Source organism: Burkholderia sp. BCC1998, assembly GCF_905339875.1.
Taxonomy (GTDB): Bacteria; Pseudomonadota; Gammaproteobacteria; order Burkholderiales; family Burkholderiaceae; genus Burkholderia.
The window spans coordinates 1-55,966 of the sequence record NZ_CAJPHE010000021.1 but is presented as its reverse complement, the minus strand read 5'-3'; the positions used below and the strand labels follow the sequence as shown (position 1 = coordinate 55,966).

The window sequence follows — 55,966 nt, the reverse complement described above, 5'->3', positions numbered from 1 at the left end:
GGACTCGCGTCAGAACAGCGATTCGTCGACTTCCATCAGCGTCTTCGAACCGGCGCGCGCGGCGCGGATCGTCGCGGCCGTTTCGGGCAGCAGACGCGCGAAATAGAAGCGGGCCGTCGCGAGCTTCGACTTGTAGAACGGGTCGCCCGACGCTTCGTTGTCGAGCGCGAGACGCGCCATGCGCGCCCAGAAGTACGAGAACACCAGGTGGCCGACGGTGCGCAGGTACGGCACGGCGGCGGCGCCGACTTCGTCCGGGTTCTGCATCGCCTTCATGCCGATTTCCATCGTCAGCTTCTGCACCTTGTCGCCGATGTCGGCGAGCGGGTTGATGAACTCGGCCATCTCCGGCTTCACGCCTTCGGCTTCCGCGAATTCGGTGACGAGCTTGCCGAACTTCTTCAGCTTCGCGCCCATGTCGCCGAGCACCTTGCGGCCCAGCAGGTCGAGCGACTGGATCGAGTTCGTGCCTTCGTAGATCATGTTGATCCGCGCGTCGCGCACGTACTGCTCCATGCCCCACTCGGAGATGAAGCCGTGGCCGCCGTAGATCTGCATCGCGTGGTTGGTCGACTCGAACGCGTTGTCGGTCAGGAACGCCTTGATGATCGGCGTGAGCAGCGCGACGAGGTCGGCCGCTTCCTTGCGCACCGCTTCGTCACCGTGCGACAGCTCCTTGTCGATCTGCAGCGCGGACCAGTACGTGAACGCGCGCGCGCCTTCCGCGTAGGCCTTCTGCGTGAGCAGCATGCGGCGCACGTCCGGGTGCACGATGATCGGATCGGCCGGCTTGTCCGGTGCCTTCGGGCCCGTCAGCGAGCGCATCTGCAGGCGTTCCTTCGCGTACGTCAGCGAGTTCTGGTACGCGACTTCCGTGAGGCCCAGGCCCTGCATGCCGACGCCCAGACGCGCGGCGTTCATCATCACGAACATCGCGTTCAAGCCCTTGTTCGGCTCGCCGACCATCCAGCCCTTCGCGTTGTCGAGGTTCATCACGCACGTCGAGTTGCCGTGGATGCCCATCTTGTGTTCGATCGAGCCGCACTTGATGCCGTTGCGCTCGCCCGGCTCGCCCGCGGCGTCCGGAATGAACTTCGGCACGATGAACAGCGAGATCCCCTTCGTGCCTTGCGGCGCGTCCGGCAGGCGCGCGAGCACGAGATGGACGATGTTCTTCGACATGTCGTGCTCGCCGCTCGAGATGAAGATCTTCGTGCCGCTGATCGAGTACGAGCCGTCGCCGTTCGGTTCGGCCTTGGTGCGCAGGATGCCGAGGTCGGTGCCGCAGTGCGGCTCGGTCAGGCACATCGTGCCCGTCCATTCGCCCGACACGAGCTTCGGCAGATACTGTTTCTGGAGCTCCGGCGCGCCGTGCGCGTGCAGGCATTCGTACGCGCCGTGCGACAGGCCCGGATACATCGTCCATGCCTGGTTCGCCGAGTTCAGCATTTCGTAGAGCGCGTTGTTCACGAACGCGGGCAGGCCCTGGCCGCCGTAGTCCGGATCGCAGCCGAGCGCCGGCCAGCCGGCCTCGACGTACTGCCGATACGCTTCCTTGAAGCCGGTCGGGGTCTTCACGACGCCGTCGCCTTCATACGTGCAGCCTTCGCGGTCGCCGACCTGGTTCAGCGGGAACAGTACCTCGGAGCAGAACTTGCCCGCCTCCTCGAGGACCTGGTTGATCGTGTCGGCGTCGAGGTCCGCATGCCGCGGCATTTGCTTGACCTCGGCCTCGACATTCAGAAGCTCGTGCAACACGAATTGCATGTCGCGCAGCGGCGCGGCGTACTGTCCCATGACTCTCTCCAAAGGTGGGCAAACGGCTCGAGCTCCTGGCGGGCGGATCACGCGCCGCTAACGGCTCTCGCTCTGATACGAAACGATCGTCTTTTCCAGCGCGGCCCACGTGAGGCGCACGGCATCCGGCGAATGCAGGAATCGTGCGTCGTGATGCAGGCCGAGCGTGAAGCTGTACAGCTCGAAGAGCATCAGGTCCGGATCGGTATCCGCACGCAGATGGCCTTCTTCCTTCGCCTGCGAAATGGCACGCAGCATCGCGGCACGCCAGGCCGTCACGCTCGCGATCAACTGCTCGCGTACCGGGCTGTCAGGCCGGTCGTCGTACTCGACCGCACCGCTGATGTAGATGCATCCGGTCGTCACCTCCTGGATGCGCTTCTCCGTCCAGCGGGCCAGCATCGCCCGAAGGCGCGGCAAGCCTCGCGGCTCGCGCAGGCTCGGAAAGAACACCTCGTTCTCGAAACGATGGTGATACTCGCGGACGACCTCGACCTGCAGGTCCTCGCGCGATCCGAAGTGCGCGAACACACCGCTCTTGCTCATCTGCATGCGCTCGGCCAGCAGGCCGATCGTCAGCCCCTCCAGCCCGTCACGGCTGGCGAGGTCCAAAGCAGCTTCGAGTATCGCGGCACGCGTCTGTTCGCCTTTTCGCATAGCTATTTCTGTAACCGTTCGGGGGTTCGAATAAAATCGAACGGCCGTACTATTATTGAGTGCGGCCGCTCGCGAAAACAAGGAAATTATTAGAAACCGGTGTCTAACCGAGCCGCTATTTTGCGCGATTCCGGCGGGGCCGGAGCGGCTTTTCCGCACGAACGTGCGGACAGATTGATGAAGCGAATGCTGAATCCGTGTCAGTCGTAACCGCCGACCGTCAGCGCCTTCATCACGAGGCGGTACGTGTTGTATGCGAGCCAGCTCAGCATACGCTCGATGCGCGGCCGTGCGGCGTACCGGGCGGCGTCGATTTCGCGGCCTTCGGAGAAGGCGGCCGCGATCGCGTCGCGCAGCTGGTTCGTGACCGCATCGTAGCGCACCAGCACGACGTTCGCCTCATTGTTCAGCATCAGGCTCAGCGCGTCCAGGTTCGACGAGCCGACGGTCGCCCAGTTGTCGTCGATCACGGCCACCTTGCCGTGCAGCATCGTCTTGTCGTATTCCGCCACGCGCACGCCCGCGCGCAGCAGCGCGTGATACAGGAACGGCACGGCCGTATCGAGCGCCGCGAATTCCTTGCGGCCGATCAGGATCCGCACGTCGACGCCGCGGCGTGCTGCGCCCGTCAGCGCGCGGCGTAGCTTGCGGCCCGGCATGAAGTACGGATTCGCGAGCAGGATCCGCTGGCGCGCCTGGCCGATCGCGGCGAGATACGCCTTCTCGATCGCGCGGCGGTTCACGACGTTGTCGCGCGCGACGAACGCGACGCTCGGCTCGGTCACGACCCGCAGCGCACCGGCCTTGATCCAGCGGTGGCTGCGCATCCAGCGCCGGAACATGTCCGGAAACGCCTCGCCGCCGTGCAGCCCCGCCGCGTACTGCGCGTACGGCTTGTGGCCGAACTGGATCCGGTGCCACTGCAGCTCGAACGCGGCGCGCACGTCCGACACCGCCGGCCCCGCCATCTCGACCGCGAAATCCCAGCGCGGAAACGGCAGCGTCGCGCTGCCCTGCGTGTAGTCGTCGACGATGTTGATGCCGCCGCAGAACGCGACCGCATGATCGATCACCGCGAGCTTGCGGTGCGTGCGCGAGAAGCCGAAGCGGCCGAACAGGTAGCGGTTGTAGATGCAGTGCTCGACGCCGGCCTCGGCCCACGTGTCGAACAGCGGCAGGCGCGCGGTGCCGATGCCGTCGGTGATCACGCGCACGCGCACGCCGCGCTGCGCGGCGCGGATCAGCGCATCCGACACCGGGCGGCCGGCCGCATCGTCGCAGAAGATGTAGGTTTCGAGCATCACCTGCTCGCGCGCCGCATCGATCCGTTCGATCAGCGCGAGGAAGAATTCGTTGCCGGTTTCGCAGAGCCGTACCGTGTTGCCGGCCGTGAACGCGAGCCGCGACGCGGAGCCGCGCTCCTGCAGGAACATCTGCCGCAATTGCGCGAAGCGCTTGCGGGTTTCCGCATTCATGCGGACGAGCCGTGCGGTGCCCGCGCGAGCGACACACGCACGGGCAATTGCAGGATCGCCTCGGCATTCGACGGCGAGAAGCAGCGCGCGGCCGCTTCGCGGAACGGCAGCCACGCGTAGTCGACGTGCTCGCGCGGCGACAGCGTCACGTCGACGCGATGCGGCACGCACAGGCCGAACCAGTGCTCGACGTTGCGCGTGACGCCCGGCGCATAGCGATGCAGGTATTGCGGATAGATCGCGTATTCGATCCGGTGGTGCCAGTCGACCAGCGCGGTGGCCGGCACGTCGTGCGACCCGACCGCGATGCCGGTTTCCTCGGCGACTTCGCGTGCGGCCGTGAGCGCGAGCGGCTCGTCGGGCGCGTCCTTCGACCCGGTCACCGATTGCCAGAAATCGGGCTGGTCGGCACGCTTGATCACCAGCACGTCGAGTTCGGGCGTGTAGATCACGACGAGAACGGATTCGGGGATTTTCGGCGGCTTCGTCATCTTGGTTTCATGCGGCACAGGGCCGTGCGTCGGGCCTGTGCCCGAACGTGCGGCAAGTGCTGCGACTGTACCGCAAAAAACGAAAAAGGCGCACCAGGCGCCTTCTTCGTTGGGCGTCGTGCGCGCGTCGCCGCGCACACGATCGTTGACAAGCGTTACGCCTTCGGCTGTTCCGGCTGACGCAGACGGATGTGCAGTTCGCGCAGCTGACGCTCGTCGACCGGGCTCGGCGCCTGCGTGAGCAGATCCTGCGCACGCTGCGTCTTCGGGAACGCGATCACGTCGCGGATCGAGTCGGCACCGGCCATCATCGTGACGATGCGGTCGAGACCGAACGCGATACCGCCGTGCGGCGGCGCGCCGTACTGCAGCGCGTCGAGCAGGAAGCCGAACTTCAGTTGCGCTTCTTCCGCGCCGATCTTCAGCGCGCGGAACACCTTGCTCTGCACTTCCTCGCGGTGGATACGCACCGAGCCGCCGCCGATTTCCCAGCCGTTCAGCACCATGTCGTAGGCCTTCGCGAGGCAACGGCCCGGATCGGTCTCGAGGTACTCGAGGTGTTCGTCCTTCGGGCTGGTGAACGGGTGGTGTGCCGCGACGTAGCGCGCGTCTTCGTCGTCGTATTCGAACATCGGGAAGTCGACGACCCACAGCGGCTTCCAGCCGGCCTGGACGAGACCGTTCGCCTTGCCGAATTCCGAATGGCCGATCTTCAGGCGCAGCGCACCGAGGCTGTCGTTGACGACCTTCGCGCGGTCGGCCGCGAAGAAGATGATGTCGCCGTCTTCAGCGCCGGTGCGCTCGAGGATCGCCGCGATCGAGGCGTCGTGCAGGTTCTTGACGATCGGGCTTTGCAGGCCGTCGCGGCCCTTCGCCTTTTCGTTGACCTTGATCCACGCGAGGCCCTTCGCGCCGTAGATGCGCACGAATTCCGTGTAGCCGTCGATGTCGCCGCGCGACAGCTCGCCGCCCTTCGGCACGCGCAGCGCCGCGACACGGCCGTCCTTCGCGTTGGCCGGCGTGCTGAACACCTTGAAGTCGACGTCCTTCATCGCGTCGGTCAGCTCGGTGAATTCGAGCTGCACGCGCAGGTCCGGCTTGTCCGAGCCGAAACGCGCCATCGCTTCCGAGTACGGCATCACCGGGAATTTCGCGTCGAGTTCGACGTCGATCGTCGTCTTGAAGATGTGACGGATCATGTCTTCGAACAGGTCGCGGATTTCCTGCTCGCCGAGGAACGACGTCTCGCAGTCGATCTGCGTGAATTCCGGCTGACGATCGGCGCGGAGGTCTTCGTCGCGGAAGCACTTGGTGATCTGGTAGTAACGGTCGAAGTTCGCGACCATCAGCAGCTGCTTGAACAGCTGCGGCGACTGCGGCAGCGCGAAGAACTGGCCCGCGTTCACGCGCGACGGCACGAGGTAGTCGCGCGCGCCTTCCGGCGTGCTCTTCGTCAGCATCGGCGTTTCGATGTCGATGAAGCCCTGCTCGTCGAGGTACTTGCGCGCTTCGATCGCGACACGGTAGCGCAGGCGCAGGTTGTGCTGCATCTGCGGACGGCGCAGGTCGAGCACGCGGTGCGTGAGGCGCGTCGTTTCCGACAGGTTGTCGTCGTCGAGCTGGAACGGCGGCGTGACCGACGCGTTCAGCACGATCAGCTCATGACACAGCACTTCGATCTTGCCGCTCTTCAGGCCGGCGTTGACCGTGCCTTCCGGACGGTTGCGCACGAGACCCTTGATCTGCACGCAGAACTCGTTGCGCACGCCTTCGGCGGTTGCGAACATTTCCGCGCGATCGGGGTCGCACACCACCTGCACGAGGCCTTCACGATCGCGCAGGTCGATGAAGATCACACCGCCGTGATCGCGGCGGCGCTGCACCCAGCCGCACAGCGACACGGTTTGGCCCAGCAGGTGTTCGGTCACGAGACCGCAGTATTCAGTACGCATCGACATGATGTTTGCTTTCGTTCGGTTTGATCAACGGGCGCCGCAACGCGCGGCCCGGGCGATGATTCTTTACTTACAGCGGCGGCTCGACGGGACGGCGGGCGGGCGCCGGAGCCGGCGCCGAAGGCGCCACGACGCCCATCGAGACGATGTACTTGAGCGCGGCATCGACCGACATGTCGAGTTCGATGACTTCGCTCTTCGGCAGCATCAGGAAGAAGCCCGACGTCGGGTTCGGCGTCGTGGGCACGTACACGCTCACGTACTCTTCCGTCAGATGGTTGACCACGTCGCCGCCGGGCGCGCCGGTCAGAAACGCGATCGTATACGAGCCGCGGCGCGGGTATTCGATCAGGAGCGCCTTGCGGAACGCATTGCCGCTGCTCGACAGCAGCGTGTCCGACACCTGCTTGACGCTCGTGTAGATCGGCCCGACGACCGGGATGTGACGCACGACCGCGTTCCACCACGTGACGAGCTTCTGGCCGATGAAGTTCTGCGTCGCCAGCCCGACGACGAAGATGAACGCGAGCGTCAGCACCGCGCCGATCCCCGGCAGATGGAAGCCGAGCATCCGCTCCGGCTGCCACGATTCGGGCAGGAGCAGCAGCGTCTGATCCATCGTACCGATGATGAGGCCGAGCACCCACAGCGTGATCGCGAGCGGGACGAGAACCAGCAGGCCGGTCAGAAACACCGTTTTCAGGGTCGTCTTTTTCATCATCTGCCGTCAATGAACCGCGCCGGAAGCGCGGATTAGTCGCGACCCGGCCGGGCCGCGACGGTCAACTGCCGGCGGCGGGCGCTGCGGCCGGGGCCGGCGCGGCGCTCGTCGTCGTACTTTCGGAACCCGACGCAGCGGGCGCGGCTGCCGCCGGCGCCGCGGCGGCCGGTGCTGCCGTGCCCGTGTCGCCGGACGCCGTCGCCGGCGCGCTGGTGCCGCCCGAGCCACCGCGGAAATCGGTGACATACCAGCCGGAGCCCTTCAGCTGGAAGCCGGCGGCGGTAACCTGCTTGCGAAAAGCATCCTTCCCGCATTCGGGGCACTGCGACAGCGGCGCGTCGCTCATCTTCTGGAGCACGTCCTTCGCGAAACCGCACGCTTCGCATCGATAGGCGTAGATCGGCATGATATTTTTCCCGCAGAAACTGGAAACGGCTTGCAAAACCTTGAATTATATCCGAAACCCCGGCGCACTCCGGCAACGGCCGCGACGCGCGGGCTTCAGCGACGGCGCCATGTGAGCCAGCGCTCGTTTCCGTCGAACACGGCCAGCGAATCGGTCACCGGCAGATCATCGATCAGCTCGAAGTGCGGCGCGAGCAGCGCATCCAGTTCGGCCCGCTCGATGCCGAACGGCGGCCCCTTCGGTTTCTTCGTCACGAAGAAATACCCGGCCAGCAGCGCACCGGCGGGCAGCAGTTCGGCCATCCGCGTCGCGTAACGGGCGCGCAGGCTCGGCGGCAGCGCGCACAGGAACGCGCGCTCGTACACCCACTGCACGTCGAACGGCGGCCGGTACGTGAAAAAATCGGCCTGCTCGACGACGTCCGCGTGCGCGCCGAGCTGCGCCTTCGCAGCTGCTACCGCCTGCGCGGCGAAATCGATCGCGCGCACGGGCCAGCCGGCCTGCGCGAGCCAGCCGGCTTCCTGCGCACTGCCGCAGCCGGGGATCAGCACCGCGCACGGCTCGTGCCGCTGCGCAAACGCGCGAAACCCGTCCGGCACGCCGCCGAATTCCCACGGCGTCACGCCGCGTGCGAAACGCTCGTCCCAGAACGCGGCACTGCCGGGGTCGCGCGTCGCGAAATCGGCGGCGCTCGGCGCGGACGGTTGTTTCGGTTCGGACATCGCTCCGGCCCCTTCGGTCACGCGCCGTACGCGAGCGCGAGCAGCACGCGCGCGACGAGCGCCCCGACGCCGACGGCAAGACCGAAGATCAGCAATGCCTGCATCAGCCGGTTGGTCCGTTTCTGCTCGATGAGGATCTGGCGCATCAGGTCCTCGCTCGCCGCGCGCGGCGCATCGTGGCGCGCCGCCATCGCGTGGTGGATCAGCCGCGGCAGTTGCGGCAGCGTCTTGCTCCACTGCGGCGCCTCGACCTTGAAGCGCTCGTACCAGCCGCGCAGGCCGATCTGCTCGGTCATCCAGCGCTCGAGATACGGCTTCGCGGTCTTCCACAGGTCGAGTTCGGGATCGAGCGAACGACCGAGCCCCTCGACGTTCAGCATCGTCTTCTGCAGCAGCACGAGCTGCGGCTGGATCTCGACGTTGAAGCGGCGCGACGTCGAGAACAGGCGCATCAGCACCTGGCCGAGCGAGATGTCCTTCAGCGCGCGGTCGAAATACGGCTCGCACACCGCGCGGATCGCGCTCTCGAGCTCCTCGACGCGCGTCTCGGGCGGCACCCAGCCCGATTCGAGGTGCAGCGTCGCGACGCGGTGGTAATCGCGCTTGAAGAACGCGAGGAAGTTCTGCGCGAGGTAGTTCTTGTCGAAATCGGACAACGCGCCGACGATCCCGAAATCGAGCGCGATATAGCGGCCGAACGTGTTCGGATCGAGGCTCACCTGGATGTTGCCCGGGTGCATGTCCGCGTGAAAGAAACCGTCGCGAAACACCTGCGTGAAGAAGATCTCGACGCCTTCGCGCGCGAGCTTCTTGATGTCGACGCCGGCCGCGCGCAGCGTCTCGACCTGGCTGATCGGCACGCCGGTCATGCGCTCCATCACGAGCACCTGCGACGTCGAGAAATCCCAGAACATCTCGGGCACGAGCAGCAGGTCGAGGCCCGCGAAGTTGCGGCGCAGCTGGCTGCCGTTCGCGGCCTCGCGCATCAGGTCGAGCTCGTCGTGCAGGTACTTGTCGAATTCGGCGACGACTTCGCGCGGCTTCAGGCGCCGGCCGTCGGCCCACATGCGTTCCGTCCACGTCGCGATGTCGCGCATCAGCGCGAGGTCGGAATCGATCACCGGCAGCATGTTCGGGCGCAGCACCTTGACCGCGACGGCCTTGCCCGCGTGCACGCCCTGCTTCAGCTTAGCGAAATGCACCTGCGCGATCGACGCGCTCGCGACCGGCTCGCGCTCGAATTCGTCGAACAGCTCGTCGACCGGCGCGCCGAGCGACTTCTCGATGATCGCGATCGCCACCGCGGAATCGAACGGCGGCACCTGGTCCTGCAGCTTCGCGAGTTCGTTCGCGAAATCGACCGACAGCAGGTCACGGCGCGTCGACAGCACTTGGCCGAACTTCACGAAGATCGGACCGAGGCTTTCGAGCGCGTGACGCAGCCGTACGGCGGGCGGATCGGAAAAGCGGCGGCCGATCGTCGTGATCCGCAGCAGCAGCTTCACGCGCCGGTCGTCGATCCGGGACAGCATCACTTCGTCGAGGCCAAAGCGGATGACGGTGTAGACAATCTTGATGAAACGGAAAATGCGCATGCCCTGCGGCCCTCAGTGCGCGCCGCGCGGGCCGGAGCCCGTGCGCGCGCCGATTTTTTGTTCGAGTCGCTCGACCCGCTTTTCGACCCGCGCGAGCGCATCGCGCGCCCGCGCCAGTTCGGCGTCGAAGCCGCCGAGCACCGTGCGCCGGACGACTTGCGGATTCTCGTCGAGCAAGTACTCGGCGACGGAATCGAGCACGTTGCGGCCGGTGCGGCGCGCGCGCGCGCCGGCGTCGCGCACGACCGTCGCGATCCGGTACGCCGCCGCGTCGCCGACCAGCTTCGCGAGATCTTCCTCAGGTTCCCAGCGCAGGTGCTCGGCCAGCTTCGCGATCTGGGTCGCGAACTCGGCGTCGCCCTCGATCTTCACGTGCTTCATCACGGCCGCCTGGCCGCCCTGCAGGAATGCGGCGACCGTGTCGCCCGCGAGCGCGATCGACACGTCGACGTGTTGCGCATCGTGCGCTTCCACCGCGGACAGGTAGCCGTCGGGCTGCACGAGCAGCGTGAGCGTGACGGGCGGCACGTCGAGCCGGGCGGTCTTGCCCGCGTAGGGGATCAGGCGATCGCGCGCCCACGATTCGCGCGCGAGCAGGTGATTGACAGCAGCAGCAAAAGGCTTGGCGGCAAAGGTCATCGGGCTGGGAAAGAAAAAACCCGCGCAGGCCGGGCGCCCACGCGGGTTTCTATTGTAACGTCGGATCGTCGGCAGCCCGCGGCCAACCGCACACCCGGGCGGCAAGCGGTCGCAGTGCGGCGGCCGTCGCCCGGGCAGCCGGCAAGCCGGCCGCCGGTCACGCTCAGTGCGTGTTGATCTGCTGGATACCCGCGAGCAGCCAGCCCTGGCCGCCCGACTTCGACAGGTTCCACACCTCGTCGAACGGCGCCGCCGACGCATTCGCCGATTCGCGGATCAGCCCGTGGAAGCGCACGCTCGCCGACTGCTCGATGCCGCGATCCTCGATCGCGACCAGTTCCGCGTCGAGCTGCACGACATCGGTCTGGTTCGCCTCGTTGCCGCGCGAATCGAGGTCGATCTTGATCTCGGCGAACATTTCCGGCGTCGTGAACTCGCGGATGTCGGCCAGGTTGCCCTGGTCCCACGCCGCCTGCAGGCGCACGAAGTAGACCTTCGCGCTTCGCAGGAACGCTTCGGTGTCGAAGCCGGCCGGCACCTGCAGCGGTGCGGCCGCCATCGCGCCCGCCGCGCCCGCGGCCGCTGCGCCGCCGCCGAACACGCCCTGCGCTTCGTTCGCGTAGCTGCTGCCGCTGCCGGCATAGTTGCTGCCGGTGCCGCCCTGCGGGAACGACGGGCTCTGCGAGTAGCCGCCCGACGACGAGGCCGAGCCGCCCACCGAGTACGCCGGTTCCTGCGGACGGCGACGGTTCATGAACTTGCGGATCAGCCAGATGCCGACCATCGCCAGCAGCGCGATCACGATGACGTTCGCCATCATGCTCGCGAACGCGCCGCCGAGGCCGAAGTGCGACAGCAGCGCCGCGATGCCGAGGCCGGCCGCGAGGCCGGCGATCGGCCCGAGCCAGCGCGAGCGGTTCGGCTGCGCGGCCGGTGCCGGTGCGGCCGGGTTCGCGCGCTGCGCCTGCGCCGGCGCGGCCTGCTGCATCGGCTGCTGCGCGGGCGGCGTGGCCTGGCGCTGCGTGACGGTGGAGCTCTGGCGGCCGATGCTGCGCCCGCCGCCCATACGCCTGGCTTCGGCGTCGAGCGATGCGAACGTGCCGGCCGTGAGCAGGCCGACCATCAGCAGCGTGCCGACCCGTCGAGCCCACGGCTTCGACGGCTTGCTACGGTTGAACAACGAACGCGATTCGGACATCAGCTTCTCCAGATGTAAGGCGAATGTATGGAAAGAACCCCTTAGTACTTGGTTCCTAGGTGTAAAGCTACCACGCCACCTGACAAATTGTAATATTTGACGGCGTCGAGGCCCGCTTGTTCCATCATCGTCTTCAGCGTGTCCTGATCGGGGTGCATCCGGATAGATTCAGCAAGATACCGATAACTTTCAGCATCTTTCGCGAACTTGTCGCCAAGCCACGGTAATACTTTGAAAGAATACAGATCGTACGCTTTTTTCAGCGGATCCCAGACTTTCGAGAATTCCAGCACCATCACGCGGCCGCCCGGCTTCGCCACGCGGCGCATCTCGGCCAGCGCCGCATCCTTGTGCGTCATGTTGCGCAGCCCGAAAGCGACCGTGACCACATCGAAGTAGTTGTCCGGAAAGGGGATTTTCTCGGCGTCGCACAGCAGCGACGGCGTCACGATGCCCTTGTCGAGCAATCGGTCGCGGCCCACGCGCAGCATCGATTCGTTGATGTCGGTGTGCCAGACTTCGCCGGTCGGCCCGGCCGCCTTCGCGAACGCCTTGGTCAGGTCGCCGGTGCCGGCCGCGATGTCGAGCACCTTGAAGCCGGGACGCACGTTCGCCTGCGCGATCGTGAACGCCTTCCACGCGCGGTGCATGCCGGCCGACATCAGGTCGTTCATCAGATCGTAGTTGCTCGCGACCGAATGGAACACGCCCGCCACTTTCTTCGCTTTTTCGGTTTCCTCGACGCTCTCGAAGCCGAAGTGGGTTTTGCTCATCGCGTTGATCCTCAGTAAATGGCAAGACGGCGCCGAGCGGGCGCCGTCGATTTCAGTGGCAGTGGCCGTGCGGCGCGGGGGCCGCCGGCATCGGCGCGTCACGCTCGACGCCCGCCGCCTGCAGTTTGTCGAAATAGTCGCGCCACAGCGCGTCCTGCTGCGTCGCCAGTTCGTACAGCAGATCCCACGAGTAGATGCCGGTCGAATGACCGTCCGAGAACGTCGGCTGCAGCGCGTAGTTGCCCACGCCCTCGAGCGCGGTGATCGTCACCTCGCGCTTGCCGGTCTGCAGCGTCTCCTGACCCGGCCCGTGGCCGCGCACCTCGGCCGACGGCGAATAGACGCGCATCAGCTCGAACGGAATCCGGTAATTTTCGCCGTTCGGGTACTGCAATTCGAGCACGCGCGACACCGCGTGCACGACGACGCCGGACGGAATCGGCGTCGTGGAAGTCAAACCGCTCATGGCTGCCTCGAATCGGTCATGCGTTGAATTTCCTCGCGCACCGCATTGTGCAGCAGCGAGGCCTGCGCCGCGCGCGTGCGCAGCAGCGCCTCGGACACGCTGCGCTGGCGCGGCGCCCAGACGGGCTGCGGAAAATGGGCGTCGTTGGAGAAGCGCGGGATCACGTGCCAGTGCACGTGCGGCACCATGTTGCCGAGGCTCGCGAGATTCACCTTGTTCGGCTGCATCACGCGGCGCACGGCGCGCTCCACCGCGTACACCACGCGCATCAGATGTGCCCGCTCGGGCTCGCCGAGATCGGAAAACTCGGCCACGTGCGTGCCCCAGATCACCCGGCAGAAGCCAGGGTAATCGTGCTCGCCCGTCGCGAGCACGACGCGCAGCGCATCGTCCTGCCAGAGCACCTCGCCGCCGTCTTCACGGCAAAACACGCATTCCATCGTCGCTCCCATGTGGACGGGCGCCGGCGCATCTGCGCCGGCGCCCGCTCATTCCTGGCCCGCCCGGGCGGTCGTCATGCCCGCATTAGACCAGCACGCGCTCGATCCCGCCATTGTTCGCGTGTGCGACATAGTCGGCCATCCAGTTCTCGCCGAGCACCTGGCGCGCGATCTCGACCACGATGTAGTCGGCCTCGAGGTTCGCATCCTCGTTGTAGCGCGACAGGCCCTGCAGGCACGACGGGCAGCTCGTCAGGATCTTCACGTCCGGGCCGTTCGCGCTCGCGGCGGCCGGCGCGGGTGCGCTGCCGGCCACGACCGGGATGCTGCGCAGCTTCGCGGCGCCCTTGCGGATTTCCTCTTCCTTGCGGAAGCGGACCTGCGTGGAGATGTCCGGACGCGTGACCGCCAGCGTGCCCGACTCACCGCAGCAGCGCTCGTTCTTCTCGATCTTGTAGCCGTCCTTCTCCGCCCCCATCAGCTCGTTGACGAGCTTCACCGGGTCCATCGTCTTGATCGGCGTGTGGCACGGGTCGTGATACATGTAGCGCGTGCCCGTCACGCCGTCGAGCTTCATCCCCTTCTCGAGCAGGAACTCGTGGATGTCGATGATCCGGCAGCCCGGGAAGATCTTGTCGAATTCGTAGCCCGCGAGCTGGTCGTAGCAGGTGCCGCACGACACGACCACCGTCTTGATGTCGAGGTAGTTCAGCGTGTTCGCGACCCGGTGGAACAGCACGCGGTTGTCGGTGACGATCTTCTCGGCCTTGTCGTACTGGCCCGAGCCGCGCTGCGGATAGCCGCAGCACAGGTAGCCCGGCGGCAGCACGGTCTGCACGCCCGCTTCCCACAGCATCGCCTGCGTCGCGAGGCCGACCTGCGAGAACAGGCGCTCGGAGCCGCAGCCGGGGAAGTAGAACACCGCTTCCGAATCGACGGTCGTCGACTTCGGGTTGCGGATGATCGGCACGATCTTGTTGTCCTCGATGTCGAGCAGCGCGCGCGCCGTCTTCTTCGGCAGGTTGCCCGGCATCTTCTTGTTGACGAAGTGGATCACCTGCTCGACCACGGGCGGCTTGCCGACCGTCGCCGGCGGGTGCTGCGTCTGCTTCGTCACGACCTTCTTCAGCATGTCGTTCGCGAAGCGCTGCACCTTGTAGCCGACGCCCATCATCACGCCGCGCGCGGCGTTGATCGTCTGCGGATTGGTCGCGTTCAGGAAGAACATGCCCGCCGCATTGCCGGCGTTGAACTTCTTCTTGCCCATCTTGCGCAACAGGTTGCGCATGTTCATCGTGACGTCGCCGAAGTCGATCTTCACCGGGCACGGCGTCGCGCACTTGTGGCACACCGTGCAGTGGTCGGCCACGTCGTTGAACTCGTCCCAGTGCTTGATCGACACGCCGCGGCGCGTCTGCTCCTCGTACAGGAACGCCTCGACCAGCAGCGAGGTCGCGAGGATCTTGTTGCGCGGGCTGTACAGCAGGTTCGCGCGCGGCACGTGGGTCGCGCACACCGGCTTGCACTTGCCGCAGCGCAGGCAGTCCTTCACCGAATCGGCGATCGCGCCGATGTCGGACTGCTGCATGATCAGCGACTCGTAGCCCATCAGCCCGAAGCTCGGCGTGTACGCGTTGCGCAGGTCGGCGCCGTCGAGCAGCTTGCCCTTGTTGAAGCGGCCGTTCGGGTCGACGCGTTGCTTGTACGCGCGGAATTCGGCGATCTCGTCGTCGGTCAGGAACTCGAGCTTCGTGATGCCGATCCCGTGTTCGCCGGAGATCACGCCGTCGAGCGAGCGCGCAAGCGTCATGATGCGCGCGACCGCCGCGTGCGCGTCCTGCAGCATCTCGTAGTTGTCGGAGTTGACCGGGATGTTGGTGTGGACGTTGCCGTCGCCCGCGTGCATGTGCAGCGCGACGAACACGCGACCGCGCAGCACCTGCTTGTGGATCGCCTGCGCTTCGTCGAGGATCTGCTTGAACGCGCCGCCGTTGAAGATCGCGCGCAGCTCCGCGCGAATCTCCTGCTTCCACGAGATGCGGACCGTGCGGTCCTGCGTGACGTGGAACACGGTCGCGCCCGGCTGCTCGTCCGCGCGATCGGCGAACTTCTCGGCAAGCGCCTCGTAGCCGAGCTGCACGAGGTAGTGCTGCGCCTCGCGCAGCGGCTGGTCGAGCCGGTCGCGCACGAATTCCCAGCGTGCGCGCACGCGCTTGAGCAGCTCCAGCGCCTGCTGCACGCGATCCTCGAGCAACTCGGCGCTCGGGATCTCGTTTGCGTCGTCGGTCTTGCCGAGCGGCAGGTTGCCGGCGCGGAAGAACGCCTCCAGCGCGTCGACCAGCTGCAGCTTGTTCTTCAGCGACAGCTCGATGTTGATCCGCTCGATGCCGTCGGTGTACTCACCCATCCGGTTCAGCGGGATCACGACGTCTTCGTTGATCTTGAACGCGTTGGTGTGCTTCGCGATCGCGGCCGTGCGGCTGCGGTCGAGCCAGAAGCGCTTGCGGGCCTCCGCGCTGATCGCGACGAAGCCTTCGCCGCTCTTGCCGTTCGCCATCCGGATCACTTCGGACGTCGCGTGCGCGACCGCGTCGGCGTCATCGCCGACGATGTCGCCGATCAGCACCATCTTGGGGAATGCGTTGCGCTTGCTCTTGGTCGCGTAGCCGACCGCGCGCAGATAGCGCTCGTCGAGGTGCTCGAGGCCCGCGAGAATCGCGCCGCCCTGCTTCGACGTCTCGAACAGGTAGTCCTTGATCTCGACGATGCTCGGGATCGCCTCGCGCGCCTGGCCGAAGAATTCGAGACAGACGGTGCGCGTGTGCGCGGGCATCTTGTGCAGCACCCAGCGCGCGGACGTGATCAGCCCGTCGCAGCCTTCCTTCTGCACGCCCGGCAGGCCGGCGAGGAACTTGTCGGTCACGTCCTTGCCGAGGCCTTCCTTGCGGAACCGGCGGCCTTCGATCTCGAGCATCTCGGTCTTCAGCAGCTTCTCGCCCGGCGCGTACGCGCCGTCGAACCACTTCAGCTCGAACCGCGCGACCGCGATGTCGTGGATCTTGCCCTGGTTGTGCTCGTGGCGCGTGACTTCGAGCCAGTTGCCGTCCGGGTCGACCATCCGCCACCAGGCCAGGTTGTCGAGCGCGGTGCCCCACAGCACGGCCTTCTTGCCGCCGGCGTTCATCGCGACGTTGCCGCCGATGCACGATGCGTCGAGCGAGGTCGGGTCGACCGCGAACACGTAGCCGGCCGCTTCGGCCGCTTCCGTCACGCGGCGCGTGACGACGCCCGCGCCGGAGAAGATCGTCGGCACCTTGTGCGCGACGCCCGGCAGTTCGGTCAGCTCGACCGCGCCGAGCTGTTCGAGCTTCTCGGTGTTGATCACCGCGGAGAACGGCGTGAGCGGCACCGCGCCGCCCGTGTAGCCGGTGCCGCCGCCACGCGGGATCACGGTCAGGCCAAGCTCGAAGCAGGCCTTGATCAGGCCCGCGATCTCGGCTTCGGTATCGGGGGTCAGCACGACGAACGGGTATTCGACGCGCCAGTCGGTCGCGTCGGTCACGTGCGACACGCGCGACAGCCCGTCGAAACGGATGTTGTCCTTCTGCGTGCAGCGGCCGAGCGCCTTGGTCGCGCGGCGGCGCAGGTCGGCCATCTTGTCGAATTCGTCGGCGAACTCGTCGACCGCGCGCTGCGCGGCGGCCTCGAGCATCTCGACGCGCTCGGCGCGTTCGCGGCCCGCGTCGTCGTGGTGCGCGGTCAGGTCGGCGCGGCGGCGCTTGCCGATCTCGGTCAGGCGGTGGTTCAGCGCCTCGATCAGCAGCGCGCGGCGCTTCGGGTTGTCGAGCAGGTCGTCCTGCAGGTACGGGTTGCGGCGCACGACCCAGATATCGCCGAGCACCTCATACAGCATCCGTGCCGAGCGGCCCGTGCGGCGTTCGGCGCGCAGTTCGTCGAGCACCGACCACGCCTCCGCGCCGAGCAGGCGGATCACGATCTCGCGGTCGGAGAAGGACGTGTAGTTGTAGGGAATCTCGCGCAGACGGGGCGCGGGGTCGGCGGCGACGGCGGCGGCCGCGCCATGCGGATCGAAAACTTGTGGTGCGTTCATGTTCGGACGACTCGGAGGGCCGATACACCGTGCAGGGGCGTCGGCAAGCGCGTGGGCGCAATCTTGGGGAAATCTGTTCTGTTGCCAGGCGTGCGACTAACTCGCATGGGGCCGGAACGGGACTGAACTCACCGTTCCCGACGGGTGGGGCCTGGCGGCACTCGGAGCCATCAGCACGATCGCGCGCGGCGCGCATGCCGCTCCGCCGCGGGGCTGGCTGCGCGCGGCGTCGGCTTCAACGGGGCGATCCGAGGGTGCCTCTGCATCTTCCGATCCTTGATTCAAAACGGAATTCTAACCCATGATCGGGCCACGCGTGACACGCCGGACAGGTCGTGGGGCTATCGCCGCAAGCCGCGCCGGGCTTGGCTCGGCACGTTTTCGCGTCGAAATTCGCCGTCCGTCCGGTCGGTAACCATGCGGTTAAACCGGTAAAAAGGGACGCCTCATGCGGCCAACACGCCCGCCGGCGCGGTTCCGCGACCGTGCGCCCGGCATGCCGCTTGCGTGCGGACCGACCCTTGGCGCTATCATTGATCCTTTACCGTCTGCTTCCGCACTGCACGCGAGCGCCCATGGCATCCCACGATTACCTGAAGAAAATCCTCACCGCGCGCGTCTACGACGTCGCGCTCGAGACGGAACTCGAACCTGCCCGCAACCTGTCGGCCCGGCTGCACAACCCTGTTTACCTGAAGCGCGAGGACAACCAGCCGGTGTTCTCGTTCAAGCTGCGCGGCGCGTACAACAAGATGGCGCACATTCCGGCCGACGCGCTCGCGCGCGGCGTGATCACGGCATCGGCCGGCAATCATGCGCAGGGCGTCGCGTTCTCGGCGGCCCGGATGGGCGTGAAGGCCGTGATCGTCGTGCCGGTCACGACGCCGCAGGTGAAAGTCGATGCGGTACGCGCGCACGGCGGCCCGAGCGTCGAGGTGATCCAGGCGGGCGAGTCGTACAGCGATGCATACGCGCACGCGGTCAAGGTGCAGGCTGAACGCGACCTCACGTTCGTCCACCCGTTCGACGATCCGTACGTGATCGCCGGCCAGGGCACGATCGCGATGGAAATCCTGCGTCAGCACCAGGGTCCGATTCACGCGATCTTCGTGCCGATCGGCGGCGGCGGGCTCGCGTCCGGCGTGGCGGCCTACGTCAAGGCGGTGCGGCCGGAGATCAAGGTGTTCGGCGTGCAGGCCGAGGATTCGTGCGCGATGGCGCAGTCGCTGCAGAAGGGCGAGCGCGTCGAACTGAGCGAGGTCGGCCTGTTCGCGGACGGCACGGCGGTAAAGCTCGTCGGCGAGGAAACCTTCCGGCTGTGCCGCGAATTCCTCGACGGCGTGCTGACGGTCGACACCGACGCGCTGTGCGCGGCGATCAAGGACGTATTCCAGGATACGCGCAGCGTGCTCGAGCCGTCCGGCGCGCTCGCGGTCGCGGGCGCGAAACAGTATGCGGAGCGCGAAGGCATCGAGAACCAGACGCTCGTCGCGGTCACGTCCGGCGCGAACATGAACTTCGACCGGATGCGCTTCGTCGCCGAACGCGCGGAAGTCGGCGAGGCGCGCGAAGCCGTGTTCGCCGTCACGATCCCCGAGGAGCGCGGCAGCTTCAAGCGCTTCTGCTCGCTCGTCGGCGATCGCAACGTGACCGAGTTCAACTACCGGATCGCCGATGCGCAGTCCGCGCACATCTTCGTCGGCGTGCAGATCAAGCGGCGCGGCGAGTCGGAGGAGATCGCCGCGAACTTCGAGTCGCACGGCTTCAAGACCGTCGACCTCACGCACGATGAGCTGTCGAAGGAACATATCCGCTACATGGTGGGCGGCCGCTCGCCGCTCGCGCTCGAAGAGCGCCTGTTCCGCTTCGAATTCCCGGAACGGCCGGGCGCGCTGATGAAGTTCCTGTCGTCGATGGCGCCGGACTGGAACATCAGCCTGTTCCACTACCGCAACCAGGGCGCGGACTACAGCTCGATCCTCGTCGGCCTGCAGGTGCCGCAGGCCGATCGCGCCGAGTTCGAACGCTTCCTCGCGGCCCTCGGCTATCCGTATGTCGAGGAGAGCGCCAATCCGGCGTACCGCCTCTTCCTGTCGTAAAGGCTTCGTGCAATGAATCCCGAACATTCCCCGCTCGGCAAGGCGACCGTCTACGCAGCGCAGTACGACGCGTCGCTGCTGTTCCCGATCCCGCGCGCCGGGGCGCGCGAGCAGCTCGGCATCACGTCGGCACTGCCGTTCTTCGGCACCGACATCTGGAACGCGTACGAACTGTCGTGGCTCAACGCGCGCGGCAAGCCGCAGCTCGCGGTCGCGACGTTCTACGTGCCGGCCGAATCGCCGAACATCGTCGAATCGAAGTCGTTCAAGCTGTATCTCGGCTCGTTCGCGCAATCGAAGTTCGACTCGCTCGACGCGGTGCGCGACGTGCTGAAGCGCGACGTGTCGGCCGCGTGCGGCGCGAGCGTGTCGGTGCAGCTGGTGTCGCCGCACGATTTCGGCAAGCTCGAGATGGAGGAGCTCGACGGACTGTCGCTCGATCGGCTCGACCTCGACACCGACGTGTACGAACCCGATCCGTCGCTGCTGTCGGCCGCCGACGCCGAGGACGAAGCGCCGGTCGAGGAAACGCTCGTGTCCGACCTGCTGCGCTCGAACTGCCCGGTCACCGGCCAGCCCGACTGGGGCAGCGTGCAGATTCACTACGTCGGGCCGCAGATCGATCACGCAGGGCTGCTGCGCTACATCATCTCGTTCCGCAATCACACGGGCTTTCACGAGCAGTGCGTCGAGCGGATCTTCCTCGACATCCTGCATGCGTGCAAACCGGTGAAGCTCGCGGTGTATGCGCGCTACACGCGGCGCGGCGGGCTCGACATCAATCCGTTCCGCACGAATTACAACCAGCCGATGCCGGACAACGCGCGGACTGCGCGGCAGTAATAGCGGCCCGCCTGTCACGAAACAGCCCCGCCGGCTCGCGCCGACGGGGCTGTTTCACTGTGCGCCGGGGATGCCCGCCCGCATTACTTCACCGGCGGCTTGTAAGCGATGCAATCGACCTCGACCTTGCAATCGATGACCATGCTCGACTGCACGCACGCGCGTGCCGGCGGATGCTCGCCGAAGTACGACACGAACACCTTGTTGAACGACGCGAAATCGCGTGCGTCGTCGAGCCACACGCCGCAACGCACGACGTGTTCCAGGCCGTAGCCGGCTTCCTTCAGGATCGCGATCACGTTCTCGATCGTCTGCTTCGACTGCGTGACGATCCCGCCTTCGACGACCTCGCCGTTCACCATCGGCGTCTGGCCCGACACGTACAGCCAGCCGTCGGCCTCGACCGCGCGTGCAAACGGCATCACCTGCCCGCCGGTACCCTTCGCTTCGCCTACGCCATATCGCTTCATCGTTTCACTCCTGGTTGGTCGACCGGCCTCGGCGCGCACGCGCCGGCGCCGGTCCCATGCAACGCACGGTTGCGGATGCGCGCGCCGGCATGGCGCACGCGGCAAATCGGATCAGGACCGCGTTCAGAACGCGGCGTCGGCACTCGCCGCCACGCGCTCGCCGCGCGCGACGAAACCGCCGGCGCGCTCGCCGGTCGGCTGGCCGTTCTCGTAGGTCAGCACACCGTTCACCCACACCGCGTCGATCCCGTGCGCGGGCTGCTGCGGCTTCTCGAACGTCGCGGCGTCGATCACGCGCGCGGGATCGAACAGCACGAGATCCGCGTGGTAGCCGACGTGCACTTCGCCGCGCCGCGCGATCCCGTAGCGGCGCGCGGACAGCGACGTCATCTTGCGGATCGCCTCCTCGAGCGGCAGCAGGTTCGTGTCGCGCACGTAATGGCCGAGCACGCGCGGGAACGCGCCCCACAGCCGCGGATGCGGCAGCGGATCGTTCGGCAGGCCGTCCGAGCCGACCATCGTCGCCGGATGCGACAGGATGCGGCGCACGTCGTCCTCGGACATGTTGTGGTACACGGCGCCGGCCGGACGGATCCGCTGCGCGGCTTCCTGCTCGGTCACGCCCCAGTCGGCCGCGATCGCCTTCAGCAGCTTGCCGGCGACTTCGGGATGCGGTTCCGACCACGTGATCGTGATGTCGATGTCGCCCGTCACCTGCTTCAGGTCGAGCGTCGACGAGCTGCGGCTGTACGGATAGCAGTCGCAGCCGACCGGCTGGTAGCGGCGCGCGCCTTCGAGCGACGCAAGCACCTCGGTGCTGCGGCCCCAGTTCGACGGGCCCGCGCACTTCAGGTGCGAGATCACGACCGGCACCTGCGCGTGACGGCCGACGCGGTAAGCCTCGTCCATCGCGTCGAGGATCGCGTCGAACTCGGTGCGCATGTGCGTCGTGTAGAGCGCGCCCGCATTCGCGAGCGGCTCGGCGAGCGCCATCACTTCCTCGGCCGGCGCCGCGAACGCGGAGCCGTACGCAAGGCCCGACGACAGCCCGAGCGCGCCGTTCGCGAGCGCTTCCTCGAGTTGCGTGCGCATCCCGGCGATTTCGCCGTCGGTCGCCGCGCGGTCGAGGCGGTCCATCTGGTTGTTGCGCAGCGCGGTGTGCCCGACGAGCGCCGCGACGTTCACGGCCGGACGCGCGTGGTTCACCGCCGCGACGTAGGCAGCGAAGGTCGGATAGCGGAACGCGTCGCGATCGCCGAGCAGGTTCATCGGGTCGGGCGGATCGCCCGCGAGCGTCACCGGCGACGCGCTGATCCCGCAGTTGCCGACGATCACGGTCGTCACGCCTTGCGAGATCTTCGGCAGCATCTGCGGCGCGCGGATCACGTGCGTGTCGTCGTGCGTGTGGACGTCGACGAAGCCCGGCGCGAGCGCGCGGCCGTTCGCATCGACGACGGTCTCGGCAAGCCAGTTCGACAGGTTGCCGATCGCCGCGATCACGCCGTTGCGGATCGCGACGTCGCGCGTGACGGGCGGTGCGCCCGTGCCGTCGTACAGCTGCGCGCCGACGATCAGCGTATCGGCGGCTTCGGGATGCGAATGCATGGTCAGTCTCCTACCGGTTGACGGTCTCCGCCGCCGCGGTGCGCATCGAGCGCATGCTTGATGCGGCGCAGCGATTCTCGGCCCGCATCGCCGAGCCGCAGCGCGACTCCGGTGACGAGCACGTCGATCGCCATCATCATCGCGTAGCGCGATGTCGAAGGCTTGTAGATGAAATCGGTTTCGAACGCGACGACCGGGATCAGGTGGTCGGCGAGCTTCGCGAGCGGCGAAGCCGGCGCGGTGATCGCGATCAGCTTCGCGCCGTAGCGCTTCGCGAGGCGGCAGCTCTCGAGCAGCTCGGGCACGCGCCCGCTCACCGACAGCGCGACGACCACGGTGTCGCGCGACAGCGTCGCCGACACCATCCGCTGCAGCAGGCTGTCCTGGTAGCTCGCGACCGGCCGCCCGAAGCGCACGAGCCGGAAGCGCAGTTCGTCGGCGAGCGCGGTCGAGCCGCCGCCCTGCCCGTACACGTAGACCATCTTCGCGCCGGCGAGGAGATCGGCCGCGGCATCGAACGACGTGTTGCGCAGCAGCTGGTGGTTGTGCGCGAGCGCCACGCGGATCTCGTCGTAGACGACCGATGCCGGGCTCGCGTCCACTTCCGCAGGCTCGCCGGACGGCGCGAGAAAGCGCTGGCCGACCGCCGCCGCCTGCGCGACGAGCACCTTCAGTTCGCGCACGTCGCGGCAGCCGACGGCCTTCGCGAACCGCGTGACCGTCGCGACGCTGACTTCCGCGTCGCGCGCGAGCGCGCCGATGCTCGCATGCGCGGCGCGCGCGAGATCGGCGAGGATGAATGCCGCGACCTTGCGTTCGGCCTCGCGCAGCTCGGGCGCGCATTCGGCGATCCGCGCGACGATGTCGAGGACCGGCTGGGCAACCGGTTGCTCGGCGGTGAACGGAACGGACGGAGTGGCGGACGAATTCATCTGCGGAAAAGGGTGTGGCGCTTTATGTTACTAAATAACATCACCGCGCCGATGCTACTTTCTGTACCATCTGCATGTCAACTTCAGTGCAATGCATAGTGATGATGGAGCGGGATGACATGAAAGTTACAAACTATCAGGAACCGACAATCAATCCGTTGGGCAAGGGCCTCGGCAACCTGCCGAGCGCGAGCGTGCCGCTCGACGACGCAGGCCGCCTCGAGTGGAACCTGCTCGCGGAAGACGTCAGCCTGCCGGCAGCGGTGCTGTACGAGGATCGCATCGAACACAATCTGAACTGGATGCAGGCGTTCGTCCAGCAGTACGGCGCGCAGTTCGCGCCGCACGGCAAGACGACGATGGCGCCGCAACTGTTCCGCCGCCAGCTCGCCGCCGGCGCGTGGGGCATCACGCTCGCGACCGCGCACCAGACGCAGGCCGCGTATCACGGCGGCGTGCGCCGCGTGCTGCTCGCGAACCAGCTGGTCGGCCGCCAGAACATGACGATCATCGCGGGGCTGCTGTCCGATCCCGACTTCGAATTCTTCTGCCTCGTCGATTCGGCCGACAGCGTCGACCAGCTCGGCCGCTTCTTCGGCGAAGCGAAGAAAACGCTGAACGTGCTGATCGAACTCGGCGTGCCGGGCGGCCGCGCGGGCGTGCGCGACGCCGCGCAGCGCACCGCCGTGCTCGACGCGATCGCGCGCTATCCGGACACGCTGAAGCTGGCCGGCATCGAACTCTACGAAGGCGTGCTGAAGGAGGAAGGCGAGATCCGCGCGTTCCTGCAGGACGCGGTCGCGTTCACGCGCGAGCTGGCCGAAGCCGGCCGCTTCGCGCGCACGCCGGCGATCCTGTCGGGTGCCGGCTCGGCGTGGTACGACGTGGTCGCGGAGGAATTCGCGAAGGCGTCCGATGACGGTTTCGCGGAAGTCGTGCTGCGTCCGGGCTGCTACCTGACGCACGACGTCGGCATCTACAAGAAGGCGCAGACCGACGTGTTCGCGCGCAACCCGATCGCCCGCAGGATGGGCGAAGGGCTGCTGCCGGCGCTGCAGCTGTGGGCGTACGTGCAGTCGGTGCCGGAAGCCGACCGCGCGATCATCGCGCTCGGCAAGCGCGACGCGGCGTTCGACGCGGGCCTGCCCGAGCCGGCGCGCCACTTCCGCCCGGGCCGCGACAGCGCGCCGCGCGACGTCGCCGCGAGCGAAGGCTGGGCCGTCACCGGGATGATGGACCAGCACGCGTACCTGCAGATCCCGCCGGGCGCGGACGTGAAGGTCGGCGACATGGTCGCGTTCGATATCTCGCATCCGTGCCTGACGTTCGACAAGTGGCGCCAGCTGCTCGTGCTCGATCCGCAGTTCCGCGTGACGGAAGTCGTCGAAACCTTCTTCTGACGCCTGGCGCGCCATCGCGCCGCCTCGCCGCCCCACCGCAGCGCGGGGCGGCCGTCACGCGCGCTTCAATCTGCCGGAGTACACTGCGCTTTCGTCCTCGGGGCTGCTTCGCCGCCGCAGCGCATGCCTGCCGCGCCCGGCGCGAACGGCCCCTCAACGCTGTTCAATGGAGAAAGCCATGGCCGCGAAGAAGATCCTGTTCCTGACCGGTGATTTCGCCGAAGACTACGAAACGATGGTGCCGTTCCAGGCGCTGCAGGCCGTCGGCCATCACGTCGATGCAGTCTGCCCGGGCAAGCGCGCGGGCGACAAGGTCAAGACCGCGATCCACGATTTCGAGGGCGACCAGACCTACACCGAGAAGCCCGGCCACAACTTCACGCTGAACGCGACGTTCGACGACGTCGATGCGGCGGGCTACGACGCGCTCGCGATCGCGGGCGGCCGCGCGCCGGAATACCTGCGTCTCGACGCGAAGGTGATCGCGCTGGTGCGCGCGTTCGCCGAAGCCGGCAAGCCGATCGCCGCGATCTGCCATGCGGCGCAGCTGCTCGCGGCCGCCGACGTGATCCGCGGCAAGCGCATCTCGGCCTACCCGGCCTGCGCGCCCGAAGTGAAGCTCGCGGGCGGCGAATATGCGGACATCCCGGTCGACGCGGCCGTGACCGACGCGCCGTTCGTCACCGCGCCCGCGTGGCCCGCGCATCCGGCCTGGCTCGCGCAGTTCCTCGCGCTGCTCGGCACGCGCATCGAGCTGTGAACGAGGTGGAATGAATTGAAGTGAAACGACGGCCGGCGGCGGGTTCGCGCAGCCCGCATGCCGTGCCGATCAAGACCGGCCGACGGGGTGCATCCCGTCGCGCCGCTTCCGCCCCGCCCTTCAGCGCGATGCCGGCGTCGAGCCGACATCCGCAATCCGCGACTCCAGCATCGCCAGCGCGCCCGACAGGGCGGTCAGCACGTCATCCGGCAGTTGCGCCATCGTCTGGTCGAGGAACGCCTTGCGGCGCGGCAGGCACGCGTCGAACGCGGCGCGGCCCTCGGCGGTCAGCGTGACGTTGGTCACGCGGTTGTCGCGCGCATCGGACGCGCGCTCGATCCAGCCGAGCGCGTCGAGCGACTTCAACTGGCGCGTGAGCGCGCCCGGATCGATGCGCAGCACCTCGACGAGCTTCTTCTGCGACGAATGCCCGTCCATCGTGTGCAGCGCGACCATGATGCGCCAGCGCGGCATCGGCTGCCCGACGTGCGTTTCGAACGCGGTCATGAACGCGCGATACGTGCGTCCGAATTGCTGCAAGATCGCGACGCGGTCCTGTTCTTCCATGCGCTGATGCCTACTCGTTCAATCGGTGAATCGTTCAATCGGTGAATCGTTCAATCGGTGAATCGTTCAATCGGCCGCGACATGCGGCTCGATCTTGTGCCGCAGCGCGATCGGCGGCACGCGGCGGGACTGCCACACCGACACCACGGCGACGACGGCCGCCATCGCGACACCCAGGTGAATCGCGCCGACCAGCGATTCGCGGGCCGTTTCCAGCAGCAGCGCGCCATTATGCCCGGCGCGGGTCAGCTCCGCGACCAGACCGCCTTGCGCGGCGCGGTCGATCAGGATCTGCGGATCGGCGAGCTGCGCGTGCCACTGCAGCGCATGCTCGCCCGACAGCGCGTCGCGCACGCCGCTCGAATACATCTGGTTGACCAGCGTGCCCGTGAGCGCGGTGCCGATCATCCCGCCGACCATCCGCAGCGACTGCAGCAGCGCGGTCGCGATGCCGAGGTGCTCGCGGCCGGCCGTCTGCTGCGCGAACACGGTGAGGTTCGGCAGCACGAAGCCGAGGCCGATGCCGCCCGCGACCATCAGCGCCATCAGCATCCAGGTCGGCGTCGTGTGCGTCGACACGACGATGCCCGCGCACGCGATCGCGAACAGCACGAAACCGACGTGCAGCATCGCGTTCGGATTGCGGATGCGCGTGACCACGCGTCCGTTCATGATGCTGCCGATCGTGATGAACACGACGAGCGGCGTGATCACGAGCCCCGCCGCCTTCGGTGACATCCCGAAGCCGCCCTGGAACAGCAGCGGTGCGTAGAACAAGAGCGAGAACATCGAGAAGCCGGCCAGGATCGCGAGCACGAACAGCGCCGACAGCGCGCGGTTGCCGAACATGTCGAACGGCAGAATCGGCTGCGCGCAGCGCTTTTCCCAATGCCACAAGCCGATGCCGGCGCCGACCGCGACGACCAGCAGCAGCGAGGCCCAGCTCATCACGCCGTACTTCGGCAGCCATTCGACGAACAGCTGCAGCGCGCCGAGCGACAGCGCGATCAGGAGCGCGCCGGGCCAGTCGAGCCGCATCTTGCGGTCGTGCTCGACGTGCCTCAGGTGCGGCAGGTAGCGCCACACGAAGAACAGCGACAGCAGGCCGACCGGCAGGTTGACGTAGAACACCGAGCGCCAGCCGAACGACTGGGTCAGGATCCCGCCGAGCGACGGCCCGACCGCGTTCGCAATGCCGAACGCGGAGCTCATCAGCACCTGCCAGCGCAGCCGCACGACGGAATCGGGGAACAGGTCGGGAATGCACGCGAACGCGGTACCGACCAGCATCCCGCCGCCGATCCCCTGCAGGCCGCGCGCGAGCACCAGGAACAGCATGTCGTTGGCCATCCCGCACAGCACCGATGCGCCGGTGAACACGACGATCGACGCGATCACGAACCACTTGCGGCCATAGTAGTCGCCGAGGCGGCCGAAGATCGGCACGGTGATCACGGAACTGAGCAGGTACGAGGTCGCGACCCATGCGTACAGGTCGAAACCCCTCAACTCGGCGACGATGGTCGGCAACGCGGTGCCGACGACCGTCTGGTCGAGCGCGACGAGCATGGTGACGAACGAGATCCCGATCATCGCCAGCAGCGATTCGCGGAACGGCAGGACTTGCCCGCTCGAATGGTGGGCGGCAGTATGGACGGCCATTTTTTGTTGATGCAACTTTTGACGAGTCAAACAATCTCAAAATTCTAGCACGGCGGAGTAATCTAGGCTGGCGAAGGTGCGGGGCCCGTTCCCCGCCGCCAAGGAGAAAGATGGAACCGATTTCAATCACGCCTGCCGCGACGCTGTCGCCGGAAGACCAGGACGCGTTGCGACGCGCGAAACAGGTGCTGGAAAGCCCGTCGCTGACGATGAAGCTGACGGGCGTGCTGGGCGCGCCGGTCGAGAAGATGATCGCGCGGCTGCCGGACTTCGCGACCGGCAAGATCAACGACGCGACGCAACTTGCGCTGCGCAAGTGCCTGAACATCGCGCTGCGCACGCTCGGCAAGCCGCAGACGCCCGATGCCGAGCCGGACAAGCCGAGCAACCTGCTGCACAAGCTCGCGGTCGCGACGACCGGCGCGGCGGGCGGCGCGTTCGGCTTCCTCGCGCTGCCGGTCGAGCTGCCGGTCACGACCACGCTGATCTTCCGCTCGGTATGCGACATCGCGCGCAGCGAGGGCGAGGACCTGGGCTCGGTGGACACGCAGCTGCAGTGCCTGGCCGTGCTCGGCATGGGCGGCAACCCGGACAAGCGGGAAGAAGACGCCGATCTCGGCTATTTCGTGCTGCGCGGCGCGCTCGCGCAGGCGATTTCGAAGGCGTCATCGGACATCACGACGAAAGGGATCGCCGCGCACAGTTCGGCGGCGGTGTTCAAGCTCGTGCAGACGGTGGCATCACGCTTCTCGGTGCAGGTCACCGAGCAGATGGCCGCGAAGTCGATCCCGGCGATCGGCGCGGTGCTCGGCGCGACCGTCAACACGCTGTTCATCGACCACTTCCAGCAGATGGCGCACGGCCATTTCACCGTGCGCCGGCTCGAGCGCAAGTACGGCTCGGTGGCCGTGCAGGCCGCGTATCAGGCGATCGACGGCTCGCCCGCGCGCTGAACCGCCCGCTCGACCGCGACGCGGCGCAGGAACGCGGCCGCCCGGTCGAGCGCGGCGCGCGACTCCGGCACCATCGGCGTGTACAGCTGCCACACGTGCGGCATGTCGGGCCACACCTCGATCTCCACCGGCACGCCGGCCGCTTTCGCGCTGTCGGCGACGCGGCGCGCGTCGTCGAGCAGCACCTCGGTGCTGCCGGCCTGGATGAAGAGCGGCGGCAGCCCGGTCAAGTCCGCATAGAGCGGCGACGCGTACGGATGCGTCGCCGATGCGTCGCCCAGATACAGCTGCGCCGCCTTCGGCAGCGCCGCGGCCGCAAACATCGGGTCGAGGCCGTCGTTGCTGCGCATCGTCGCGCCGGTGCCGGCCAGGTCGGTCCAGGGCGAGAACAGGATCGCGCCGGCCGGCAACGGTTCGCCGCGATCGCGCAGCGCGACGAGCGTCGCGAGCGCGAGGCCGCCGCCCGCGGAATCGCCGCCGAACACGATCGACTCGGGCGGCGTGCCGAGCGCGAGCAATTGCCGGTACGCGGCCAGCGCGTCGTCGAGCGCGGCCGGGAAGCGGCTCTCGGGCGCGAGCCGGTAATCGAGCGAGAACGAGCGCACGCCCGCGCGCTTGGTGAGACCGAACACGAGCGGCCGATGGGTTTTCGTCGAACAGAAGTAGTAGCCGCCGCCGTGGAAGTACAGCAGCGTGCGGCCAGGCCCGCGCGCGCCGAGCGCATCGGTGCGTTCGAGCCATTCGCCGCGCAGCGGCGCGTCGCCGGGACGGTAGCATTCGCGCAGCCGGTAGCCCGACGGCGCGCGACGCGGCACGACCATTCTCAGGTCGGTGAAGCGCCGCGCGCGGGCGGGATCGAGCACCGGGCGCGTGGTCTCGGGACGAAACTGCCGGCGCAGCAGCCAGCACGCGAACTTGCTTTGCCAACTCATCGAACCTACTCCGTCATCGCAGTGTCACGATGGTACGTGCGATCGTTGCCGCGCCGCTCGACGGGAGCCTCTACATCAAACGCCAGCCTCGGTTTGCCGGCCTAGGTTCGCCTGCCTCAGTTCGCCGGCATCACCTGGCCGCGGATCTCGCCGGCCGGATGCTCCTTCGTGTGCACGTTGAAGTACCACTTGCCGCTCATCAGGTCGGTCACCTGCGCGTCGGTGAGCGCCTTCGATCCCTTGATCGGGCTCGCGAGCTCGTCCTTCGGGATCGGCACCTGCACGCCGGCGTTCTGGCCGACCGGCGCGGGCCCGTGGAAGTGCGCGGCGGTCGCCGGCCCCGTGAGGTGTTCGTAAGTCACCGTCCACTGCAGCAGGTGGCTGGCCGTGTCGTAGGTCGCATCGACGGCGCCGGCGCCCTTGGTCGCGGTGGGCGGCACTTCGCTCGACGGCTGCAGGTTGGCGGACAGGCGCACCGTTTCGGCAGCGGCGCTACCGGCGGCCAGCACGCCCGCGAGCAACGCCACCTGGAGCAAACGCAGCTTCGGCATGAATTCTCCTTGTACGACGTGGTACGCCACCCGGCCGGGGGACGCTCCATGATGGTAGTCGATCGCCGCCGATCCGGCAGCCCGCGCGTCGCGCGCCAGCCTGACGGAACCTGGAAGAGACCTTTGCAGCACGCGCCCTGAATCTGCGCGCGGCCTTTCGCTACACTTCGTCTCACAGTTGCTTGTTTCCTTCGTCCGAAGGAGTCTGCGAGTATTCACGCGGCCATCCGGCCGCGTTTTTTTTTGCGCGTGCCGCACGGCATACGGGCATCGTCCGGCACATTCCGCTGCGCTCACCATCAGGCATCACGAATCGATCTCGCCGCGGCGGTCGAGCCCGGCATCGCGCCGGCACCGCGCCTCACGCGCGATAGCCGGGATCGATGCGATCGACGATGCGCTGCAACGCGTCGAACGCGTCCTGCCCCGCGCCGTGCTTCGGATCGAAATTCAGCGAATCGCGCACGCAGCCCTCGAGCACCGGCGGCGCGATCGGCAGTGCGTCGCCGATCGCATGGGTCGCGACCTGCACCTCGCACGCGCGATTGAGCAGCCACATCAACGAGAAGGTCTGCGCAAGCGTCGCGCCGATCGTCACGGGCCCGTGGTTGCGCAGCAGCAGCACGGGCCGCCCGCCGGCGCTCTCGACGATGCGCCGCCCTTCCTCGAGATGCACGGTGATGCCCTCGAAATCGTGATACGCGATCTTCCCGTACAACTGCGCCGAATAGAAGTTCGAGAACGACAGCCCGTCGCGCGAGCAGCACACGGCCATCGTCGGCGTCGTATGCACGTGCATCACGCAGTGCGCGTCGGGCAGCGCCGCATGGATCGCGCTGTGGAAGGTGAAGCCGGCCGGATTGATCGGCCAGTCGGAATGGCCGATCACGTTGCCGTCGAGGTCGATCTTCACGAGGTTCGACGCGCACACCTCGCGGTAATGGAGCCCGAACGGATTGATCAGGAAATGGCCGTCCTCGCCCGGCACGCGCAGCGAGATATGGTTGTAGATCAGCTCGGTCCAGCCGAGATGGTCGAAGATCCGGTAGGCGGCCGCGAGCTGCACGCGCGCCTGCCACTCGGCTTCGGAAAAACGGGCGGGACGCGTGAACGGCTGGTTGGGTACACGTTGCATGGGGCACTCCGGTTGCGGGCTTGCGCGGCCGCGCGGGCGGCTGCGCGCATCGTCCCTCGTCTCCTGGCGGCGCACGCGGCGTGCTTGGCGCACATGGCGCGTGCGGCGCGTCGTTCGGCACCGCTTCCGCCCGCATTGCGCGAGCCGTCCGGCGGCACCCTTCACGATACGCATATCGTTGCGCGCACAACCATATCACCTTTCCCCGCGCACCGGTATCGCGGGTTTGGCCCGAGCCGTTCCGGCCCTTACAACTGGTCGTCGACCGGCAGCAGCATGAAAAGGCCGGTCATCACGTTGCGCAGCAGCCCGGCATGCGGATCGACGTGATAGAGGGTCGACTGGCCGCCGTCGACGCCCGTCCATTCGAGTGCCGGCGGCCCGCCGTCCATTTGCTTCACGAGCGTGACGCGATAGCTTTCGTCGGGCTGCGTCACCCGTGCGAAGATCTCCGCGGCCTGCTGCGCGAGCACCGGGCTGTGGATCACGAGCGCGAGCTCGGTGTTCAGGTGCGCCGAGCGCGGGTCGAGATTCAGCGAGCCGATCACCAGGATTTGCCGGTCGATCACGTACGCCTTCGCATGCAGGCTCGCACGCGAGCGCGAGCCGAACAGCCGCGTGGGCTGCTGGCCCGGCTGTGCCTTGAACTCGTACAGCTCGACGCCGCGCTCGAGCAACGGCACGCGGTACGGCGCGTAGCCGGCCTGCACCGCGACCGCATCGGTCGCCGCGAGCGAATTCGTCACGATCGCGACGCGCACGCCGCGCCCGACCGTGTCGCCGAGGATCTTCACGCCGGCATCGTGCGGCACGAAGTACGGCGAAAACGCGAGGAATTCCTTCTGCGCGCCGCGCATCAGTTCGACGAGGCGCTGCATCGGCGGGCTCACGTATGCGTCGGTCGGCTGCGCGACCTTGGTCGGCGCATCGACCTTGAATTCGGCCGGCGCCCACACGAGCGCGAGCTCGTCGCGCGCGATCTGCTGCGCGAGCGGTGTCGCGTTCAGCGGCTTCGCGTTGTACGGGTCGGCATTCTTGCGCCAGTGGTCGCGCAGCTCGTCGCGCATCGCGTCGAGATCCTTCGGAGCGAACGTCTGATAATTCAGCACGCGCAACGGATAGCTGCTCGCGCTCGCCCAGTAGCCGTCGAAGCTCTTCGAGACGTCGTTCGTCACGGGGCCTGCGGCGAGCACGTCGAGATCGCGAAACTGCAACGTCGGGCTCGCACTGAAGTATTCGTCGCCGAGATTGCGGCCGCCGACGATCGCGAGCTGGTTGTCCGCGATCATCGCCTTGTTGTGCATCCGCCGCGTGAAGCTGTCGATCCGCGTGAAGTAGTTGGCCGTGCGCTCGACCATCCCGTATTGCGACGCGCCGAACGGGTTGAACACGCGAATCTCGATGTTCGTGTGCGTGTTCAGCGCGGCCATGACGCGATCGATGTCGTGGAAGTTCAGGTCGTCGACCAGCATCCGCACGCGCACGCCGCGATCGGCCGCATACAGCGCCGCGCCCAGGAGCAGCTTGCCGGTCGTGTCCTCGGTCGCGATGTAGTACTGCATGTCGAGCGTCTTCGTCGCCGCGCGCGCGAGCGCGATGCGCATCTGCAGCGCGGTCGCGCCGTCGGGCAGCAGCCGGAAGCCCGACTGCCCCGGATGCGCGGCTTCCGGCGCGGCCAGCGCAGCGCGCAGCGGCGTCGCGGTATCGGTCGGCAACGCGTGCGAGACGGGACGATCGAGCGTGGTGGCGGGCGGGTGCGTCGCGCAGGCGGTGGCCAGCGACAGCAGCGCGCACACGGCGAGCGCGCAGGCCGGGCGGCCGACGGCGCGCCACGACAGCGCGGCCGGCGCGCACCGGATCAAGGACGTGAGCACGGAAACTCCCTCGACAGGCGGATCAACGGGTCCGCAATCGCCGCGGCGCGCGGCTGACGGGCGGGTTCAGTCGATTCTAGGGGGCGCCCGCTGAACCGGTCAATCGCGCGCCCGGCGCATGCGGCGCCGAGCCGCCACGCACGCCGCGCGCGGCCGCGGCCCTGCGCGGCCCGGGACCGCGGCCGGCGGGCGTCCTCGGATTCGACCGCCAGGCGGACCCGCCGCGCCCATGGTCCAACCAATTTCACGGCGCGTCGTCGCTTCGCTCGAAGTGGCTGCGCACGTAGTCGATATGGGTCTGCATCGCCGTGCGCGCCTCCTCGGGCCGGTGCGCGCAGATCGCGTCGCAGACCACCCGGTGCTGCTGCAGCAGCAACTCCGATGCCTGCTCGTCGTGCGTCGTCATCCCCGCGACGTTGATCGAGATGTGCTCGCGCAGCATCCCGAGCACGCTCGTGTGCAGGTGCAGGAACATCGTGTTGTGCGACGCGAGCGCGATCGCCTCGTGCAGCTTCGCGTCAGCCGACGCCTCGAGGGCCGCGTCGTCGTTCGCGTGCGCGGTCTCGAGCTCGCGCAGCAGCGCGCGGATCCGGCGCCGGTCGTGCGCGTCGGCGCGCAGCGCGGCGAAATACGCGGTCGCGCCTTCGAGCACGCGGCGAAACTCGAGTATGTCGTCGCGCAGCGCCGGATGGTCGGCAACCAGTTGGCCCCACGGCGACGCGATGCCCGCGCGCAACTGGTCCGTCACGTAGACGCCCGCGCCGCGCCGGCTCTGCAGCAGCCCGCGCGCGACGAGCCGCTGGGTCGCCTCGCGCACCGTATTGCGCGCGACGCCGTACTGTTGCGCGAGCATGCGCTCGGCCGGCAGCCGCGCGCCGGCCGGCCACGTGCCGTCGAGCAGCGCCGTCTCGATCTTGCGCATCACCACTTCGGTCCGGCCCCGTGCCGTCATCGCCGCCATCGCCGTCTCCCCATCCTGAATACCCGTCGCGCCGATTGGCCCAACCAATTTGAGCTGCGGCGCCGTCGCGGGAATTATGCAGCGAAATCGTCGTCCCGCATTCGCATGCCGGGCCGGCCCCCCCTGGAGCGAGACATGAACGAAAGGCACTATCCCGCCGCCGCCCCCGCGCACGTCTATCTGTTCGCGACCTGCCTGGTCGACCTGTTCGTCCCCGAAGCCGGGCTCGACGCGGTCCGCCTGCTGGAACGCGAAGGCCTGACCGTCCACTATCCGCGCGGCCAGAGCTGCTGCGGGCAGCCGGCCTACAGCAGCGGCAATCCGGACGAAGCGCGCCGCGTCGCGGCCGCGCAGCTCGACCTGTTCGCCGAGCCGTGGCCCGTGATCGTGCCGTCCGGCTCGTGCGCGGGCATGATCCGGCACCATTGGCCCGCCCTGTTCGCCGACGATCCCGTGCACGGCCCGAAGGCTCGCGCAATCGCGGAGCGCACCTACGAACTCGCCGAATTCCTCGTCCATGTGCTCGACGTGCGGCTCGACGCCGTCACCGCCAACGCCGGCCCGGACGAGCGCGTCGTGCTGCACACGTCGTGCGCGGCCCGCCGCGAGATGGGCACGCGCGTGCATGGCGTCGCGCTCGTCGACGCGCTGCCGGGCGTCACGCGCATCGAACATGAACGCGAATCGGAATGCTGCGGCTTCGGCGGCACGTTCTCGCTGAAGCATCCCGACATCTCCGGCGCGATGGTGCGCGACAAGGTCGCATCGGCCTGCGCGACGGGCTGCGACCGGCTCGTGTCGGCGGACTGCGGCTGCCTGCTGAACATCGGCCACGCTGCGGCCAAGGCCGGCGCCGCGCTGCCCGTCGAGCATCTCGCGAGCTTCCTGTGGCGCCGCACGGCCGGTGCCGGCTCGCTGCGCGGAGACACGCAATGAGCGCGCGCGACGCCATCCTCGCGCGCCTGCGCGCCGCCGCCCCCGGCGTCGCCGTAAACGCCGCGCCCGCGCTCGATGCGCGCATCGACACGCATTACGCGGCGCGGCGCGCGGCAGTCGCGCCCGATTCTCGCGCGCTCGCGCAGACGATGCAGGCCGCGCTCGCCGCGTCGCACGCCGAAGTCTGGTGCGCCACCGCCGACGCATGGCCCGCGCAGCTGGCCGCGCGTCTGGCCGAGGCCGGCGTGCGCCGCCTGCTGCTCGACCCGGCCCGCCCCGAAGCCGCGGCCCTCGCGCAGGCGCTGCCCGACGCGGTCGCGCCGGTGCCGTTCGACCGGCCGATCGACGCATGGAAAGCCGAGCTGTTCGACACGATCGACGCGGGCTTCACGGTCGCGCGCTCGGGCATCGCGGCGACCGGCACGGTCGTGCTCGCGCCCGATCCCGGCACGCCGCGCACGGTGTCGCTGGTGCCGCCGCTGCACGTCGCGCTCGTGCATGCGAACACGCTGCACGCGGACCTTCACGCGGCCGCGCACGCGGAGCGCTGGCACGCCGGCATGCCGACCAACGTCGTGCTGGTGTCGGGCCCGTCGAAGACCTCCGACATCCAGCAGACCCTCGCGTATGGCGCACACGGCCCGCGCAACCTCTGGGTCGTGATCGTCACCGAACCGACCGCAACCGCCTGCCAGGACCTGCCGCGATGAGCGACCAACCGCTGCAATTCGTCGCCCCCGGCGACTTCAAGGCCCGCGCGCGCGCCGCGCTCGGCGATCCCGCGCTGCGCCGCAGCTTCCGCGGCGCGATGGACTTCCTGCAAGGCAAGCGCGCGACCCAGTTCCCCGACGACACCGAGCTGCAGCAGCTGCGCGATCTCGGCGAAGCGGTGCGCCAGCACGCGCTCGCGCAACTGCCCGCGCTGCTCGAGCGGCTGGAGGCGAAGCTCACCGCGGCCGGCGTGCACGTGCACTGGGCCGAGACGGCCGCCGACGCGAACGCGATCGTGCTCGGCATCGCGCAGGCGAAGAAGGCGCGCCGCGTGATCAAGGGCAAGTCGATGGCGAGCGAGGAAATCGAGCTGAACCATTACCTCGCGGATCACGGCGTCGACTGCATCGAGTCCGACATGGGCGAGTTCATCGTGCAGCTCGCGGGCGAAAAGCCGTCGCACATCGTGATGCCGGCGATCCACAAGACGCGCGGCGACATCGCCGAGCTGTTCGAGGAACACATCCCGGGCACGCGTTACACGGAGGACGTCGACGAGCTGATCCAGACCGGCCGGCGCGCGCTGCGCCGCGCGTTCGCGGAAGCCGACATCGGCCTGTCCGGCGTGAACTTCGCGGCGGCCGACACGGGCACGCTGTGGCTCGTCGAGAACGAGGGCAACGGCCGGCTGTCGACCACCGTGCCCGACACGCACGTCGCGATCATGGGGATCGAGAAGGTCGTCGAGAAACTCGAGCACATCGTGCCGCTGTCGAGCCTGCTCACACGCTCGGCCACCGGCCAGCCGATCACGACCTACTTCAACCTGATCTCGGGCCCGCGCCGCGACGGCGAACGCGACGGCCCGCGCGAGCTGCATCTCGTGCTGCTCGACAACGGCCGCACGCAGGCCTACGCCGACGAGCAGCTGCGCGCGACGCTGCAGTGCATCCGCTGCGGCGCGTGCATGAACCACTGCCCCGTCTATACGCGGATCGGCGGCCACGCATACGGCACGACCTACCCGGGCCCGATCGGCAAGATCATCTCGCCGCACCTGCTCGGCCTCGACGCCACGGCCGACCTGCCGACCGCATCGACGCTGTGCGGCGCGTGCGGCGAGGTGTGCCCGGTCCGGATTCCGATCCCGCAATTGCTGGTGCGGCTGCGCACCGAGGCGAACCGCAAGCCCGACGAACCCGTCGCGCATCCGCTGCGCGGCCAGGGCGCGAACTACAACCGCGCGGAAGACCTCGTGTGGCGCTTCTGGTCCGGCGCGTTCGCGCATCCGCGCGCGTATCGCGCGTTCCGCTGGAGCGCGACGCGGCTGCGCGCGCTGACGCCCGCGAAGCAGATGGGCTGGACCCAGCATCGCACGCCGCTCGAGCCGGCGCCGCGCAGCCTGTCCGACCTGCTGCGCGCACGCGGCCAGCCCGAATAGACCACCCCGCTTTCAAACCCGTACCGATAGAAATCCATGGAGGAGACAACCATGCAGGTTTGGCATCAGATCTACACCCCGCTCGGCAGCCTCGGGCTGTCGGCGTTCGTCGCCGCGATCCCGATCATCTTCTTTTTCGTCGCGCTCGCCGCACTGCGGATGAAGGGGCACGTCGCCGCCGCGATCACGCTGCTGCTGGCGCTCGGCGTCGCGATCCTCGCGTACGGCATGCCCGTGCCGCAGGCGCTCGCCGCGGCCGGCTTCGGCTTCGCGTACGGCCTGTGGCCGATCGCGTGGATCATCGTCGCGGCGGTGTTCCTGTACAAGATCGTCGTGAAGACCGGCCAGTTCGAGATCATCCGCGCGTCGGTGCTGTCGATCACCGACGACCAGCGGCTGCAGATGCTGCTGATCGGCTTCTCGTTCGGCGCGTTCCTCGAAGGCGCCGCCGGCTTCGGCGCGCCCGTCGCGATCACGGCCGCGCTGCTCGTCGGCCTCGGCTTCAAGCCGCTGCACGCGGCAGGATTGTGTCTGATTGCAAACACCGCGCCGGTCGCGTTCGGCGCGATGGGCATCCCGATCATCGTCGCCGGACAGGTGACCGGCATCGACGCGTTCCACATCGGCGCGATGGCCGGCCGCCAGCTGCCGCTGCTATCGCTCGCGGTGCCGTTCTGGCTCGTGTTCATGATGGACGGGCTGCGCGGCGTACGGCAGACCTGGCCGGCCGCGCTCGTCGCCGGCGGCAGCTTCGCGATCACGCAGTACTTCACGTCGAACCATATCGGGCCCGAGCTGCCGGACATCACGTCGTCGCTCGTCAGCCTCGTGTCGCTCGCGGCGTTCCTGAAGGTCTGGCAACCGGGCAGCGCGAAGCAGACGGCCGGCGGCCTCGTCGCGTCCGGCGGCGGCGCGGCGCTCGCGGGGTTCGGGGCGGGCGGCAACGGTGCGGGCGCGAGCCGCCAGGCGTCGCCGTACTCGCTCGCGCAGACCGTGCGCGCGTGGTCGCCGTTCCTGATCCTGACGGCCGTCGTCACCGTGTGGAGCATCGCGCCGTTCAAGGCGCTGTTCGCCGCGCACGGCGCGCTCGCGTCGACCGTCCTGAAATTTCACGTGGCCGGCCTCGACCAGCTCGTCGTGAAGACCGCGCCGATCGCCGCGACGCCGAAAGCGCTCGACGCGGTGCTGAAGCTCGACCTCGTGTCGGCGGTGGGCAGCGCGATCCTCGTGACCGCGCTGATCTCGATGGCGCTGCTGCGGATGAAACCGCGCGACGCGCTCGTCACGTTCGGCGAAACGCTGAAGGAGCTCACGCGCCCGATCCTGTCGATCGGCCTCGTGCTCGCGTTCGCGTTCGTCGCGAACTACTCGGGGATGTCGTCGACGCTCGCGCTGATGCTCGCCGCGACCGGCGCCGCGTTTCCGTTCTTCTCGCCGTTCCTCGGCTGGCTCGGCGTGTTCCTGACCGGCTCGGATACGTCGTCGAACGCGCTGTTCTGCTCGCTGCAGCAAGCGACCGCGCACCAGCTCGGCGTGCCCGAGACGCTCGCGGTCGCCGCGAACACGACGGGCGGCGTGACCGCGAAGATGATCTCGCCGCAGTCGATCGCGGTGGCATGCGCGGCAACGGGGCTGGTCGGCAAGGAATCGGAGCTGTTCCGCTTCACCGTGCGCCACAGCCTGCTGTTCGCGGTGATCGTCGGCCTGATCACGCTCGTGCAGGCGTACGTGCTGCCGGGGATGGTGCCGTAAGCACGCGGCGCGGCCGCTTTCCGGCGGATTTCCGGCCGCTTTCCGGCCGTTTCCGCTTCCCCGGAAAACAAAAAACCCCACGCCCGCAAGAGCGTGGGGTTTCGTTCATCCCGGGCGCCGGACGGGACCGGCGCCATCAGGCGGCGCTCAGTTGCCCTTCGCGATGCGATCCTGGATGTGCTGCGCCCGGCTCGTCGACGACGGGTGCGAGCTCATCATCGAGCTCTTGCCGCCATCGAGCTGCGCGAGCTTCTGGAACGCGGTGACGAGGCCCTTCTGGTTCATGTTCTTCTGCTTCATCAGGTCGAACGAGTAGTCGTCGGCCGCGCTTTCCTGCGTCTGCGAGAACTGCGCGTTGATGAACTTCTCCGTGATGTCGCCGAGCTGCGAGCTCGTCAGGGCCGCGACGCCCGGCGATGCCGCGCCGGCCGCCGTGCGTGCCGCGCTTACCGCGTAGGCAGTCTGCATCGCCTTCTTCGAGTGACCCAGCGCGACGTGGCCCATTTCATGGCCGATCACGCCGCGCAGCTCGTCGTCGTTCATCATGTCCATCAGGCCGCTGTACACGCGCACGCAGCCGTTGCCCATCGCCCACGCGTTGACGTCCTTGGTCATGTAGACCTTGTAGTTGATCTTCTGGCCGTTCAGCGTCATGTCGCCGAAGCCCTTCATCACCTTCGTCAGGCGCTTCGCGTACGCGCTGTTCGGCGCGGCGATCTTCGATTCGGCGTCGCTCGCCTTGCACGAGTCGTTCGACAGTGCCGCGATGTCGCTGTCCGACAGCGTCGCCGCCTTGACCAGGTTGGTCCCCGCCGACGTCAGGCTGTTCGCGTCGAGACTCTGCACGCCACCGCATGCGCTCAACAGGAAACCCATGCCGCACGCGGCCGCCGCTTTCTTGATATGCATCCCGGATCCCTCGGTAGTTGTATTTGGGAGCGGCGATTTTGCATAATCCGGCAGAAAATTACCAGATGTTTACATCGAATGACAGCTTGATTACTGACAAATACGGAATGAACGGCGCGATTGCTCAGCCGATTGATGACAATCGGGCCATCAATCGCCGCGGCCGGACGACCGGCCGAACGCGGAACGCGACCGGCGCGTCAGCCGCCGCGCGATCAGCATCGGCAGCCGCACCACGAAACCGGCGAACAGCCGCAGGTGCATCCACGCGAGCAGCGCGTTGTCGCGGCCGTAGTGGAAATGCGACACGCCGCCCTCGTGCGCGCCGAAGTAGCGCACCGGCGCTTCGATGCGGATCGGCCGCACCCCGGCCCAGCACAGCCGCACGGCGGCTTCCGGATCGAAGTCGAAGCCGCGCATCCACGGCTGGCGATGCATGATCGCGGCGAGCGGCGCGACCGGGTACACGCGAAAGCCGTACAGCGAATCGCCGATCCCGGCCCACAGCGTCTCGAGGTCGGCCCATCCGTTCGACAGCCGCCGTCCCTGCACGCGCAGCTGCGGCGCGCTCGCGTCGAACTTCGGCAGGCCCAGCACCATCGCGTCCGGCGCCGCCTGCGACGCGGCCATGAATTCGGGAATCAGGTCGGCCGGATGCTGGCCATCGGAATCCATCGTCAGCACGTGCGTGAAGCCGCTCGCGGCCGCCGCGTCGAGCCCGGCCAGCACCGCGGCGCCCTTGCCGCGGTTCGCCGGCAGCACGATCACGCGCAGCCCGGGGTCGCGCTCGGCCATCGCCTGCAGGCGCTCGGCGCTGCCGTCGGTGCTGCCGTCGACGACGACCCACACCGGATTCCACTGCGCGCGGGCGTTGCGCACGGTCGTGTCGACCTTGACGCCCGGGTTGTAGCTCGGAATCAGTACGAGATGGGTGGACGAGGCCTGCAGCGTGGACATGGGAACGGCCGATTGCGAAGACGAGGATCCTGACAAAAGTTTATGACCTGCAGGCGACGGCCGACAGGCTTCGTCGACGCCGCCCGCGTGCGGCGACGGTTCGCGCAGCGACAGGCCCGCGCGCTTCACGACAGGCGCTCCAGCGGATGGCCGGCGCTCGCCTCGATCTCGACCAGCAGATCGTCGCGGCACACGTCCGCGTGGACGAACAGCGGCCGCACGCCGGGGCCGGCCGCATCGCGCAACGCGCGTTCGACCGCGGCGAGCGCCGCGGCATCGCCGGCGTCGCGCATGTAGACGCGGTAGCTCAGGTCGGCAAGCGTGAACGGGCCGTGCCCCTGCCGCGCGGCCTGCTCGAGCACGGCGGCCAGGTTCGCGATCGTCTCGCGCGTTTGCGCGACGACGTCGCCGTGATGCACGGTGCGATGCCCGACGATGCTGGCGGTGCCCGACACGAACAGCAGCGGCGCGGCAGCGTCGCCCGGCCATGCGGCCGCGCGCGCGAACGTCGGCGCACGTGGGCCGTACTCGGCCGGGTAGTGATACGCGCTGACCTGGCGCGGGTTCTCGACCGGATCGGCCGGCGCACGGCTCGCGATGAAATGGATCGCGAGCGGCGCGGCCGGCGGCGTGTCGCCCGCGACCGGCACGACCGAACCGAGCGCGCAGGCGGCCGGCACACCGTCCGTCAGCGCGCGGCGGCACGCGTCGAACGCGCGCTGCCTGCCGATATTGAACTGACGATAGCGTTCGATCCCGAACTGCTGCACGTTGATCGCCGGCACGGTGTTCCAGATCCGCAGCGGATGCGGGATGCCGAGCGTATCGAGCACGTCGAACAGCGCGCGGTACGCGTCGTAGGTCGCGCGCTCGAGCGGCGTGCCGCCGTCGCGATCCGCATCGGCCGATTCCTGAGCTTCATGCGCTGGCTGCACTTCCTGCACGACGATGCTGCCGAACACGAGCCCCGCCGTTGCGCTGTAGCGGTACTGCAGCGCGCCGCGTCGCTCGCTGCGCAGGTCGCGCGCGTCGCACTGCCAGATTTCGCAGACCGCATCGGCGCGTGCATGGCTGCCGGCATCGAGCAGCGCCATCTGCACCGGTGCGAGCGGCAGGTCGGGCGCGGCGGCGGCGAGCACGCGCGCCATCGCATCGGCCGGCGACCCGGCCGCGCCGATGCAGACCGCGCCCAGCGCACCCGGAAACACGCGGTCGAATGCGTCGCCCCGCTGCTGCGCATCGTGCAGCAGCGCAGCCAGCCGTGCCTGATCGATCTGGACGAGCCGCAACGCACGATTGCCGCCGTTCGCGGTGGACGTGGCCGCGATGGGTCCGCGTGCGACCGCGCTGGTGGCGGACGACGGGGAACACGCTCGCCGTTCGGCGTCGACAGGGTGCACTGACACTTCGATTTCCTCACTATGCGGCGCGGGCTCGCGGCATCGTGGCCACGCGCCGCGTTGCGCGCCGTTGCTTCGCGTCAAGCCGACGCCGCGCGCGTCGTCATGCGAGGCCGCCGTTGACGGACAGCACTTGCCCCGTCACATAGGCGGCCGCATCGGATACCAGATACGCGACCATCGCCGCGACTTCGTCGGGCCGGCCAGCGCGCTGCGCGGGCACGAGCTGCTTGATCCGTTCGGCGGGAAACGCATGTTCCGCCATCGGCGACTCGATGATGCCGGGCGCGACCGCGTTCACGGTAATGCCGCGCGACGCGAGTTCCAGCGACAGCGACTTCGTCGCGCCGATCAGCCCCGCCTTCGCGGCCGCGTAGTTGACCTGTCCGCGGTTGCCGGTCACGCCGGCGACCGACGCGATGTTGACGATCCGGCCGCGCCGCGTGCGGATCATCGGCAGCAGGAGCGGTTGCGTCACGTTGAAAAAACCGTTGAGCGTCACGTCGATCACGCTGTGCCATTGCCGGCGCGACATGCCGGCCATCGGCGCGTCGTCGTGAATGCCCGCGTTGTTGACGAGGATCTGCACCGGCGCGTCGTCGACGAACGGTGCGAGCGCGGCGAGCGTCGCATCCGCGTCGGTCACGTCGAATGCGATCGCATGCGCGATGCCGCCGGCCGCGACGATCTGCTGCGCGACGGCTTGCGCCTGCGCGAGATTCCGGTTCGCGTGTACCCAGACTTCGTGGCCGGCCTGCGCGAGCGTCGTGCAGATCGCCTGCCCGAGTGCGCCGCTGCCGCCCGTTACGAGCGCCCGCATCGAATTGCTCCGTTCATCGCGTTCCTCCTCGATCGACGCGGCGGCGGTGCATCCAGCCACCGCCGCCGCGTGCCGTCATCCTCTGCGTGCCGCGTCGCGCCCGCGCGCGCCGCCGTCACTTCGTGCGATGCGCGGCGACATACGCGGCAAGCGCGCCGAGCGTCGCGAAGATCTTCTGGTTGTCCGGATTGTCCGAGCGCAGCTCGAAGCCGTACTTCTTCGAGATCAGCAGCGCGATTTCCAGGATGTCGATGGAGTCGAGCCCGAAGCCCTCGCCGTACAGCAGGGTCCCGGCCGTCACCGTTTCGAGCGGGACGTCTTCGAGATTCAGTTCGCCGATGATCAGCGTGGCGAGCTCTTGTTCCAGTGCGTTCATCATGCTTGCGGGCAGGCGGCCCATGGCAGCGGGAGGCGCCCGGAAAACGGCAGCCGTCGTGCACGCCCGGCGCGGTGCGAGGCGCGCGAATCTCCGTCCCTCCGGCGTCTGCCGGCTTCCCCGCCTGCGTTATTGGGGATCGTTTGTAAAAGTTACGCGGATTCTAGACGATGGGTATCGGCACGTATACGGGGAATGGTTACAGACTGAAGGGCTCCCGCCGCGGCCGGTTTCGGGACCCGATCGCAGCAGACGCTTGAGCCGCTTCGGATGGAAATGGATCGTCGCCGCAAAAGCTTCAGTGCGCTGCCATACATTCGGTTACAAAACCCGGCTGCACCTGCCTCGAACCGCCGCGCCGCGGCCCTAAAATGTGCGTGCACGACAGCCGGCCCGGACTAGCGTCCCGGCCGCCATTCATATGATGTTTGACGGCCCGACGCACGCGTCCGGCCCCGATCCGCCCGATGTTTCCAGCAACCATGCCGCGCCCGTCCGCTCCCCTCGCTCCGGTTTGTCCGCTAGTTTGTCCGTCCGTTTGCCGCCGTGCCGCGGCAGCCGGCGGCAACGCGCACCCGCGCCGCGCGCCCGGAGCGCCGCGATGAGCACGCCGCTCGGCATCGCACGCGGCGCCGGCGCGGTCGCCGCGGTGGCGGCGTACCAGATCGGCGCGCACTACGCGGCCGCGACGCCCGGCGCGCACGGCTTCGGCCTCGCGATGGCGCTCGTGCCGCCACTGCTGCTCGCGCTCGGCGCGGCACTGCGCTCGCCGCGGCGCGCCTGGCTCGTGCCGGCGTGGCTGCTGGCCGCCGTCGCGCTGTGGGCCGTGCGCATCCCGCTCGCGCGCCATTTCGAATGGGGCCTGTATCTGGAGCACGCGAGCTTCAACCTCGCGATGGCGCTGCTGTTCGGCCGCACCCTCGCGGCCGGCCAGGTGCCCCTGTGCACGCGCTTCGCGACGCTGATCCACGGCACGATCACGCCGGCCGTCGCGCGCTACACGCGGCACATCACGCTCGCATGGACGCTGTTCTTCGTTGCGATCGCCGCCGTGTCGACGCTGCTGTTCGCGACCGCGCCGATCGTCGCGTGGTCGACATTCGCGAACTACCTGTCGCTGCCGCTCGTCGCCGTGATGTTCGCCGCCGAGCATGCGTGCCGGCGCTTCGCGCTGCCGCACGACGCGCGGCCGCGGATGGTCGACGCGGTGCGCGCGTACCGCGCGTCGACGCAGCCGTCACGATGAATTCATGGCCGGCGCGGCGCCGCATCGCGGCGGCGCCGGTGACTGCCTTCCGCTTTGACCGATTTATGCCGACTCACCCGCTGGTATTCCATTCCTCGCCGGACCAGACGATCGCCTGGCGCGACGGCACGCCCGTCACCGTCCGCACGTTCGTCGCCGACGTCGCGCGCGTGGCCGCCGCACTGCCCGCCGGCCGCCACGTGTTCAACGTGTGCCGCGACCGCTACCGCTTCGCGGTCAGCCTGTGCGCGGCGCTCGTCACCGGCAGGATCAGCCTGCTGCCGTCGACGCACACGCCGGAGATGGTGCGCCAGCTCGCGTCGTTCGCACCGGACGCGTTCTGCCTGCACGACGCGCCGGACTGCACGATCGACCTGCCGCGCTTCGCGTATCCGGACGCCGCACCCGGCGAACTCCCCGACGACGCACCGTGCGTGGTGCCGCAGATCGACGCGTCGCGGATCATGGCGTACGTGTTCACGTCCGGCTCGACCGGCGCGCCGGTGCCGCACCGCAAGACCTGGGGCTTCCTGGTCGGCTGCGTGCGCGCGGCGGCCGAGCGCCTCGGCCTGCTCGACGGCCGCGCGGCCACGCTGATCGGCACCGTGCCCGCGCAGCACATGTACGGCTTCGAATCGACGGTGCTGCTCGCGCTGATCGGCGGTCTCGCGTTCAGCAACCGCCAGCCGTTCTACCCGGTCGACATTCGCGACGAACTCGCCGCGATCCCGCAGCCGCGCGTGCTCGTCACGTCGCCGATCCACCTGCGCGCGCTGATGTCGGCCGGCGATGCGCTGCCGCCGGCCGCGCTCGTGCTGTCGGCCACCGCGCCGCTGTCGGAAAAACTCGCGTGCGAAGCCGAGGCCGCGCTCGAGGCGCCGCTCGTCGAAATCTACGGCAGCACCGAAACCGGCCAGATCGCGACGCGCCGCACGTCGCAGGGCGCCGCGTGGCAACCGTTCCCGGACATCCGGCTCGACGCGCGCGCGGCGCACGACGCGTCGGACCACGATGCCGCCGGCGACGACAGCGGCCCGACCGTGTGGGTGTCGGGCGGACACGTCGAAACCCCGGTGCCGATGGGCGACGCGCTCGAGCTGCTCGGCGACGGCCGGTTCCTGCTGCACGGCCGCAAGGCGGACCTCGTCAACATCGCCGGCAAGCGCACGTCGCTCGCCTACCTGAACCATCAGCTGAACGCGATTGCCGACGTCGTCGACGGCGTGTTCTTCATGCCGGACGACATCGCGCCGGCCGACGCCGATGCGACCCGCGAACCGGTCACGCGCCTCGTCGCGCTCGTGGTCGCGCCGACGCTCGCCGCGGCCGACGTGCAGCGCGCGCTGCGCGAACGGATCGATCCCGCGTTCATGCCGCGCCCGCTCGTGTTCGTCGACGCATTGCCGCGCAACGAAACGGGCAAGCTGCCGCGCGACGTGCTCGCCGCGCTCGTCGCACGGCACACTCGGGGCGCCGGGGCCGACGTGAGCGAGTGCGCCGCGACGGACGCGCCCGACGCGCCGCTGGCGTTCACGATTCCCGCCGATCATCCGGCGCTGCCCGGCCATTTCCCCGGTCGTCCGATCGTGCCGGGCGTCGTGCTGCTCGATCACGCGATCGCCGCACTCGGCGCATCGCTGAATCGCCCGCTCGATACGTGGCGGCTGGCTTCCGCGAAATTCCTGAGCCCGGTCGCGCCGGGCGAGGCGCTCGATCTCGCGTTCGATGCTGCGGCCGGCGGCGCGATCCGCTTCACGCTGCGCGCGGGTGCGCGCGACGTCGCGACCGGCGTGCTGTCCGCGCCGCCGGCCGCGCAGGACGGCGCGCAGCCATGAAGCGCACCGCATGGGCCGAGCGCCAGGAACGCAGCAACGCCGGGTTGCTGCGCGCGATGACCTGGATCTCGCTGCGTTTCGGCCGGCGGCCGTCGCGCATCGTGCTGCATGCCGTCGCGACTTATTTCGTGCTGTTCTCGCCGGTCGCGTGCGCCGCATCGCGCGACTACCTGCGCCGCGTGCTCGGCCGTCCCGCGCGCTGGCGCGACGTGTACCGGCACGTGTTCACGTTCGCGGCGACGATCCACGACCGCATCTACCTGATGAACGGCCGCTTCGACCTGTTCGACATCCGGCTGCACGGCGAAACGCGGGTCGACGCCGCGCTCGCCGGCGGGCGCGGCGCATTCCTGATGGGCGCGCATCTCGGCAGCTTCGAAGTCGTGCGCGCGATCGGCCGCACGCGCCCGGACCTGCGCGTCGTCGTCACGATGTTCGAAGAGAACGCGCGCAAGATCAACGCGACGCTCGCCGCCGTCAACCCGGCCGCGAAGCCGGAAGTGATTCCGCTCGGGCAGGTCGACTCGATGCTGAAGGTGCGCGAACGCCTCGACGCGAACTGCATGGTCGGGATGCTCGCCGACCGCACGCTGCTCGACGACGCGACCGCGTCGCTGCGGTGGCTGCCGCTGCTCGGCGCGCCCGCGGCATTCCCGCTCGGGCCGCTGTACATGGCCGCGATGCTGCGGCGTCCGGTGCTGTTCATGACGGGCCTCTATCGCGACGGCAACCGCTACGATGTGCACTTCGAGACGCTCGCCGATTTTTCCGACGTGCGCCGCGACACGCGCGCGGCGGCCGTCGACGCGGCGCTCGCGCGCTACGTCGCGCTGCTCGACCAGTACTGTCGCGCGGCGCCGTACAACTGGTTCAACTATTTCGATTTCTGGCAGACCGGCACGGCCGCCGCGCGCCGCGACGCGGCGCACGCGTGCGCCGGCCTGTCCGCCACGAGGGATTCCGACGCATGACCGCCGTTCGCCGCTTTCCGCCGATGTCGCTGCCGACGTTCCCGCTGCCGCACCCGCGCGCGCTGCGCCGAGCAGCACGCACGTTCGCCGTCACGGCCGCCGTCGCGCTCGCCCTGCCCGCGCACGCGGCCGACACCGGTTCGGCATGGACCCTCGACCGGCTGATGTCGACGCTCGCGCAGCACAAGTCGGGGCGCGCGACGTTCACCGAGACGAAGACGCTGTCGATCACCACGCAGCCGCTCGAATCGTCGGGCGAGCTCGTGTTCGTCGCACCCGACCATCTCGAGAAGCACACGCTGAACCCGAAGCCCGAACATCTCGTGGTCGACGGCGACATGCTCACCGTCGAGCGCAACAACCGCAAGTACACGCTCGCGCTCGCGCGCTATCCGGAGCTCGGCGCGTTCATCGACAGCATCCGCGCGACGCTCGCCGGCAACCGCTATGCGCTCGAGCAGGTCTACAAGGTCGCGCTCGCCGGTCGCGGCGACGACTGGACGCTGACGCTCACGCCGCTCGACTCGCGGATGCTGAAGGTCGTCAGCACGATCACGCTCGAAGGCTCGCGCGACGTGTTGCGCAGCGTCGCGATCCGGCAGGCCGACGGCGACCGTTCGACGATGCGCCTGCAACCCGTCCCGGCGAACTGATGGACGATCGCACCCGGCCGCCCGCCCCCGTCACGCACCGCCTGCCCGCATGGCGGCAACGCGCGGTGCTCGTGTGGCTGCTCGCGCTCGTCGCATGCGGAATCGCGATCGCCCGCGCGAACTTCACGGCCGACCTGTCCGCGTTCCTGCCGCGCGCACCGAGCGCCGGGCAGCGCGTGCTCGTCGATCAACTGCGCGACGGCATCGTGTCGCGGCTGATCCTCGTCGCGATCGACGGCGGCGATGCGGCCACGCGTGCCGCGCTGTCGCGGCGCGTCGCCGGCACGCTGCGCGCCGACCGGCAATTCTCCGCGATCAACAACGGCGAAGCCGTCGACGACACACACGACCGGCAGTTCGTGTTCGACCATCGCTACCTGCTGAGCCCGGCCGTCGCGCCGCAGCGCTTCAGCGCGGACGGCCTGCACCAGGCGCTCGGCGACAGCCTCGACCTGTTGAGTTCGTCGGCGGGGCTCGTCGCGAAGGCGCTGCTGCCGCGCGACCCGACCGGCGAAGTGACGGCGCTCGTCGATCAGCTCGACAGCGGCGCGCAGCCCGCCAGCCGCGACGGCGTGTGGGCGTCGCGCGACGGCACGCGCGCGGTGCTCGTCGTGCAGACGGCCGCGCCCGGCTCCGACACCGATGCGCAGGCACGCGCGATCGACGCGGTGCGCCGCGCGTTCTCCGCCGCGACGCAGGCGCTGCCGAACCCGGCCGCGTACACGCTCGCGATGACCGGCCCAGGCGTGTTCTCGGTCGACACGCGCGACACGATCCGGCACGACGTCGAGCGGCTGTCGACGGCGAGCGTCGTGCTGATCGTCGCGCTGCTGCTGACGCTGTACCGCTCGCCGCGCACGCTCGCGCTGGGGCTGCTGCCGGTGCTGACGGGCATCGCCGCCGGCATCGCGACGGTCGGCATCGCATTCGGCACGGTCCACGGGCTGACGCTCGGCTTCGGCACGACGCTGATCGGCGAAGCCGTCGACTATTCGATCTACCTGTTCGTGCAATCGGCGCAGGCCGGCTCGCGCGGCGCCACACGGCCCGCCGACGCGACGCGGGCATGGATCGCCGCTTATTGGCCGACGATCCGGCTCGGCGTGCTGACATCCGTGTGCGGCTTCGCGTCGATGCTGTTCTCCGGTTTTCCGGGCCTCGTGCAGCTTGGGCTCTACTCGATCGCCGGGCTGACGGCCGCCGCGCTCGTCACGCGCTTCGTGCTGCCGCACCTGCGCGGCGAGCACGTCGCGATTCGCGACGTGTCGCGCGTCGGCGCGGTGCTCGCGCGGGCGGCCGCTGCCGCGCCGCGGCTGCGCTGGCCGCTCGCCGCGCTCGTGCTCGCCGCGTGCGCGACGCTCATGCTGCATCGCGACGGCCTGTGGAGCCGCGAGCTTGCGGCACTGAGCCCCGTGCCCGCTCGCGCGCAGGCACTCGACGCACGCCTGCGCGCCGATCTCGGCGCGCCGGACGTGCGCTATCTCGTCGTGATTTCCGCGCCGACCGAACAGGCCGCGCTCGAACGCGCGGAACGGGTCGCCGCGCAATTGCAGCCGCTCGTCGAGCGCGGCGCGCTCGCGGGCTTCGAAAGTCCCGCGCGCTACCTGCCGAGCGACGCCGCGCAGCGCGCGCGCCAGGCGAGCCTGCCGGACGCCGACACGCTTGCCGCACGCATGCGCGCGGCCGTCGCGAACCAGCCGATCCCGGTCAGGCCCGAGCTGTTCGCACCGTTCATCGCCGATGTCGAGGCCGCACGCCACGCGCCGCTGCTCACGCGCGCGGACCTGCGCGGCACGTCGATGGCGCTCGCCGTCGACGCGCTGCTGACCGAGCGCGCGGGCCGCTGGCGCGCGATGCTGCCGCTGCGAGCGCCGGACGTCGCACGCACCGGTCCGGCCGCTCCGGCGCTCGATGCCGCGCCGATTCGCGCGGCCGTCGCGCGCGCCGGCGTGCCCGACGCGCTGTTCGTCGACATGAAGGCCGAGGCCGACCGCCTGTACGTGAACTACGTGCACGAGGACATCCGGCTGTCGCTCGCGGGTTTCGCGGCGATCGCCGTGCTGCTGCTGATCGCGCTGCGCTCGCCGCGCCGCGTCGTACGCGCGCTCGCGCCGCTGGTCGCGGCCGTGCTGGTGGTGACGGCCGGCTTCGCACTCGCCGGCGTGCCGCTGACGATCCTGCACCTCGTCGGGATGCTGCTGATCGTCGCGGTCGGCTCGAACTATGCGCTGTTCTTCTGCAAGCGCGACGACGCGCAACCGGTCACGCCGCACACGCTCGTGTCGCTGCTGATCGCGAACCTCGCGACGGTCGCCGGCTTCGGCCTGCTCGCGCTGTCGCGGGTGCCGCTGCTCGAAACCTTCGGGCTGACCGTCGGCCCTGGCGCGATGCTCGCGCTCGCGTTCGCCGCGATTCTCGCGCCGCGCACGGCGGCGGCCGCGGGCAGCCCTCATCGTGAGCCGACAGGAGGTCGCGCATGAACGCGCCGTCGTCCATTCCGCCTCGGCAGCCCGGCGATGCGCGCCGCTGGAAACCGACGCCGCTGATCGCGGGCACGGCCGCGCTGCACGCGGGCGCGCTCGCGGCCGTCGTCGCGCAACCGGCCGCATGGCCGTGGGCCGCCGGTGGCGTGGTCGCGTCGCATCTCGCGCTGACCGCCGCCGGCCTGTGGCCGCGCAGCGCGCTGCTCGGGCCGAACTGGACGCGCCTGCCGGCCGGCGCCGGCCGCCGGATCGCGCTGACGATCGACGACGGCCCGGACCCCGACGTCACGCCGCGCGTGCTGGACCTGCTCGATCGCCACGACGCGCGCGCGACGTTCTTCTGCATCGGCGATCTCGCGCGCCGCCATCCGCAGTGGATCGAAGCGATCGTCGCGCGCGGCCACGCGGTCGAGAACCACAGCCAGCGGCACCGGCATACGTTCTCGCTGTCGGGGCCCGCCGCGCTGCGCCGTGAAATCGCGGCCGCGCAGCAGACGCTGACCGAGATCGCCGGCACGCGCCCGCGCTTCTTCCGCGCGCCGGCCGGCCTGCGCAATCCGTTTCTCGAGCCGGTGCTGTGCGAGTTCGGCCTGCAGCTCGCCAGCTGGACGCGCCGTGGCTTCGACACTCGCGCGCGCGATGCGGATACCGTCACGCACCGCCTGCTGAACGGCCTGGCCGCACGCGACATCCTGCTCGTGCACGACGGCCACGCGGCGCGCGACGCGCGTGGCGAACCGGTCGTGCTCGACGTGCTGCCCGCGCTGCTGCACGCGGCCGCCGATGCGCAGTTGCACTGGACCACGCTGCGCGCCGCGCTCGCCCCCGAACCGTCCGATCCGCCCGCCGGGCCGGGCACGCCGGCCCCCCCGTTTGATAAAATCTGACCACGCCCGGCGCGCCCGCCAGCCCCGCTGCGGCGCCCGTTCCGGCCACCGGATACGACCCTCGTGAAACCTCTCCTGCTCTCGCACTTCACCGCCACCAGCTGCATCGGCCGCGGCCTCGACGCGACCGTCGACGCGCTGCGCCACGCGCGCGGCGGGCTCACGCCGTGCGACTTCGAACGCGCCGATCTCGACACCTGGATCGGCGCCGTGGACGGCGTCGATGCGCAGCCCGTGCGCGCGGATCTCGCCGACTTCGACTGCCGCAACAACCGCCTCGCGCAACTCGGCCTCGTCCAGGACGGCTTCGACGCGCGCGTCGCGGCGGCCGTGTCGCGCCACGGCGCCGCGCGCGTCGGCGTGTTCGTCGGCACGAGCACGTCCGGCATCCTCGAGACCGAGCGCGCGTACGAGCAGCGCGATCCAGCCAGCGGCGCACTGCCCGCCCGATTCCGCTACGCGCACACGCACAACCCGTATTCGCCGGCTGCGTTCGTGCGCGCGTATTTCGCGCTGCGCGGGCCGGCGATGGCGATCTCGTCGGCGTGCTCGTCCGGCGCGAAGGTGTTCGGCTCCGCGCGCCGGATGATCGAAGCGGGGCTGATCGATGCGGCCGTCGTCGGCGGCGTCGATTCGCTGTGCCTGACGACGCTGTACGGCTTCAATTCGCTCGAACTGCTGTCGCGCCGGCCGTGCCGGCCGTTCGACGTCGCCCGCGACGGCATCTCGATCGGCGAAGCGGCGGCGTTCGCGCTGCTCGAACGCGTGCCCGATGCGCCCGCCACGCTCGACGGCGACGCGATCCTGCTGCTCGGCATCGGCGAATCGAGCGATGCGCATCACATGTCGTCGCCGCATCCGGAGGGGCTCGGCGCGCGCATCGCGATCGAACAGGCGCTCGCGTCGGCCGGCCTCGCTGCAAGCGACATCGACTACGTGAACCTGCACGGCACCGCGACGCCCAGCAACGATGCCGCCGAAAGCCGCGCGGTGGGCACGCTGCTCGCGCGCACGCCGTGCAGCTCGACGAAGGGCGCGACCGGTCACACGCTCGGGGCGGCCGGCGCCCTCGAAGCGGTCGTCGCCGCGCTGGCGCTGCGCGAACAGTTCGTGCCGGCCGGCGTCAACACGACGCAACCCGACCCGGCGCTGGCCGCCGACTACGTGCTCGCGAGCCGCGATGCGCGCGTGCGTGCGGTCCTGTCGAATTCGTTCGGCTTCGGCGGCACGAACTGCAGCCTGATCCTCGGCCGCGCCGGGCATGCGAGCCGCCGGGAGCCGACATGACCGTCACCGCCTTCATCGAAAGTGTCGGCCTCGTCGGGCCGGGACTGAACGACTGGCCGCACGCGGCCGACGTGCTCGCGGGCCGCGCGGCCTATGCGAGCGCGCGCACCGTGCTGCCGCCGCCTGCCAGCCTGCCGCCGGCGGAACGCCGCCGCACCGGCCCCGTCGTGCGCGTCGCGCTCGCGGTCGGCCTCGAAGCGGCAGCCGCGAGCGGGCGCGATGCGGCCACGCTCGCGACCGTGTTCAGCGCGTCCGGCGGCGACGGCCAGAACTGCCACGCGATCTGCGAGACCCTCGCCGGCGACGATCGCCACCTGTCGCCCACGCGCTTTCACAACTCCGTGCACAACGCGCCGGCCGGCTACTGGAGCATCGCGACCCGCGCGATGGCGACGTCGAACGTGCTGTGCGCGCACGACGGCAGCTTCGCCGCGGGCCTGCTCGAGAGCGTATGCCAGGTCATGGTCGATCGCGTGCCGAGCCTGCTGATCGCCTACGACACCGACTATCCGGAGCCGCTGCACGCGGTGCGGCCGATCGTCGACGCATTCGGCGTCGCGCTCGTGCTCGCGCCCGACGCGAGCGAACGCACGCTCGCACGCATCGACGTGCGGCTCACCGACGCGCCGGCGACGACGCTCGCGAACCCCGAACTCGACGCGCTGCGCACCGGCAATCCGGCCGCGCGCGCGCTGCCGCTGCTCGACGCGCTCGCGGCGCGGCGCACGGCAAGCGTCGTGCTCGACTATCTGGAAGATGCGCGCGTGCAGGTCGATATCGCACTGCCGAATGCCGCGGCGGGGCACGCGCGATGACGACGCCCGTTTCGACGCCGATGCCTGCGCCGGCGCCAGCCACGCTCGATCGCGCATGGATCGCCGCGCACATTCCACACGACGGCGCGATGTGCCTGCTCGATCGGGTCGAAGCGTGGGACGCCGCGCGCATCCGCTGCAGCGCGACGAGCCACCGCGACCCGCACAACCCGCTGCGCTCGCGCGGCCGGCTCGCGTCGGTCTGCGGGATCGAATATGCGGCACAGGCAATGGCCGTGCACGGCGCGCTGCTCGGTGCGCAGCAGGCGCAGGCGGAACCCGCGCGGCCGCGCGCCGGCTATCTCGCGAGCGTGCGCAACGTCGACGCGTTCGTCGACCGGCTCGACACGTTCGACCTGCCGCTGATCGTCGATGCCGAACGCATCGGCGGCGACGACCGCTCCGTGCTGTACGGCTTCACGCTGCGCTGCGGCGAGCGCGTGTTGCTCGGCGGCCGCGCCGCGGTGATGCTCGATGCATCGGCAACCGGCGTGCGCGTTGCGCCGCCCGCGGGCCGCGCGGACCCTCGATGAACCAGCCCCAAGGAAACCAGGCCGTGAAAGCACGTCAGTTCATTTACACCGCGTTCGTTCTCGCGCTGATCAGCCCGATCGCGCACGCGGACATGTCGGAAGTGAAGCAGGACATCAAGCGCGATTCGAAGGAAGCCGCGCACAAGACCGGCGAGGCCGCGCGCAGTTTCGGCCACGCGACCGCGAGCGCCGCGAAGACGGTCGGCCACGGCATCGCGCACGCGTCGCGCGAAGGCTGGGATGCCACCAAGCGCACGACGAAGCGGATCTTCCACAAGAACGATTCAGGCGAAGGCGCGCGAACGAGCGATTGAGTGCGAACGTCCCGCGCACCGCATACGGATGCGCGGGACGCGGCACGACGCGTGAACGCGGCGGTGCCGCACCGCCGCCGTCAGCGCGCGCCGCCGCGCGTGCGACGCGCCGGCCCGCGCGCGAAGCACTTGCCGTACGCGACCAGCCAGCAATCGCGATGATCGAAGTTGCGCAGCAGCCGCGCGCGGCGCCGCTCGAGCCAGTGAAGCGCGATCGCCATCGTCAGCGCGACGGCCAGTGCCGAGCCGCCGATCGCGAGTCCCATCCAGGTGTCACCCATGCCTCCTCCGGAATGCGAGGCCGGTGCGGCGTGCGTGCCGTGACGCGGTAGCCGGCGCGCGGGCGCACCCGGCCCGCCGCATGCGCGGCGAACCTGCGTCCGTGTTCCGTCACCGCGCGCGTGCGCGCCGCCCCGGCGCTGGATACAGCGGGAGCACGGCCCGGACGCGCGCGCGAACGCCGCCCGGGCCGCCGCGCGTCAATGCATGTGCTGGCCGCCGTTGATCGCGATGTTGGAGCCCGTCACGAAACCGGCCTCTTCCGAGCACAGATAGGCGACCAGCGCCGCGACTTCCTCGGGTTTCCCGAGCCGTCCCGCCGGAATCTGCGGAAGGATCTTGGTATCGAGGATGTCCTGCGGGATCGCCGTCACCATCTTCGTCGCGAGGTAGCCCGGCGACACCGTGTTCACCGTCACGCCCTTGCGCGCGGTCTCGAGCGCGAGCGATTTCGTGAAGCCGTGCATGCCGGCCTTCGCGGCCGCGTAGTTGGTCTGGCCGACCGAGCCCTTCGAGCCGTTGACCGACGCGATGTTGACGATGCGTCCCCAGCCGCGCTCGACCATGCCGTCGCAGACCGGCTTCGTCATGTTGAACACGGAATCGAGGTTGGTGCGGATCACCGCATCCCAGTTGACCTTGTCGAGCTTGCGCAGCGTCATGTCACGCGTGATGCCCGCGTTGTTCACCAGGATGTCGACCGGGCCGACGTCCCGGACAATTTTCTCGACGCATTGCTGGCACGAATCGTAATCGGCCACGTCCACCGGATACGCGTGGAATTCGCGACCGGCCGCGTGCATCTCGGTCAGCCAGCGATCGGCGCCGGTGTTGTTCGGCGAATACGTGACAACGACCTGGTAGCCCGCATCGCTCAACCGGATGCTGATCGCTTCGCCGAGACCGCCCATCCCACCCGTCACAACTGCAATTCGCTTAGTCATCCTATGAGTTACCGACAAGAAAAGTAGTCAAAGGTGCGGGGCGACGGCATGGCACATGCTGCCGCCCCGCCGCTGCGATGCGCTGGCGCCCGCAGGGCGGACGTGGCGCGCACCGGAACATCACGCTTGTTATTGGCAGCTTGTTGCGCGCGAAGTTTGCTGCATCTGTGTGCGGCGCTGGCCGGCGCCGCACGCGTGCACTATCGTCAGACCGTGTTCAACCGCGC

51 protein-coding genes and 1 pseudogene are annotated in these 55,966 nt (G+C 68.9%); 20 read left to right on the top strand and 32 right to left on the bottom strand.

Going from position 1 to position 55,966, the window contains the following annotated elements:
- Positions 1-9 precede the first annotated feature (9 nt).
- The 15 genes from U5A56_RS28915 to U5A56_RS28845 form a co-directional block, all read right to left on the bottom strand.
- A complete protein-coding gene (locus U5A56_RS28915) occupies positions 10-1,797 on the bottom strand; it encodes an acyl-CoA dehydrogenase C-terminal domain-containing protein (RefSeq protein ID WP_321925843.1) in 1,788 nt (595 codons plus the stop codon).
- Between the two features lie 57 nt (positions 1,798-1,854).
- The gene (locus U5A56_RS28910; protein ID WP_006751498.1) at positions 1,855-2,454 is read right to left on the bottom strand and encodes a TetR/AcrR family transcriptional regulator; all 600 of its coding nucleotides are present in this window, start codon (positions 2,452-2,454) and stop codon (positions 1,855-1,857) included.
- Between the two features lie 200 nt (positions 2,455-2,654).
- Complete coding sequence (gene clsB / locus U5A56_RS28905) at positions 2,655-3,929, bottom strand: cardiolipin synthase ClsB (protein WP_321925841.1); 1,275 nt, start codon at positions 3,927-3,929, stop codon at positions 2,655-2,657.
- Positions 3,926-4,420 carry a dihydroneopterin triphosphate diphosphatase gene (nudB, locus tag U5A56_RS28900; protein ID WP_044846843.1) on the bottom strand — a complete coding sequence of 165 codons (495 nt, stop codon included), beginning with the start codon at positions 4,418-4,420 and terminating at the stop codon, positions 3,926-3,928. The genes clsB and nudB overlap by 4 nt, the downstream gene beginning before the upstream one ends.
- A 155-nt stretch (positions 4,421-4,575) precedes the next feature.
- Complete coding sequence (gene aspS, locus U5A56_RS28895; protein WP_044846832.1) at positions 4,576-6,378, bottom strand: aspartate--tRNA ligase; 1,803 nt, start codon at positions 6,376-6,378, stop codon at positions 4,576-4,578.
- Between the two features lie 67 nt (positions 6,379-6,445).
- Positions 6,446-7,096, bottom strand: coding sequence for a DUF502 domain-containing protein (locus U5A56_RS28890; RefSeq protein WP_027785397.1), 651 nt, complete (start codon positions 7,094-7,096; stop codon positions 6,446-6,448).
- A 61-nt stretch (positions 7,097-7,157) separates the two neighbouring features.
- Positions 7,158-7,502 (bottom strand): FmdB family zinc ribbon protein, encoded by a 345-nt coding sequence (locus U5A56_RS28885; protein WP_044846833.1) that lies wholly within the window; start codon positions 7,500-7,502, stop codon positions 7,158-7,160.
- 95 nt (positions 7,503-7,597) lie between these two features.
- A complete protein-coding gene (locus U5A56_RS28880) occupies positions 7,598-8,224 on the bottom strand; it encodes an SAM-dependent methyltransferase (RefSeq protein ID WP_321925838.1) in 627 nt (208 codons plus the stop codon).
- A gap of 17 nt (positions 8,225-8,241) precedes the next feature.
- Positions 8,242-9,819 (bottom strand): ubiquinone biosynthesis regulatory protein kinase UbiB, encoded by a 1,578-nt coding sequence (gene ubiB, locus U5A56_RS28875; RefSeq protein ID WP_044846835.1) that lies wholly within the window; start codon positions 9,817-9,819, stop codon positions 8,242-8,244.
- Positions 9,820-9,831: 12 nt separating this feature from the next.
- The gene (locus tag U5A56_RS28870) at positions 9,832-10,458 is read right to left on the bottom strand and encodes an SCP2 domain-containing protein (protein WP_044846836.1); all 627 of its coding nucleotides are present in this window, start codon (positions 10,456-10,458) and stop codon (positions 9,832-9,834) included.
- A gap of 163 nt (positions 10,459-10,621) precedes the next feature.
- On the bottom strand, positions 10,622-11,656 hold the full coding sequence (locus U5A56_RS28865; RefSeq protein WP_321799359.1) for a Tim44 domain-containing protein: 1,035 nt from the start codon (positions 11,654-11,656) through the stop codon (positions 10,622-10,624).
- Positions 11,657-11,697: 41 nt separating this feature from the next.
- Positions 11,698-12,429 carry a bifunctional demethylmenaquinone methyltransferase/2-methoxy-6-polyprenyl-1,4-benzoquinol methylase UbiE gene (gene ubiE, locus U5A56_RS28860; RefSeq protein ID WP_044846838.1) on the bottom strand — a complete coding sequence of 244 codons (732 nt, stop codon included), beginning with the start codon at positions 12,427-12,429 and terminating at the stop codon, positions 11,698-11,700.
- Between the two features lie 52 nt (positions 12,430-12,481).
- The gene (locus tag U5A56_RS28855) at positions 12,482-12,895 is read right to left on the bottom strand and encodes a gamma-butyrobetaine hydroxylase-like domain-containing protein (protein ID WP_124488601.1); all 414 of its coding nucleotides are present in this window, start codon (positions 12,893-12,895) and stop codon (positions 12,482-12,484) included.
- Positions 12,892-13,335, bottom strand: coding sequence for an HIT family protein (locus U5A56_RS28850; RefSeq protein WP_044846840.1), 444 nt, complete (start codon positions 13,333-13,335; stop codon positions 12,892-12,894). Before U5A56_RS28850 ends, U5A56_RS28855 begins: the two co-directional genes overlap by 4 nt.
- A gap of 85 nt (positions 13,336-13,420) precedes the next feature.
- Entirely contained in the window at positions 13,421-17,446 is a 4,026-nt protein-coding gene (locus tag U5A56_RS28845; protein WP_321925835.1) for a DUF3683 domain-containing protein, read from the bottom strand.
- Here U5A56_RS28845 and U5A56_RS37205 point away from each other — a divergent pair.
- From U5A56_RS37205 to queF, 3 genes and pseudogenes are all read left to right on the top strand, one after another.
- Positions 17,432-17,881, top strand: a pseudogene (locus U5A56_RS37205) (hypothetical protein). The gene U5A56_RS28845 and the pseudogene U5A56_RS37205 overlap by 15 nt on opposite strands.
- A gap of 140 nt (positions 17,882-18,021) precedes the next feature.
- Entirely contained in the window at positions 18,022-19,545 is a 1,524-nt protein-coding gene (gene ilvA, locus U5A56_RS28840; RefSeq protein WP_044848605.1) for a threonine ammonia-lyase, biosynthetic, read from the top strand.
- Between the two features lie 12 nt (positions 19,546-19,557).
- On the top strand, positions 19,558-20,388 hold the full coding sequence (queF, locus tag U5A56_RS28835) for an NADPH-dependent 7-cyano-7-deazaguanine reductase QueF (protein ID WP_044848604.1): 831 nt from the start codon (positions 19,558-19,560) through the stop codon (positions 20,386-20,388).
- Positions 20,389-20,471: 83 nt separating this feature from the next.
- Here the strand turns inward: queF and U5A56_RS28830 are convergent, their stop codons facing one another.
- The 3 genes from U5A56_RS28830 to U5A56_RS28820 form a co-directional block, all read right to left on the bottom strand.
- Positions 20,472-20,858, bottom strand: a complete 387-nt coding sequence (locus U5A56_RS28830) for a RidA family protein (protein ID WP_006477830.1) — start codon at positions 20,856-20,858, stop codon at positions 20,472-20,474.
- 123 nt (positions 20,859-20,981) lie between these two features.
- Entirely contained in the window at positions 20,982-22,463 is a 1,482-nt protein-coding gene (locus tag U5A56_RS28825; protein ID WP_321925833.1) for a D-aminoacylase, read from the bottom strand.
- 2 nt (positions 22,464-22,465) lie between these two features.
- Positions 22,466-23,395: a MurR/RpiR family transcriptional regulator gene (locus U5A56_RS28820; RefSeq protein WP_321925831.1), complete on the bottom strand. Its 930-nt coding sequence runs from the start codon at positions 23,393-23,395 to the stop codon at positions 22,466-22,468.
- A gap of 119 nt (positions 23,396-23,514) precedes the next feature.
- On the opposite strand from U5A56_RS28820, the gene U5A56_RS28815 reads away from it, so the two are divergent.
- Positions 23,515-24,795, top strand: coding sequence for an amino acid deaminase (locus tag U5A56_RS28815; RefSeq protein WP_124521032.1), 1,281 nt, complete (start codon positions 23,515-23,517; stop codon positions 24,793-24,795).
- 178 nt (positions 24,796-24,973) lie between these two features.
- Complete coding sequence (locus tag U5A56_RS28810) at positions 24,974-25,555, top strand: DJ-1/PfpI family protein (protein ID WP_044848600.1); 582 nt, start codon at positions 24,974-24,976, stop codon at positions 25,553-25,555.
- Positions 25,556-25,675: 120 nt separating this feature from the next.
- Here the strand turns inward: U5A56_RS28810 and U5A56_RS28805 are convergent, their stop codons facing one another.
- Together U5A56_RS28805 and U5A56_RS28800 are read right to left on the bottom strand one after the other, a co-directional pair.
- Positions 25,676-26,122 carry a MarR family winged helix-turn-helix transcriptional regulator gene (locus tag U5A56_RS28805; RefSeq protein WP_044848599.1) on the bottom strand — a complete coding sequence of 149 codons (447 nt, stop codon included), beginning with the start codon at positions 26,120-26,122 and terminating at the stop codon, positions 25,676-25,678.
- 66 nt (positions 26,123-26,188) lie between these two features.
- On the bottom strand, positions 26,189-27,784 hold the full coding sequence (locus U5A56_RS28800; RefSeq protein WP_321925828.1) for an MDR family MFS transporter: 1,596 nt from the start codon (positions 27,782-27,784) through the stop codon (positions 26,189-26,191).
- Between the two features lie 110 nt (positions 27,785-27,894).
- Here U5A56_RS28800 and U5A56_RS28795 point away from each other — a divergent pair, with 110 nt between their 5' ends.
- Positions 27,895-28,737, top strand: coding sequence for an EcsC family protein (locus U5A56_RS28795; RefSeq protein WP_044848597.1), 843 nt, complete (start codon positions 27,895-27,897; stop codon positions 28,735-28,737).
- On the opposite strand, the gene U5A56_RS28790 is transcribed toward U5A56_RS28795, so the two are convergent.
- The 5 genes from U5A56_RS28790 to U5A56_RS28770 form a co-directional block, all read right to left on the bottom strand.
- On the bottom strand, positions 28,707-29,669 hold the full coding sequence (locus U5A56_RS28790; protein ID WP_321925827.1) for an alpha/beta hydrolase: 963 nt from the start codon (positions 29,667-29,669) through the stop codon (positions 28,707-28,709). The genes U5A56_RS28795 and U5A56_RS28790 overlap by 31 nt on opposite strands.
- Positions 29,670-29,785: 116 nt before the next feature.
- Positions 29,786-30,220, bottom strand: coding sequence for a CHRD domain-containing protein (locus tag U5A56_RS28785; RefSeq protein ID WP_044848607.1), 435 nt, complete (start codon positions 30,218-30,220; stop codon positions 29,786-29,788).
- Positions 30,221-30,581: 361 nt separating this feature from the next.
- Positions 30,582-31,355, bottom strand: coding sequence for a class II aldolase/adducin family protein (locus tag U5A56_RS28780; RefSeq protein ID WP_124488592.1), 774 nt, complete (start codon positions 31,353-31,355; stop codon positions 30,582-30,584).
- A gap of 248 nt (positions 31,356-31,603) precedes the next feature.
- Complete coding sequence (locus U5A56_RS28775) at positions 31,604-33,229, bottom strand: phospholipase D family protein (protein WP_321925824.1); 1,626 nt, start codon at positions 33,227-33,229, stop codon at positions 31,604-31,606.
- Positions 33,230-33,473: 244 nt separating this feature from the next.
- The gene (locus U5A56_RS28770) at positions 33,474-34,190 is read right to left on the bottom strand and encodes a FadR/GntR family transcriptional regulator (protein WP_321925823.1); all 717 of its coding nucleotides are present in this window, start codon (positions 34,188-34,190) and stop codon (positions 33,474-33,476) included.
- A gap of 135 nt (positions 34,191-34,325) precedes the next feature.
- Between U5A56_RS28770 and U5A56_RS28765 the strand changes: the two genes are divergently transcribed.
- Genes U5A56_RS28765 through U5A56_RS28750 form a run of 4 tightly spaced genes read left to right on the top strand, consistent with a single transcriptional unit; the run spans position 34,326 to position 39,030 of the window.
- Positions 34,326-35,126 carry a (Fe-S)-binding protein gene (locus U5A56_RS28765; protein WP_124488589.1) on the top strand — a complete coding sequence of 267 codons (801 nt, stop codon included), beginning with the start codon at positions 34,326-34,328 and terminating at the stop codon, positions 35,124-35,126.
- Positions 35,123-35,836, top strand: a complete 714-nt coding sequence (locus U5A56_RS28760; protein ID WP_321925821.1) for a LutC/YkgG family protein — start codon at positions 35,123-35,125, stop codon at positions 35,834-35,836. Before U5A56_RS28765 ends, U5A56_RS28760 begins: the two co-directional genes overlap by 4 nt.
- Positions 35,833-37,278, top strand: coding sequence for a LutB/LldF family L-lactate oxidation iron-sulfur protein (locus U5A56_RS28755; RefSeq protein ID WP_321809309.1), 1,446 nt, complete (start codon positions 35,833-35,835; stop codon positions 37,276-37,278). The genes U5A56_RS28760 and U5A56_RS28755 overlap by 4 nt, the downstream gene beginning before the upstream one ends.
- 51 nt (positions 37,279-37,329) lie before the next feature.
- Positions 37,330-39,030: a lactate permease LctP family transporter gene (locus U5A56_RS28750; protein ID WP_124521019.1), complete on the top strand. Its 1,701-nt coding sequence runs from the start codon at positions 37,330-37,332 to the stop codon at positions 39,028-39,030.
- 147 nt (positions 39,031-39,177) lie between these two features.
- Here the strand turns inward: U5A56_RS28750 and U5A56_RS28745 are convergent, their stop codons facing one another.
- From U5A56_RS28745 to U5A56_RS28725, 5 genes are all read right to left on the bottom strand, one after another.
- On the bottom strand, positions 39,178-39,939 hold the full coding sequence (locus U5A56_RS28745; RefSeq protein WP_321925818.1) for a M48 family metalloprotease: 762 nt from the start codon (positions 39,937-39,939) through the stop codon (positions 39,178-39,180).
- Between the two features lie 150 nt (positions 39,940-40,089).
- Positions 40,090-40,896, bottom strand: coding sequence for a glycosyltransferase family 2 protein (locus U5A56_RS28740; protein ID WP_321925816.1), 807 nt, complete (start codon positions 40,894-40,896; stop codon positions 40,090-40,092).
- A 125-nt stretch (positions 40,897-41,021) separates the two neighbouring features.
- Positions 41,022-42,302: an endoribonuclease L-PSP gene (locus U5A56_RS28735; RefSeq protein ID WP_321925814.1), complete on the bottom strand. Its 1,281-nt coding sequence runs from the start codon at positions 42,300-42,302 to the stop codon at positions 41,022-41,024.
- A 97-nt stretch (positions 42,303-42,399) separates the two neighbouring features.
- The gene (gene fabG / locus U5A56_RS28730) at positions 42,400-43,116 is read right to left on the bottom strand and encodes a 3-oxoacyl-ACP reductase FabG (RefSeq protein ID WP_044848585.1); all 717 of its coding nucleotides are present in this window, start codon (positions 43,114-43,116) and stop codon (positions 42,400-42,402) included.
- Between the two features lie 115 nt (positions 43,117-43,231).
- Complete coding sequence (locus tag U5A56_RS28725) at positions 43,232-43,516, bottom strand: phosphopantetheine-binding protein (RefSeq protein WP_321925812.1); 285 nt, start codon at positions 43,514-43,516, stop codon at positions 43,232-43,234.
- Positions 43,517-44,093: 577 nt separating this feature from the next.
- Between U5A56_RS28725 and U5A56_RS28720 the strand changes: the two genes are divergently transcribed.
- The 10 genes from U5A56_RS28720 (at position 44,094) to U5A56_RS28675 (ending at position 54,516) form a co-directional block, all read left to right on the top strand.
- Positions 44,094-44,738: a hypothetical protein gene (locus tag U5A56_RS28720; RefSeq protein WP_124488582.1), complete on the top strand. Its 645-nt coding sequence runs from the start codon at positions 44,094-44,096 to the stop codon at positions 44,736-44,738.
- Positions 44,739-44,803: 65 nt separating this feature from the next.
- Complete coding sequence (locus tag U5A56_RS28715) at positions 44,804-46,573, top strand: AMP-binding protein (protein ID WP_321925809.1); 1,770 nt, start codon at positions 44,804-44,806, stop codon at positions 46,571-46,573.
- On the top strand, positions 46,570-47,544 hold the full coding sequence (locus tag U5A56_RS28710) for an acyl-CoA synthetase (RefSeq protein ID WP_321809302.1): 975 nt from the start codon (positions 46,570-46,572) through the stop codon (positions 47,542-47,544). The genes U5A56_RS28715 and U5A56_RS28710 overlap by 4 nt, the downstream gene beginning before the upstream one ends.
- On the top strand, positions 47,541-48,197 hold the full coding sequence (locus U5A56_RS28705) for an outer membrane lipoprotein carrier protein LolA (RefSeq protein WP_321925807.1): 657 nt from the start codon (positions 47,541-47,543) through the stop codon (positions 48,195-48,197). Before U5A56_RS28710 ends, U5A56_RS28705 begins: the two co-directional genes overlap by 4 nt.
- Positions 48,197-50,677: an MMPL family transporter gene (locus U5A56_RS28700; protein WP_321925806.1), complete on the top strand. Its 2,481-nt coding sequence runs from the start codon at positions 48,197-48,199 to the stop codon at positions 50,675-50,677. The genes U5A56_RS28705 and U5A56_RS28700 overlap by 1 nt, the downstream gene beginning before the upstream one ends.
- The gene (locus U5A56_RS28695) at positions 50,674-51,567 is read left to right on the top strand and encodes a polysaccharide deacetylase family protein (RefSeq protein ID WP_321925804.1); all 894 of its coding nucleotides are present in this window, start codon (positions 50,674-50,676) and stop codon (positions 51,565-51,567) included. Before U5A56_RS28700 ends, U5A56_RS28695 begins: the two co-directional genes overlap by 4 nt.
- A 63-nt stretch (positions 51,568-51,630) precedes the next feature.
- Positions 51,631-52,854: a beta-ketoacyl-[acyl-carrier-protein] synthase family protein gene (locus tag U5A56_RS28690; RefSeq protein ID WP_321925802.1), complete on the top strand. Its 1,224-nt coding sequence runs from the start codon at positions 51,631-51,633 to the stop codon at positions 52,852-52,854.
- Complete coding sequence (locus U5A56_RS28685) at positions 52,851-53,669, top strand: beta-ketoacyl synthase chain length factor (protein WP_321925800.1); 819 nt, start codon at positions 52,851-52,853, stop codon at positions 53,667-53,669. The genes U5A56_RS28690 and U5A56_RS28685 overlap by 4 nt, the downstream gene beginning before the upstream one ends.
- Positions 53,666-54,202 carry a hotdog family protein gene (locus U5A56_RS28680; RefSeq protein ID WP_321925798.1) on the top strand — a complete coding sequence of 179 codons (537 nt, stop codon included), beginning with the start codon at positions 53,666-53,668 and terminating at the stop codon, positions 54,200-54,202. Before U5A56_RS28685 ends, U5A56_RS28680 begins: the two co-directional genes overlap by 4 nt.
- Positions 54,199-54,516: a hypothetical protein gene (locus U5A56_RS28675; protein WP_321925796.1), complete on the top strand. Its 318-nt coding sequence runs from the start codon at positions 54,199-54,201 to the stop codon at positions 54,514-54,516. Before U5A56_RS28680 ends, U5A56_RS28675 begins: the two co-directional genes overlap by 4 nt.
- Positions 54,517-54,596: 80 nt before the next feature.
- Here U5A56_RS28675 and U5A56_RS28670 read toward each other — a convergent pair whose 3' ends face one another.
- Together U5A56_RS28670 and phbB are read right to left on the bottom strand one after the other, a co-directional pair.
- On the bottom strand, positions 54,597-54,797 hold the full coding sequence (locus U5A56_RS28670) for a hypothetical protein (RefSeq protein ID WP_044847444.1): 201 nt from the start codon (positions 54,795-54,797) through the stop codon (positions 54,597-54,599).
- Positions 54,798-54,995: 198 nt separating this feature from the next.
- Positions 54,996-55,739, bottom strand: coding sequence for an acetoacetyl-CoA reductase (gene phbB, locus U5A56_RS28665; RefSeq protein ID WP_321925794.1), 744 nt, complete (start codon positions 55,737-55,739; stop codon positions 54,996-54,998).
- Between the last annotated feature and the right edge of the window lie 227 nt (positions 55,740-55,966).

What these genes read in the sequence shown, in the direction of transcription:
- U5A56_RS28810 (WP_044848600.1), top strand. Translation starts at nt 24,974, where the DNA reads ATGGCCGCGAAGAAGATCCTGTTCCTGACCGGTGATTTCGCCGAAGAC.
- ubiE (WP_044846838.1), bottom strand. Translation starts at nt 12,429, where the DNA reads ATGAGCAAAACCCACTTCGGCTTCGAGAGCGTCGAGGAAACCGAAAAA.
- U5A56_RS28760 (WP_321925821.1), top strand. Translation starts at nt 35,123, where the DNA reads ATGAGCGCGCGCGACGCCATCCTCGCGCGCCTGCGCGCCGCCGCCCCC.
- U5A56_RS28785 (WP_044848607.1), bottom strand. Translation starts at nt 30,220, where the DNA reads ATGCCGAAGCTGCGTTTGCTCCAGGTGGCGTTGCTCGCGGGCGTGCTG.
- U5A56_RS28750 (WP_124521019.1), top strand. Translation starts at nt 37,330, where the DNA reads ATGCAGGTTTGGCATCAGATCTACACCCCGCTCGGCAGCCTCGGGCTG.
- U5A56_RS28795 (WP_044848597.1), top strand. Translation starts at nt 27,895, where the DNA reads ATGGAACCGATTTCAATCACGCCTGCCGCGACGCTGTCGCCGGAAGAC.
- U5A56_RS28885 (WP_044846833.1), bottom strand. Translation starts at nt 7,502, where the DNA reads ATGCCGATCTACGCCTATCGATGCGAAGCGTGCGGTTTCGCGAAGGAC.
- U5A56_RS28755 (WP_321809309.1), top strand. Translation starts at nt 35,833, where the DNA reads ATGAGCGACCAACCGCTGCAATTCGTCGCCCCCGGCGACTTCAAGGCC.
- U5A56_RS28820 (WP_321925831.1), bottom strand. Translation starts at nt 23,395, where the DNA reads ATGAATTCGTCCGCCACTCCGTCCGTTCCGTTCACCGCCGAGCAACCG.
- U5A56_RS28865 (WP_321799359.1), bottom strand. Translation starts at nt 11,656, where the DNA reads ATGTCCGAATCGCGTTCGTTGTTCAACCGTAGCAAGCCGTCGAAGCCG.
- U5A56_RS28770 (WP_321925823.1), bottom strand. Translation starts at nt 34,190, where the DNA reads ATGGCGGCGATGACGGCACGGGGCCGGACCGAAGTGGTGATGCGCAAG.
- U5A56_RS28685 (WP_321925800.1), top strand. Translation starts at nt 52,851, where the DNA reads ATGACCGTCACCGCCTTCATCGAAAGTGTCGGCCTCGTCGGGCCGGGA.
- U5A56_RS28695 (WP_321925804.1), top strand. Translation starts at nt 50,674, where the DNA reads ATGAACGCGCCGTCGTCCATTCCGCCTCGGCAGCCCGGCGATGCGCGC.
- U5A56_RS28805 (WP_044848599.1), bottom strand. Translation starts at nt 26,122, where the DNA reads ATGGAAGAACAGGACCGCGTCGCGATCTTGCAGCAATTCGGACGCACG.
- nudB (WP_044846843.1), bottom strand. Translation starts at nt 4,420, where the DNA reads ATGACGAAGCCGCCGAAAATCCCCGAATCCGTTCTCGTCGTGATCTAC.
- U5A56_RS28675 (WP_321925796.1), top strand. Translation starts at nt 54,199, where the DNA reads ATGAACCAGCCCCAAGGAAACCAGGCCGTGAAAGCACGTCAGTTCATT.
- U5A56_RS28765 (WP_124488589.1), top strand. Translation starts at nt 34,326, where the DNA reads ATGAACGAAAGGCACTATCCCGCCGCCGCCCCCGCGCACGTCTATCTG.
- U5A56_RS28670 (WP_044847444.1), bottom strand. Translation starts at nt 54,797, where the DNA reads ATGGGTGACACCTGGATGGGACTCGCGATCGGCGGCTCGGCACTGGCC.
- U5A56_RS28870 (WP_044846836.1), bottom strand. Translation starts at nt 10,458, where the DNA reads ATGACCTTTGCCGCCAAGCCTTTTGCTGCTGCTGTCAATCACCTGCTC.
- U5A56_RS28850 (WP_044846840.1), bottom strand. Translation starts at nt 13,335, where the DNA reads ATGGAATGCGTGTTTTGCCGTGAAGACGGCGGCGAGGTGCTCTGGCAG.
- clsB (WP_321925841.1), bottom strand. Translation starts at nt 3,929, where the DNA reads ATGAATGCGGAAACCCGCAAGCGCTTCGCGCAATTGCGGCAGATGTTC.
- U5A56_RS28725 (WP_321925812.1), bottom strand. Translation starts at nt 43,516, where the DNA reads ATGGGCCGCCTGCCCGCAAGCATGATGAACGCACTGGAACAAGAGCTC.
- U5A56_RS28720 (WP_124488582.1), top strand. Translation starts at nt 44,094, where the DNA reads ATGAGCACGCCGCTCGGCATCGCACGCGGCGCCGGCGCGGTCGCCGCG.
- U5A56_RS28740 (WP_321925816.1), bottom strand. Translation starts at nt 40,896, where the DNA reads ATGTCCACGCTGCAGGCCTCGTCCACCCATCTCGTACTGATTCCGAGC.
- ubiB (WP_044846835.1), bottom strand. Translation starts at nt 9,819, where the DNA reads ATGCGCATTTTCCGTTTCATCAAGATTGTCTACACCGTCATCCGCTTT.
- U5A56_RS28705 (WP_321925807.1), top strand. Translation starts at nt 47,541, where the DNA reads ATGACCGCCGTTCGCCGCTTTCCGCCGATGTCGCTGCCGACGTTCCCG.
- aspS (WP_044846832.1), bottom strand. Translation starts at nt 6,378, where the DNA reads ATGTCGATGCGTACTGAATACTGCGGTCTCGTGACCGAACACCTGCTG.
- U5A56_RS28845 (WP_321925835.1), bottom strand. Translation starts at nt 17,446, where the DNA reads ATGAACGCACCACAAGTTTTCGATCCGCATGGCGCGGCCGCCGCCGTC.
- U5A56_RS28830 (WP_006477830.1), bottom strand. Translation starts at nt 20,858, where the DNA reads ATGAAGCGATATGGCGTAGGCGAAGCGAAGGGTACCGGCGGGCAGGTG.
- U5A56_RS28880 (WP_321925838.1), bottom strand. Translation starts at nt 8,224, where the DNA reads ATGTCCGAACCGAAACAACCGTCCGCGCCGAGCGCCGCCGATTTCGCG.
- U5A56_RS28710 (WP_321809302.1), top strand. Translation starts at nt 46,570, where the DNA reads ATGAAGCGCACCGCATGGGCCGAGCGCCAGGAACGCAGCAACGCCGGG.
- U5A56_RS28715 (WP_321925809.1), top strand. Translation starts at nt 44,804, where the DNA reads ATGCCGACTCACCCGCTGGTATTCCATTCCTCGCCGGACCAGACGATC.
- U5A56_RS28815 (WP_124521032.1), top strand. Translation starts at nt 23,515, where the DNA reads ATGAAAGTTACAAACTATCAGGAACCGACAATCAATCCGTTGGGCAAG.
- U5A56_RS28855 (WP_124488601.1), bottom strand. Translation starts at nt 12,895, where the DNA reads ATGAGCGGTTTGACTTCCACGACGCCGATTCCGTCCGGCGTCGTCGTG.
- U5A56_RS28780 (WP_124488592.1), bottom strand. Translation starts at nt 31,355, where the DNA reads ATGCAACGTGTACCCAACCAGCCGTTCACGCGTCCCGCCCGTTTTTCC.
- ilvA (WP_044848605.1), top strand. Translation starts at nt 18,022, where the DNA reads ATGGCATCCCACGATTACCTGAAGAAAATCCTCACCGCGCGCGTCTAC.
- fabG (WP_044848585.1), bottom strand. Translation starts at nt 43,116, where the DNA reads ATGCGGGCGCTCGTAACGGGCGGCAGCGGCGCACTCGGGCAGGCGATC.
- U5A56_RS28825 (WP_321925833.1), bottom strand. Translation starts at nt 22,463, where the DNA reads ATGCATTCGCATCCCGAAGCCGCCGATACGCTGATCGTCGGCGCGCAG.
- U5A56_RS28790 (WP_321925827.1), bottom strand. Translation starts at nt 29,669, where the DNA reads ATGAGTTGGCAAAGCAAGTTCGCGTGCTGGCTGCTGCGCCGGCAGTTT.
- U5A56_RS28745 (WP_321925818.1), bottom strand. Translation starts at nt 39,939, where the DNA reads ATGCATATCAAGAAAGCGGCGGCCGCGTGCGGCATGGGTTTCCTGTTG.
- U5A56_RS28915 (WP_321925843.1), bottom strand. Translation starts at nt 1,797, where the DNA reads ATGGGACAGTACGCCGCGCCGCTGCGCGACATGCAATTCGTGTTGCAC.
- U5A56_RS28890 (WP_027785397.1), bottom strand. Translation starts at nt 7,096, where the DNA reads ATGATGAAAAAGACGACCCTGAAAACGGTGTTTCTGACCGGCCTGCTG.
- U5A56_RS28800 (WP_321925828.1), bottom strand. Translation starts at nt 27,784, where the DNA reads ATGGCCGTCCATACTGCCGCCCACCATTCGAGCGGGCAAGTCCTGCCG.
- U5A56_RS28910 (WP_006751498.1), bottom strand. Translation starts at nt 2,454, where the DNA reads ATGCGAAAAGGCGAACAGACGCGTGCCGCGATACTCGAAGCTGCTTTG.
- queF (WP_044848604.1), top strand. Translation starts at nt 19,558, where the DNA reads ATGAATCCCGAACATTCCCCGCTCGGCAAGGCGACCGTCTACGCAGCG.
- U5A56_RS28700 (WP_321925806.1), top strand. Translation starts at nt 48,197, where the DNA reads ATGGACGATCGCACCCGGCCGCCCGCCCCCGTCACGCACCGCCTGCCC.
- phbB (WP_321925794.1), bottom strand. Translation starts at nt 55,739, where the DNA reads ATGACTAAGCGAATTGCAGTTGTGACGGGTGGGATGGGCGGTCTCGGC.
- U5A56_RS28680 (WP_321925798.1), top strand. Translation starts at nt 53,666, where the DNA reads ATGACGACGCCCGTTTCGACGCCGATGCCTGCGCCGGCGCCAGCCACG.